Source organism: Candidatus Binatia bacterium, assembly GCA_035631035.1.
Lineage (GTDB): Bacteria > Eisenbacteria > RBG-16-71-46 > SZUA-252 > SZUA-252 > DASQJL01.
Window position 1 is genome coordinate 1 of sequence record DASQJL010000097.1, and the last position, 51,425, is coordinate 51,425.

49 protein-coding genes are annotated in these 51,425 nt (G+C 69.9%); 31 read left to right on the forward strand and 18 right to left on the reverse strand.

All coding sequences use genetic code 11. The annotated features are described in order from the left end of the window. A partial coding sequence (locus VE326_10380; GenBank protein ID HYJ33613.1) for a hypothetical protein occupies nucleotides 1-233 on the forward strand: 233 nt, incomplete at its 5' end. Nucleotides 234-269: 36 nt separating this feature from the next. Then, nucleotides 270-497, forward strand: a complete 228-nt coding sequence (locus VE326_10385) for a hypothetical protein (protein HYJ33614.1) — start codon at nucleotides 270-272, stop codon at nucleotides 495-497. Nucleotides 498-548: 51 nt separating this feature from the next. Here the strand turns inward: VE326_10385 and VE326_10390 are convergent, their stop codons facing one another. Next, nucleotides 549-1,334 (reverse strand): PEP-CTERM sorting domain-containing protein, encoded by a 786-nt coding sequence (locus VE326_10390; protein HYJ33615.1) that lies wholly within the window; start codon nucleotides 1,332-1,334, stop codon nucleotides 549-551. Nucleotides 1,335-1,726: 392 nt separating this feature from the next. Here VE326_10390 and VE326_10395 point away from each other — a divergent pair, with 392 nt between their 5' ends. From VE326_10395 to VE326_10405, 3 genes are all read left to right on the forward strand, one after another. Then, nucleotides 1,727-2,914, forward strand: coding sequence for a PQQ-dependent sugar dehydrogenase (locus tag VE326_10395; protein ID HYJ33616.1), 1,188 nt, complete (start codon nucleotides 1,727-1,729; stop codon nucleotides 2,912-2,914). 36 nt (nucleotides 2,915-2,950) lie between these two features. Continuing rightward, nucleotides 2,951-5,113, forward strand: a complete 2,163-nt coding sequence (locus VE326_10400; GenBank protein ID HYJ33617.1) for a prolyl oligopeptidase family serine peptidase — start codon at nucleotides 2,951-2,953, stop codon at nucleotides 5,111-5,113. 62 nt (nucleotides 5,114-5,175) lie between these two features. Continuing rightward, a complete protein-coding gene (locus VE326_10405) occupies nucleotides 5,176-5,451 on the forward strand; it encodes a hypothetical protein (protein ID HYJ33618.1) in 276 nt (91 codons plus the stop codon). Nucleotides 5,452-5,457: 6 nt separating this feature from the next. Here VE326_10405 and VE326_10410 read toward each other — a convergent pair whose 3' ends face one another. Further along, nucleotides 5,458-5,922, reverse strand: a complete 465-nt coding sequence (locus tag VE326_10410) for a nuclear transport factor 2 family protein (GenBank protein HYJ33619.1) — start codon at nucleotides 5,920-5,922, stop codon at nucleotides 5,458-5,460. Nucleotides 5,923-6,093: 171 nt separating this feature from the next. Between VE326_10410 and VE326_10415 the strand changes: the two genes are divergently transcribed. The 4 genes from VE326_10415 to VE326_10430 all read left to right on the forward strand — a co-directional run bounded on the left by VE326_10415 (nucleotide 6,094) and on the right by VE326_10430 (nucleotide 14,990). After that, entirely contained in the window at nucleotides 6,094-7,983 is a 1,890-nt protein-coding gene (locus VE326_10415; GenBank protein HYJ33620.1) for an ATP-binding protein, read from the forward strand. A gap of 104 nt (nucleotides 7,984-8,087) precedes the next feature. Beyond that, complete coding sequence (locus VE326_10420; protein ID HYJ33621.1) at nucleotides 8,088-8,372, forward strand: autorepressor SdpR family transcription factor; 285 nt, start codon at nucleotides 8,088-8,090, stop codon at nucleotides 8,370-8,372. Continuing rightward, on the forward strand, nucleotides 8,369-9,085 hold the full coding sequence (locus VE326_10425; GenBank protein HYJ33622.1) for an SdpI family protein: 717 nt from the start codon (nucleotides 8,369-8,371) through the stop codon (nucleotides 9,083-9,085). The genes VE326_10420 and VE326_10425 overlap by 4 nt, the downstream gene beginning before the upstream one ends. Nucleotides 9,086-9,203: 118 nt before the next feature. After that, on the forward strand, nucleotides 9,204-14,990 hold the full coding sequence (locus tag VE326_10430) for an HYR domain-containing protein (protein HYJ33623.1): 5,787 nt from the start codon (nucleotides 9,204-9,206) through the stop codon (nucleotides 14,988-14,990). Here VE326_10430 and VE326_10435 read toward each other — a convergent pair. Further along, nucleotides 14,983-15,207 carry a hypothetical protein gene (locus VE326_10435; protein HYJ33624.1) on the reverse strand — a complete coding sequence of 75 codons (225 nt, stop codon included), beginning with the start codon at nucleotides 15,205-15,207 and terminating at the stop codon, nucleotides 14,983-14,985. The two genes, VE326_10430 and VE326_10435, sit on opposite strands and share 8 nt — an antisense overlap. 326 nt (nucleotides 15,208-15,533) lie before the next feature. Here VE326_10435 and VE326_10440 point away from each other — a divergent pair, with 326 nt between their 5' ends. The 4 genes from VE326_10440 to VE326_10455 all read left to right on the forward strand — a co-directional run bounded on the left by VE326_10440 (nucleotide 15,534) and on the right by VE326_10455 (nucleotide 18,751). Beyond that, entirely contained in the window at nucleotides 15,534-17,147 is a 1,614-nt protein-coding gene (locus VE326_10440) for an OmpA family protein (GenBank protein ID HYJ33625.1), read from the forward strand. Between the two features lie 92 nt (nucleotides 17,148-17,239). Further along, nucleotides 17,240-17,521 carry a hypothetical protein gene (locus VE326_10445; protein ID HYJ33626.1) on the forward strand — a complete coding sequence of 94 codons (282 nt, stop codon included), beginning with the start codon at nucleotides 17,240-17,242 and terminating at the stop codon, nucleotides 17,519-17,521. A gap of 65 nt (nucleotides 17,522-17,586) precedes the next feature. After that, nucleotides 17,587-17,850, forward strand: a complete 264-nt coding sequence (locus tag VE326_10450) for a hypothetical protein (protein ID HYJ33627.1) — start codon at nucleotides 17,587-17,589, stop codon at nucleotides 17,848-17,850. Nucleotides 17,851-17,983: 133 nt separating this feature from the next. After that, nucleotides 17,984-18,751, forward strand: a complete 768-nt coding sequence (locus VE326_10455; GenBank protein HYJ33628.1) for an SIMPL domain-containing protein — start codon at nucleotides 17,984-17,986, stop codon at nucleotides 18,749-18,751. On the opposite strand, the gene VE326_10460 is transcribed toward VE326_10455, so the two are convergent. Continuing rightward, the gene (locus tag VE326_10460) at nucleotides 18,748-19,167 is read right to left on the reverse strand and encodes a DoxX family protein (protein HYJ33629.1); all 420 of its coding nucleotides are present in this window, start codon (nucleotides 19,165-19,167) and stop codon (nucleotides 18,748-18,750) included. The genes VE326_10455 and VE326_10460 overlap by 4 nt on opposite strands. Before the next feature lie 29 nt (nucleotides 19,168-19,196). Here VE326_10460 and VE326_10465 point away from each other — a divergent pair, with 29 nt between their 5' ends. Then, nucleotides 19,197-20,144, forward strand: coding sequence for an NAD(P)-dependent oxidoreductase (locus VE326_10465; GenBank protein HYJ33630.1), 948 nt, complete (start codon nucleotides 19,197-19,199; stop codon nucleotides 20,142-20,144). A gap of 19 nt (nucleotides 20,145-20,163) precedes the next feature. Here the strand turns inward: VE326_10465 and VE326_10470 are convergent, their stop codons facing one another. The 3 genes from VE326_10470 to VE326_10480 all read right to left on the reverse strand — a co-directional run bounded on the left by VE326_10470 (nucleotide 20,164) and on the right by VE326_10480 (nucleotide 21,979). After that, nucleotides 20,164-20,532: a hypothetical protein gene (locus VE326_10470; GenBank protein HYJ33631.1), complete on the reverse strand. Its 369-nt coding sequence runs from the start codon at nucleotides 20,530-20,532 to the stop codon at nucleotides 20,164-20,166. 35 nt (nucleotides 20,533-20,567) lie between these two features. After that, nucleotides 20,568-21,464, reverse strand: coding sequence for an EamA family transporter (locus tag VE326_10475; GenBank protein HYJ33632.1), 897 nt, complete (start codon nucleotides 21,462-21,464; stop codon nucleotides 20,568-20,570). A 101-nt stretch (nucleotides 21,465-21,565) separates the two neighbouring features. After that, a complete protein-coding gene (locus VE326_10480) occupies nucleotides 21,566-21,979 on the reverse strand; it encodes a hypothetical protein (protein HYJ33633.1) in 414 nt (137 codons plus the stop codon). Between the two features lie 304 nt (nucleotides 21,980-22,283). Here VE326_10480 and VE326_10485 point away from each other — a divergent pair, with 304 nt between their 5' ends. Next, nucleotides 22,284-23,063 (forward strand): hypothetical protein, encoded by a 780-nt coding sequence (locus VE326_10485; protein HYJ33634.1) that lies wholly within the window; start codon nucleotides 22,284-22,286, stop codon nucleotides 23,061-23,063. A 6-nt stretch (nucleotides 23,064-23,069) separates the two neighbouring features. On the opposite strand, the gene ispG is transcribed toward VE326_10485, so the two are convergent. Then, on the reverse strand, nucleotides 23,070-24,341 hold the full coding sequence (gene ispG, locus VE326_10490) for a flavodoxin-dependent (E)-4-hydroxy-3-methylbut-2-enyl-diphosphate synthase (protein ID HYJ33635.1): 1,272 nt from the start codon (nucleotides 24,339-24,341) through the stop codon (nucleotides 23,070-23,072). A 94-nt stretch (nucleotides 24,342-24,435) separates the two neighbouring features. On the opposite strand from ispG, the gene ubiE reads away from it, so the two are divergent. Both ubiE and VE326_10500 read left to right on the forward strand, forming a co-directional pair. Then, entirely contained in the window at nucleotides 24,436-25,182 is a 747-nt protein-coding gene (gene ubiE, locus VE326_10495; GenBank protein ID HYJ33636.1) for a bifunctional demethylmenaquinone methyltransferase/2-methoxy-6-polyprenyl-1,4-benzoquinol methylase UbiE, read from the forward strand. Further along, nucleotides 25,179-25,622, forward strand: coding sequence for a thioesterase family protein (locus VE326_10500; protein HYJ33637.1), 444 nt, complete (start codon nucleotides 25,179-25,181; stop codon nucleotides 25,620-25,622). Before ubiE ends, VE326_10500 begins: the two co-directional genes overlap by 4 nt. Here VE326_10500 and VE326_10505 read toward each other — a convergent pair. From VE326_10505 to VE326_10535, 7 genes are read right to left on the reverse strand one after another with little or no spacing between them, the layout of a single operon-like run. Next, nucleotides 25,560-27,155, reverse strand: a complete 1,596-nt coding sequence (locus VE326_10505; protein ID HYJ33638.1) for an AMP-binding protein — start codon at nucleotides 27,153-27,155, stop codon at nucleotides 25,560-25,562. The two genes, VE326_10500 and VE326_10505, sit on opposite strands and share 63 nt — an antisense overlap. Beyond that, entirely contained in the window at nucleotides 27,152-28,267 is a 1,116-nt protein-coding gene (gene menC, locus VE326_10510; protein ID HYJ33639.1) for an o-succinylbenzoate synthase, read from the reverse strand. The genes VE326_10505 and menC overlap by 4 nt, the downstream gene beginning before the upstream one ends. Beyond that, the gene (locus VE326_10515) at nucleotides 28,264-29,178 is read right to left on the reverse strand and encodes a 1,4-dihydroxy-2-naphthoate polyprenyltransferase (GenBank protein HYJ33640.1); all 915 of its coding nucleotides are present in this window, start codon (nucleotides 29,176-29,178) and stop codon (nucleotides 28,264-28,266) included. The genes menC and VE326_10515 overlap by 4 nt, the downstream gene beginning before the upstream one ends. Nucleotides 29,179-29,186: 8 nt before the next feature. Next, nucleotides 29,187-30,017: a 1,4-dihydroxy-2-naphthoyl-CoA synthase gene (gene menB, locus VE326_10520; protein ID HYJ33641.1), complete on the reverse strand. Its 831-nt coding sequence runs from the start codon at nucleotides 30,015-30,017 to the stop codon at nucleotides 29,187-29,189. Between the two features lie 14 nt (nucleotides 30,018-30,031). Then, nucleotides 30,032-30,904, reverse strand: a complete 873-nt coding sequence (gene menH, locus VE326_10525) for a 2-succinyl-6-hydroxy-2,4-cyclohexadiene-1-carboxylate synthase (protein ID HYJ33642.1) — start codon at nucleotides 30,902-30,904, stop codon at nucleotides 30,032-30,034. After that, a complete protein-coding gene (menD, locus tag VE326_10530) occupies nucleotides 30,901-32,742 on the reverse strand; it encodes a 2-succinyl-5-enolpyruvyl-6-hydroxy-3-cyclohexene-1-carboxylic-acid synthase (GenBank protein ID HYJ33643.1) in 1,842 nt (613 codons plus the stop codon). Before menD ends, menH begins: the two co-directional genes overlap by 4 nt. Then, nucleotides 32,729-34,051 (reverse strand): isochorismate synthase, encoded by a 1,323-nt coding sequence (locus VE326_10535; GenBank protein ID HYJ33644.1) that lies wholly within the window; start codon nucleotides 34,049-34,051, stop codon nucleotides 32,729-32,731. The genes menD and VE326_10535 overlap by 14 nt, the downstream gene beginning before the upstream one ends. 118 nt (nucleotides 34,052-34,169) lie before the next feature. On the opposite strand from VE326_10535, the gene VE326_10540 reads away from it, so the two are divergent. The 14 genes from VE326_10540 (at nucleotide 34,170) to VE326_10605 (ending at nucleotide 48,412) form a co-directional block, all read left to right on the forward strand. Beyond that, a complete protein-coding gene (locus tag VE326_10540) occupies nucleotides 34,170-34,784 on the forward strand; it encodes a high-affinity nickel-transport family protein (protein ID HYJ33645.1) in 615 nt (204 codons plus the stop codon). 177 nt (nucleotides 34,785-34,961) lie between these two features. After that, the gene (locus VE326_10545) at nucleotides 34,962-35,432 is read left to right on the forward strand and encodes a cytochrome c3 family protein (protein HYJ33646.1); all 471 of its coding nucleotides are present in this window, start codon (nucleotides 34,962-34,964) and stop codon (nucleotides 35,430-35,432) included. Beyond that, a complete protein-coding gene (locus VE326_10550) occupies nucleotides 35,420-38,455 on the forward strand; it encodes a TAT-variant-translocated molybdopterin oxidoreductase (GenBank protein ID HYJ33647.1) in 3,036 nt (1,011 codons plus the stop codon). The genes VE326_10545 and VE326_10550 overlap by 13 nt, the downstream gene beginning before the upstream one ends. An 80-nt stretch (nucleotides 38,456-38,535) precedes the next feature. Next, the gene (gene nrfD, locus VE326_10555) at nucleotides 38,536-39,897 is read left to right on the forward strand and encodes an NrfD/PsrC family molybdoenzyme membrane anchor subunit (protein HYJ33648.1); all 1,362 of its coding nucleotides are present in this window, start codon (nucleotides 38,536-38,538) and stop codon (nucleotides 39,895-39,897) included. After that, nucleotides 39,890-40,429, forward strand: coding sequence for a DUF3341 domain-containing protein (locus VE326_10560; protein ID HYJ33649.1), 540 nt, complete (start codon nucleotides 39,890-39,892; stop codon nucleotides 40,427-40,429). Before nrfD ends, VE326_10560 begins: the two co-directional genes overlap by 8 nt. 4 nt (nucleotides 40,430-40,433) lie before the next feature. Then, nucleotides 40,434-41,084 (forward strand): cytochrome c, encoded by a 651-nt coding sequence (locus VE326_10565; GenBank protein ID HYJ33650.1) that lies wholly within the window; start codon nucleotides 40,434-40,436, stop codon nucleotides 41,082-41,084. Beyond that, complete coding sequence (locus VE326_10570; protein ID HYJ33651.1) at nucleotides 41,081-42,295, forward strand: molybdopterin oxidoreductase; 1,215 nt, start codon at nucleotides 41,081-41,083, stop codon at nucleotides 42,293-42,295. Before VE326_10565 ends, VE326_10570 begins: the two co-directional genes overlap by 4 nt. Further along, nucleotides 42,292-43,386, forward strand: coding sequence for a c-type cytochrome (locus VE326_10575; GenBank protein HYJ33652.1), 1,095 nt, complete (start codon nucleotides 42,292-42,294; stop codon nucleotides 43,384-43,386). The genes VE326_10570 and VE326_10575 overlap by 4 nt, the downstream gene beginning before the upstream one ends. Nucleotides 43,387-43,396: 10 nt before the next feature. After that, complete coding sequence (coxB, locus tag VE326_10580) at nucleotides 43,397-44,098, forward strand: cytochrome c oxidase subunit II (GenBank protein ID HYJ33653.1); 702 nt, start codon at nucleotides 43,397-43,399, stop codon at nucleotides 44,096-44,098. 4 nt (nucleotides 44,099-44,102) lie between these two features. Further along, nucleotides 44,103-45,716 carry a cytochrome c oxidase subunit I gene (gene ctaD / locus VE326_10585; protein HYJ33654.1) on the forward strand — a complete coding sequence of 538 codons (1,614 nt, stop codon included), beginning with the start codon at nucleotides 44,103-44,105 and terminating at the stop codon, nucleotides 45,714-45,716. 52 nt (nucleotides 45,717-45,768) lie between these two features. Next, nucleotides 45,769-46,692 (forward strand): COX15/CtaA family protein, encoded by a 924-nt coding sequence (locus VE326_10590; protein HYJ33655.1) that lies wholly within the window; start codon nucleotides 45,769-45,771, stop codon nucleotides 46,690-46,692. Continuing rightward, nucleotides 46,685-47,554 (forward strand): heme o synthase, encoded by an 870-nt coding sequence (locus tag VE326_10595; GenBank protein ID HYJ33656.1) that lies wholly within the window; start codon nucleotides 46,685-46,687, stop codon nucleotides 47,552-47,554. Before VE326_10590 ends, VE326_10595 begins: the two co-directional genes overlap by 8 nt. A gap of 1 nt (nucleotide 47,555) precedes the next feature. Then, complete coding sequence (locus VE326_10600; GenBank protein HYJ33657.1) at nucleotides 47,556-48,194, forward strand: cytochrome c oxidase assembly protein; 639 nt, start codon at nucleotides 47,556-47,558, stop codon at nucleotides 48,192-48,194. Further along, complete coding sequence (locus tag VE326_10605; protein HYJ33658.1) at nucleotides 48,191-48,412, forward strand: hypothetical protein; 222 nt, start codon at nucleotides 48,191-48,193, stop codon at nucleotides 48,410-48,412. The genes VE326_10600 and VE326_10605 overlap by 4 nt, the downstream gene beginning before the upstream one ends. Before the next feature lie 44 nt (nucleotides 48,413-48,456). On the opposite strand, the gene VE326_10610 is transcribed toward VE326_10605, so the two are convergent. The 3 genes from VE326_10610 to VE326_10620 all read right to left on the reverse strand — a co-directional run. Continuing rightward, nucleotides 48,457-49,431 (reverse strand): class I fructose-bisphosphate aldolase, encoded by a 975-nt coding sequence (locus VE326_10610; protein HYJ33659.1) that lies wholly within the window; start codon nucleotides 49,429-49,431, stop codon nucleotides 48,457-48,459. Between the two features lie 77 nt (nucleotides 49,432-49,508). Then, on the reverse strand, nucleotides 49,509-50,513 hold the full coding sequence (glk, locus tag VE326_10615) for a glucokinase (GenBank protein ID HYJ33660.1): 1,005 nt from the start codon (nucleotides 50,511-50,513) through the stop codon (nucleotides 49,509-49,511). Then, nucleotides 50,510-51,425, reverse strand: a 916-nt coding sequence (locus tag VE326_10620; GenBank protein ID HYJ33661.1) for a glucose-6-phosphate dehydrogenase assembly protein OpcA, incomplete at its 5' end; no start/stop codon positions are given. The genes glk and VE326_10620, both read right to left, overlap by 4 nt.

Below are 51,425 nucleotides of genomic sequence, written 5' to 3' on the forward strand. Positions count from 1 at the left end.
CGGCTTCCGTCGGCGCCGTATACCTCTGGGTGCTGCATGGGTCAGATGTGTGGAGCGAGACGATGACCGATCAGGGAATCGATCCAGGCCGAGCCGATTCCCCTCACCTGTTCCGGGCGCAATATGGGCCTCGTTGGGACGCCACCGTCGACGTGGTCATCGGCGTGCGAACATCGCCAACCGATGTTTCCCTCGTTCTGCGGAAGGACGTACCCATCAACCAGGTGTACTGACGTGCAACGAGCCACGTGCGGTTCGATCCAGGGCCTTTGGACGCGCACGGCGACCTCGGGGCCTTCCGCACGCTTCAGAAGCAGGCTGGCTGGCGCACGAAGAGCGTCGAGGCCCAGATGCGACGCTTCCTGGGCAGCGGCGCCCGGCGGAAGCTGCGCTACGCGCACTTGCTTGTCGCCGCGCTCGAGCTCGAACGGTTCCCTCAGCCGCTCCTTGGCGTGACTGCCGTGACCGGGCGGCAAACAGAATGGCGAGGCGGCTGAACGCTCCGCCTCGCCGTTCGTCGTTTCGGATCCGAAAGAACGATCGTTTCGCTACTTTCTCCGCTGCCTTGTCGCCAGGATTCCCAAGATCCCCGTTCCGATCAGCACGACGCCGCTGGGCTCGGGGAGGTTCGTGGGAGGGGGATTGGTCGTGCCCAACAGGCCGTGCCATTCCTCGAAGCCCGCGTCCGACGTGAAGTCCGCTTCCATGCCCGTCGTCGCGCCCATCTTGTTATAGAAGTAGAGATAGTCCGTGCTCGAAGCGCCGGCGAAGTAGCTCGTCGGGATCAGGACCTGGATGTCGTCGTGTCCGCTGCCGGCGGCCAGGCTGTAGTCCATGTACACGGTCTGGTCCGTCGTGCCGTCGAGGTTGTAGCGGAGGACGCCGCCCGCGCTCACGACGTCGGCGGTCGACGTCAGGGAGCCGTTGCCCGCCAGCGTGTAGAGCCGCAGTTCATCGAGTGAGAGGAACTGCTTGCCGCCGCCGTTCGCCTCATTGATGTCGAGCGAGAACGAATAGTAGCTCGTCGAGCCGACGGTCACGGTGGCGAGCTGGTTCAGCTGAATGGCATGGGTCCACGTGCCGGCGACGTCATCGTACGTCACATGCGCGTCGCCAGAGGTATTCATCCCCTCTTCCACGCCGTTGGCCTGGAGCCGCTCGAACGGGCTGTACACCCCCGTTCCCGTCGGCGAATTGACCAGCTGTGTCCAGATGGTCCCGTCGGCCGAGGCGTACGTGGTCCCGGATGTCGTGAGATCGATGGGTGGGAAGGCCAGGGCTGCCGACGCGCCGAGAAGCAACGCCGCGGCGCCGAACGCAATCAATAGACGCATTTCGAAACTCCCTTGGATCGGAACGTGCGGAGCCGTCGGGGACCTGGCCCGCGTCATGAGAATCTCGAACTACCCCCTCCCGGAAAACCCCCGGACCGAGAGGCGAAGCGGACAGCGCTCGCACCGAGACGAAGCGCACTTCAAGGGTTTCGAGCACACTGGAAACGATGTAATCGATTCCACTGCACCGCCCGGTGTCATGAAATCACGGCCATCTGTCTTGGATATCGGACAGTAGCCCCAAGAGGACATGGACCTGCCGATCCTGCGTAGCCCGCAACGGAGCAAACGTTTGCGCGGAGTCGGCTCAATGCCCTGCAAGACTCACGACCTGGGCGAATTGCGCTTCCTGCAATGGACGTGCCCGCAACCGTTCGGGCAGACTCACCGGAATGAAAATGCGCCTCCTGTCCTTCGCCATAGGCCTCTTGGCCTCGGCCTCCTACGCCGCGCCGGTGCCGACGGGACCTCCCAACATTCCATCGAACCGGCCCGCATTCCCGGAGCAGGCGCGCGCGCCCGAGGTGCACACGCGCACGCCGTTCCAGGTGACGGAGATCGCTTCCGGGCTCCGGCTGCCATGGGCGGTGGCGTTCCTTCCCGACGGGCGCTTCCTCGTCACCGAGAAGCACGTGGGGCATCTGGTGGTCGTCACGCCGAGCGGTCAGAAGTCGAAGCCGGTCGCGGGTCTGCCGCGGGTGGATGGACGCGATCAGGGGGGCCTGCTCGACGTCGTTCTGGCGCCCGACTTCCGGACCAGCCGAATGATCTACTGGTCCTATTACGAGCCGCGCCGCGGCGGGAACGGACTCGCCGTCGCCCGCGCGAAGCTGGACCTCGCGACGCTGCGGGTCGCCGGCGTCCAGGTCATCTTCCGGATGCAGCCGACGCTGGAATCGACGATGCACGCCGGAGGGCGCATCGTCCTCGCCCCGGACGGCACGATCTTCGTGACGCTGGGCGAACGTTCGATTCTCCCGGGGCGCCGGCAGGCACAGAATCTCGGCAGCGACCTGGGGAAGATCGTGCGGATCCGTCCGGACGGCTCGGTGCCGCCAGACAATCCCTTCGCGCGGCGCCAAGGCGCGCGCCCGGAGATCTGGACGTCAGGGCACCGCAACGTTCTCGGAGCCGCGCTGGACGGAACGAACCGCCTCTGGGTGGTCGAGATGGGACCGCGCGGAGGCGACGAGTTGAACCTCATCCAACGCGGCAAGGACTACGGCTGGCCCATGATCGGCTACGGGGAGGAGTACTCGGGCGAGCCGATCCACAAGGCCACGCAGGCGCCGGGCATGGAGCAGCCCGTCTACTACTGGGATCCGGTCATCGCGCCGTCCAGCCTGACGATCGGCTCGGGCCGCCTGTTCCCCGAATGGCGCGGGAATTTTCTGATCGGCGGGCTTGCGAGCGAGGCCCTGGTCCGCCTGGTGGTTCGCGACGACCGTGTGGTGGGCGAGGAGCGGCTCCTCACCGACAGGCACGAGCGCATCCGGGACGTGGCGCAGGGACCCGACGGCGCGATCTACCTCCTCACCGACGATGAGAATGGCCGCCTGCTCCGCTTGGCACCACGGTAGGATGCTCTCTGCACCCCTAGGGAGGGTACGTTCAGCGTGAAGCGCCTGGCTCTCGTGGTCGGTCTCGCCGCTCTCACCATGCCGCACGCGGCTCGAGCGGATTCCGCAGGGCCTCCGGTGGCGCGCCGCTCACTCGTCGTGGACACCACGTTCGGCATCCGGCTGGAAGATCCCTACCGCTGGATGGAGGAGCCGGACCGTCCCGAGTTCCGAACGTGGCTCCTCGAGCAGGGCGACTACAGCCGAAAGCGCCTGGATGCGATCCCGGGTCGCGCGGCCCTGGCCCGTCGCCTCAAAGAGCTCTCGTTCGAAACCTCCGGTCCCGGCTCGGTCGAGCGCCGCGGATCGAAGATCTTCTACCTTCGCGTGGACTCGGGGAGCTCGCTCGCGAAGCTGGTGGTGAGCTTCGCCAACGGAGCTGAACGGGTGCTCGTGGATCCGGAGCGCGTCCGCGGGTCCGATTCCGTGCACGTCTCCATCGACAACTACTCCGTCTCGTGGGACGGCGCCCTGGTCGCCTACAACCTGGCCGAAGGCGGCAGCGAGGTCACGCGCGTTCACGTGATCGAAACCGCGACCGGTTCGGAGAAGCCCGACGTGGTGGAGCACATCTGGGGGCAGTTCCCGGTCGTGTGGCTGCCGGACGGGAGCGGATTCTTCTACACGCAGATGGCCGACGCGGGATTCCGCGATCCCAAGGTGGATCCGATCCTCGGGATGCGCGTACGCCGGCATCTTCTGGGCACCCCGGCGAAGCAGGATCCCGTCTTCATCGCACCGGACTCGGCCTCGACCCTCACCATCGAGCCGCGCGAATTCCCGATCATCGACGTTCCGATCGGTACCCGCTACGCGATCGCCTACTGCGTCGGGGCCCATCCCGAAGTCCGCATGTATGTCGCGCCCCTCGAGTCGGTCGTGCCGGGGAAGATCCCGTGGCAACGCGTCTGCGAGTACGAGGACCGCATCGGCAACTTCGCGCCGGACACGGCCTCGCTCTACCTGCTTTCGCACAAGGACGCGCCGAACGGCCGCATCCTCCGCGTTTCGGTCGACGATCCGAAGCTGGCCTCGGCCGAGGAGGTCGTGCCCCAGTCGGAACGCATCCTCACCGACATGGCGGTCACGCCGGACGGCCTCTACACGCTGCAGACCGAGGCCGGCGTGGATCACGTCTACCGGATCGCGCGGGGACAGAAGAACGCGAGGGAGATTCCGCTCCCGCTCGCCGGCGCCGCCAAGGGACTCGACGGCGCGCTCGACGAAGAGGGGATTCTCTTCTCGCTGACGGGCTGGACCACCCCGGAGCGGTACTACCGATACCTTCCGAGCGAAGGACGCGTCCGGGACACGGGAATGGGCGTCCGCAGTCCCGTCGATTTCTCGCACATCGTCGCGGAACGGGTTGAAGTGAAGAGCTTCGACGGCACGATGGTGCCGCTCACCATTCTGCGGCGCGCCACGGCCCGGCGCGACGCGGGTCATCCGACCCTCCTCAGCGGTTACGGCGCCTATGGAACCTCGATCCGTCCCGGGTTCAGCGCTTCGCGCATGGCGTGGCTCGAGCGCGGCGGCATCCTCGCCTACGCCCACGTGCGGGGCGGTGGGGAGAAGGGAGAGGCCTGGCACCAGGCGGGGCGCGGAGCAAACAAGAAGAACGCGGTGGGCGACTTCATCGCGTGCGCCGAGTACTTGATCGCCAAACGCTACACCTCGCCCTCGCATCTCGCGGCCACCGGAAGCAGCGGCGGAGGGCCCCTGGTGGGCGGCGCGATCGTTCGGCGGCCAGACCTGTTTGCCGCCGCCGTGCTCTACAACACCGTCCTGAACACCGTGCGCTTCCTGCACGGAACGAACGGAGCGAATCAGATTCCCGAGATGGGCTCGCCGAACGACGAGGCCGGGTTCCGCGCGCTCGTCGCGATGGATCCCACGCTGGCCGTTCGGAAGGGAACTCGGTATCCCGCGGTGCTCGCGTGCGTGGGACTGAACGACCGTCGCGTTTCGATGTGGCACTCGGGGAAGTTCGTGGCGCGGCTACAGGCCTCGGGCACCCGGGATCCCGTGTTCCTGCGCGTGGAGCCCGAAGCGGGGCACGGCGTGGGGACGACCCGCGATCAGGGCGTCGCGCTCCTGGCCGACACCTACTCGTTCCTGTTGTGGCAGTTCGGAGATCGGACGTTCGCCCCGTCTCCGTGACTCTCGCGAGGCACAGCCCGCGAGAGCGCAGGCCATCGAGATCCAGGAAAGGAGACATCGAGATGAGCGGTGGGGCAGCGGCGGCAGCGGCGGCGGCTCGGATGCGGGCGATCCAGGCATCGGGCGCGATCGTACGACTGGAGGCGGCGGAATTCGAGCGACTCCTGATCCACAATGCCGGAGGGATCGTCGTGCACGCTCCGGGCGGATTCCTGGGAGGGCATCGCTACCTGACCAGCTACAAGGGCCTCGTCTTTTCCACGAAGACGCGCGAGCCGCTTTCGCTGCCCGGGTCCTCGGAGATCATCGAGGCGGGTAGGATCTGGACTCCGCACTAGACGAGGCTATTCCTTCGTGTCCGGATCCCAATGCTCCGCGATCTTGCCCTTCTCGACGCGGAACATGTCGAACCAGGTGGTGGTGTAGCTCTTCGAGGGATCCTTGGGGTCCTTTCGCCGGCTCACGAAGCTGAGCACGACGAAATCGCCGTCGGCGACGATCGCGACGAGGGGCGCCTTCACGCTCGGTTGGATCGGCGTGGGCTTGGTCACCTTCGAGAAGAACTCGACGAACGCGGCGCGCCCGGTGGCCACGTTGGGGTTGTGCTGGATGTAGGATTCGGCCATGTACTTGTCGGCAAGGTCCATGTGGCCGGCCTCGAATACCTCCCGCCAGAAGTCGTAGACGAGCCGCTTGTTGGCTGCCAGGCGAGCGTCGGGATCGGCCAGCATCTGCTCGTGGTTCGGATTCGCGGTGACCGCGACCTGAGCCGCTGCCGGAGCCGCGGCCGTCACGGCGAACAGGATCATCAGGATTGAAACGCACCGTCCCACACGCACCTCCTTCGGCCCGCTGACGAGACCAACTCCAAGGGCCCGGAGCATCCCACCCCCTAGCGGGGCCCCGCAACTCCCGATTGGTCACGATCTTGCTGATGCCGCGGCAGCTTAGCCGTAACTCGGTGCAGGAACGCAGCCACCATGAGAAAAACTGTAATCTCTTCCAGCGAACCCGACCATTCGGTCCAGTTTTACGAGGACGACGCCTTCCTGTGCCAGGAGGTGGGACGCTTCCTGGGGGCCGGCCTGGACAGGGGCGAGGCGGTCATCGTTATCGCCGGCGAGCGCCATCGGAGGGGCGTCGCCGCGGCCCTCGACGCCTCGGGATACCTCCTGGGCGAGGCCCGCGAGAGCGGGCAATTCCTGGAGCTGGACGCCGAGGAGACGCTCGAACGCTTCATGAGCGGCAGCCTTCGCTACGGCATGCCCGACGCCGATTCGTTCGACCGCGTCGTGGGGGGACTCATCGAAGGTCGCTGCGGGGACGCGAGGTACAGCGGCCTTCGAGCGTTCGGCGAGATGGTGGATCTCCTGACCGAACGGGGAAACGCTCCCGCCACGCTGAAGCTCGAAGAGCTCTGGAACGGCCTCCGCCGCACGCACCCCTTCCGACTCTTCTGCGGCTACTCGATGACCAACTTCCGGAAAGCGGAAGACACCGAGAGCTTCCGTCGGATCTGCTCGCTGCACGAGCACGTCCTTCCGACGGAGAGCTACGACGACCGGTGGTCGCTCGATCAGCAGCGGCTGGGCATCACCGACCTGCAGCAGCGCTCCGGCGCCCTCGAGGCGGAGATCGCCGAACGCAAGAAGCTGGAGCGCGCCCTGCGCGAGGAGCAGGCCCGCCTTCAAGAGGCAAACCGCCGCAAGGACGAGTTCATTGCCTTGCTGAGCCATGAGCTCCGGAATCCCTTGGCTCCGATCCTGACCTCGCTCGACCTGATGGACGTGCGCGGGGATGTTTCCTCCAGGCGCGAGCGCGAGATCATCCGCCGCCAGGCCCGCCACCTGGCCACTCTGGTCGAAGACCTTCTCGACGTCTCGCGCGTAGCGAGCGGAAAGATCTCCCTCCAGAAGCAGGTCATGGAGTTCGCGGCGATCGCCGACGCGGCTCTCGAGATGGCGGGGCCCCTGTTCCAGGATCGCTGCCAGGTGCTCGAGCTGGAAGTGCCCGGCAAGGGCCTCCTTCTCGAGGCCGATCCCGTCCGCCTGCCGCAGGTCGTGGCGAATCTCCTGGCCAACGCGTCCAAGTTCACGCCCGCGCGCGGGCGGATTTCCCTGCGCGCGGTCCGCAACAAGGCGGAGATCGTCGTGACGGTCGAGGACGACGGCATCGGGATCGCCCCCGAGGATCTCGATGACATCTTCACTCCATTCATCCAGGCACGCCAGGGGATCGACCGCTCCGAGGGCGGGCTGGGCCTGGGCCTGACGCTGGTCCGCAGCCTGACCGAGCTCCACGGCGGCTCGGCGACGGCTGCCAGCGAGGGCACGGGGAAGGGAAGTCGGTTCACGCTCCGGCTGCCCGCGGCCCGGAGCGAGCCGGCTCTTCGTGGTCGCGCTGCACGGAAGGGGACGCGACCGGAGGAGCCCGATGCCAAGGCCGCCGCGGGGCGGCGGCTCGCGATGCACGCGAATGGCCATGGCCACGGCCGGCGCGTGCTGGTCGTCGACGACAACCGTGATGCCGCCGCCTCCCTGGCGGCGCTGCTGGAGGAGTTGGGCTTCGCGGTCCGCACCGCGCACGACGGGGAAGAAGCGATGGTCGCGGCCGCTTCGTTTCCGCCGGACGCGGCGATCGTGGACATCGGGCTTCCCGCCATGGACGGCTACACCCTCGCCACGCGCCTCCGTCGCGTGCGCGACGGAGCGCCGCTACTCCTCATCGCGCTCACGGGGTACGGCCAGGCGGCCGACCGCGCGAAGTCGGTTCTGGCCGGCTTCGACAAGCACCTGGTGAAGCCGGTCGGCGCCGAGGTTCTTGGGGCGGTTCTCGGCCGCGCGGTCATCGACGATCCCTCCGTACGCTGATCTTGAAGCGTCCCTTGACAGGGCTCCCTTCGGGTCTTAATATTCGGTTATTGGCGAAATAACGAACAATGCGGCCGCCGGTCGCCGGCGCCGCGAGGGGGGCCATGAGCATCGACGAAGTCTTCCGTGCCTTGAGCGATCCGACGCGTCGCGAGATCCTCCGTCTTCTCCGAAATCGGGACATGACGGCGGGGGAGATCGCCGAACAGTTCGCGCTCGCGAAGTCGACGCTGTCGGGGCACTTCAACGTCCTGAAGCATGCCGGACTGGTCGTATCCGAGAGGTCCGGGACCTCCATCGTCTATAGCCTGAACCTCGCCGCCTACGAAGAGGCCCTCGCGGGCGTGATGTCGCTCCTGGGCGTGGGCCGAAAGGAGAAGCGCGCGTGAAACCGCACTGGAAGACAGAGCTGCCGCTGCTCACCCTGATCGCCGGGATGTTCGTGGCCGCGGCCTTGATTTGGCCCCACGCCCCCGCACGCTTCCCGGTGCACTGGGGTGTGGACGGGGAAGTGAACCGCTATGGTGGCCGGTTCGAGGGCCTCCTGCTCCTCCCGCTCATGGCGGTCGTTCTGTACGTGCTCATGCTGTTCCTGCCTCGGCTGGACCCGGGGCGGCTCAACTACGCCCGCTTCTCGGGCGCGTACTACACGATCCGGTCTCTGGTGATCGCCCTCCTGGCGATCCTCTACGCGGTCATGATCCTTGCGGCCAAGGGCGCCCCCGTGGACATGACCCGATTCGTGGGGCTGGCCATCGGCGCGATGTTCTTCGTCCTGGGAAACGTGCTCGGGAAGATCCGCCCCAACTGGTTCGTCGGGGTGCGCACCCCCTGGACCCTCTCCAGCAAGCGTTCGTGGACGCGCACGCACCGGCTCGCAGGCTGGGTCTTCGTGGCCGGTGGCGTCGCGCTCATGGCGGCCGGGATCATTCGTACGCCGTTCGCCATGGAGACCGCCTTCGCCATCCTGGCGACCGGCATGGTGGGCGCGATCGTGTACTCCTATCTCGTGTGGAAATCCGATCCCGACCGGGTGCCTCCGGCGGGTACGCTGCCCGGCAACGACGAGCCCGGAGCTGAGGGAATCCGCCCAGAGCGCTGAGGGAGCGGCCCCGACGCCGCCTCGCGCTCGGGCGCACGCCGGCAGCGCTGTACAAGTGCGCCAATGACTTAGACGCGTCTCATTCCAGGGCACGGTTCGTGCGCATCGTGCGCTCACCATGCCCAACCTCAATCGTCTCTTCGTGCTCGTCGCGCGCGGCACGGCCATCGGCGCCGCGTCGTTCCTGCTCTTCGCCGACGCGACACCCTCTCGAGCCGCAGACGTCGCCACCGACAATTCCGACTACTACCCGGGCGACGTCGTGGTCATCACCGGCAGCGGCTTCCTGCCCGGAGAGCGCGTATCGCTGCGGTTGGACCAGCATCCGACGCTCCACGATCCCTACGTCTTCACTTCGACCGCGGACTCCACCGGCGCGTTCCAGAACGCGGACTACACGGTCGAGGACCAGGATCTCGGCACGAGCTTCGATCTCATCGCCACCGGTCTCACTTCGGGCATCGTCGCGACGACGTTCTTCACCGACTCGCCGAAGGTGGGATCGGTGACGGTGGTGCCGCTGTCCGGGGAGATGTGCGACAACGACGGAGGCTCCGTCACCTACACCGTGACGGTGAACCGCGGGTCGGGAAGCGGAAGCACGGGCTCGTTCACGGCGAATCTCTCGGTGACGACGGCGCTGCCGGCGGGCGTGTCCGCGACCTTCTCCCCCAACCCCGTCGCGTTCACGCCGGGGCAGACGTCGCGCACGGCGACCCTGACCCTCGCGGCTTCGGGCGCCGTGGCCGCGGGATCGACCGGATTCACGGTCCAGGCCATGACCTCGGCCAGCGACTTCGCCACGGGAACCGAGCTCTTGCAGGTGCACACCCTCCCGGTCGTCACGCCGCCCGCCCCGATCGTCCGCGGCAGCGACGCCGGGCTGTGCGGCGCGGTCGTGAGCTTCGCCGCGACCGCGACCGGAACCCCGGCGCCGGTCCTGACCTACGCGCCGGCCTCCGGGACCCTGTTCCCGGTCGGCACGACCACCGTCACCGCCACCGCGACCAACTCGTGCGGCTCGGGCAGCGCCACCTTCACGGTGACGGTGAACGACAACGAGCGGCCGGTCGTCACGGTCTCCGATCTCACGCGATCCACCGACCCGGGCGCCTGCACCGCCACGATCGCGGCGCTCGGCGCCTCCGCCACGGACAACTGCGCCATCGCCACCCTGGTGGGCACGAGAAGCGACGCCGCGGCGCTCGGCGCTCCGTTCCCCAAGGGCGCGACGACGATCACGTGGGTCGCGACGGACACGCACGGCAACACGGCGTCGGCCACGCAGCAAGTGACCGTGAACGACACCGAGAATCCGACGATCGCGGCTCCGGGCGCGCTGAATGTCACGACGGGTCCCGCCGCCACCCAGTGCGGGCTGCTCGTCAGCGACGCGACCTTGGGTTCGCCGACGGCGAACGACAACTGCGGCGTCGCGGTGGCGCGGACCGGCGTCCCGGCCGGAAACCTGTTCCCGGTGGGGACGACGACGGTTACCTACACCGCGACGGACCCCAGCGGAAACACCGCGGTCGCCACGCAGGCGGTGACGGTTGCCGACACGACCCCTCCCACCGTCGCCGTGAGCAACTTCGACGTGCCGGCCGACGGCGGCCTCTGCTCGGCGGTGCTCGGATCGCTGGGGGCGTCCGCCGGCGACGACTGCGGCGTCGCCACGCTGAACGGCCTTCGGAGCGACGGTCTGGCCCTGAGCCAGCCGTTCCCCGTCGGCACGACGACGGTCACGTGGACGGCCACCGACGTGCATGGCAACAGCGCGACGGCATCGCAAACCGTGAAGGTGACCGACCATGAGAACCCGGTCCTCACGACGGGCGACCTGACCGTATCCAACGATCACGGCGTCTGCTCGGCCGTGGTGACGCTGGGCACCTCCGCCGCGGACAACTGCGGCGTGGCGAGCCTGGTGGGAACCCGCGGCGACGGGCTGCCGTTGACCGGTCCCTTCCCGAAGGGCACGACGACCGTGAGCTGGCTCGCGACCGACGTGCACGGGAACACGTCGAGCGCGACGCAGCATGTGACGGTGAACGACACCGAGAATCCGACGATCGCGGCTCCCGCCGCCCTGAACCTCACGACCGGCCCGGGCGCCACCCAGTGTGGGCTCCTCGTGAGCGATGCGACCCTGGGCTCGCCCACCGCCCATGACAATTGCGACGTGAGCGTCGAGCGCACCGGTGTCCCGGCAGGGAACCTCTTCCCCGTGGGCACGACCACGATCACCTACACCGCGACCGACCCCAGCGGCAACACGGCCGTCGCGACCCAGACCGTCACCGTGGCGGACGACACGCCCCCGACGATCGCCGCCTCCAATCTCTCGTTCGACACCGACGCGGGCACCTGCGCCGCCGTCGTCGCCTCTCTGCAGACCACCGCCGCCGACAACTGCGGCGTGTCGAGCCTCACAGGCACCCGGAGCGACGCGGCGGCGCTCACCGATCCGTTCCCGGCGGGCGCGACCACGGTCACGTGGGTGGCGGCCGACGTGCATGGCAACAGCTTCACCGCGACCCAGACGGTGACCGTGACGGACCATGAGAACCCCGTCATCACGACGGGCGACCTTACCGTCTCCAACGACCATGGCGTCTGTTCGGCCGTGGTGACGCTGGGCACCTCCGCGGCGGACAACTGCGGCGTGGCGAGCCTGGTGGGGACCCGCGGCGACGGACTGCCGCTGACCGACCCCTTCCCGAAGGGCACGACGACCGTGAGCTGGCTCGCGACCGACGTGCACGGGAACACCGCCTCGGCGACGCAGCAGGTGACGGTGAACGACACCGAGAATCCGACGATCGCGGCTCCTGCCGCGCTGAGTCTCACGACCGGTGCCGCCGCCACCCAGTGCGGACTGCTCGTGAGCGATGCGACCCTGGGCTCGCCCACGGCCCATGACAATTGCGACGTGAGCGTCGAGCGCACCGGTGTCCCAGCGGGGAACCTCTTCCCCGTGGGCACGACCACGATCACCTACACCGCGACCGACCCCAGCGGCAACACGGCCGTTGCGACCCAGACCGTCACGGTGGCGGACGACACGCCTCCTACGATCGCCGTTGGAAACCTGGATCTCTCGACCGATCACGGTGTCTGCACGGCCTCGATCGGCTCCCTCGGCGCCTCGGCGAGCGACAACTGCGGCATCGGCACGTTCATCGGCACGCGCAGCGACGGCGCGCCCCTGACCGATCCGTTCCCGAAAGGCATCACGACGATCGCCTGGCTGGCGACCGACGTGCACGGCAACACCCAGAGCGCGGCGCAGACCGTTACGGTGGCCGACCATGAGAATCCCACCGTGACCCTGAGCGACATCTCAGTCTCCACCGACGCGGGTTCCTGCGCGGCGACGATCGCGCCGCTGGGCGCGACCGCTGCCGACAACTGCGCGATCGCCTCGTTCACGGGGACGCGCAGCGACGGGCTTCCGCTGACCGACCCCTTCCCCCAAGGCACCACGACGATTACCTGGAATGCCACCGATAGCAGCGGCAACCAGGCCGGCGCAACGCAGCACGTGAGGGTTGCGGACACCGAGCACCCGACCCTTGCGGCGCCGGCCTCTCTGAATCTGACGACCGGGCCCGGTTCCCAGACGTGCGGCGTGGGTGTGGGGAACGCCGCCCTGGGAACGCCGGTCGCCTCGGACAACTGCGGCGTGACGGCGACGGTGGAAGGGATCCCCGCGGGGAACCTCTTCCCGGTCGGCACGACGACCTTGACCTGGACTGCGACCGACCCGAGCGGCAACACGACGATGGCGACCCAGACCGTGACGGTCGTGGACGACACGCCGCCGTTCGTCGCTGGGGGCGAGAGCTTCTACCAGGCCGATGCCGGCTCCTGCGGCGCCACGATCAACACGTTCGGGACGGTTGAGCACGACAACTGCGGAATCCAGTCATCCGTCGGAGCGCGCAGCGACGGTCTGGCCATGTCAGACCCGTTCCCGGTCGGCGTTACATCGGTGACCTGGACCGTCACCGATATCCACGGGAACACCAGCACCTATACCGATCTCATCCATGTCGAAGATCATCAGGCGCCGTCGATCGTGGCGCCCGCCGCGGTGCAAGCCGCGACGGGTTCCGGAGCCCGCATCTGCGGCGCCGTACTTTCGGACGCGGCGCTGGGTCAGCCCATCGCCACCGACAACTGCTCGGTCGTCGTGACCCGCTCGGGCGTCCCGGCGGGGAACGTCTTCCCGACCGGCACCACCACGATCACCTGGACCGCGACCGATCCGAGCGGGAACGCCGTGAGCGCGACCCAGGCGGTCACGGTGGTGGACAACACGCCGCCGACCCTGACCGTGCCGCCGGCCGTCTCCTTCGGGACCGGTCCGAACGCCACGATCTGCGGGCTCACGGTGACCGACGCCATGCTCGGCGCGGCGGCCGCGAGCGACAACTGCTCCGTCACGCTGACCCGGACCGGCGTCCCCGCGGGGAACCTCTTCCCGACCGGCGTCACGACGATCACCTACACCGCGACCGACCCGAGCGGCAACACGGTCAGCCTCACGCAGCTCGTCACGGTGACCGACACGACGCCGCCCAAGGTCACGGCGGCCAACATCACCCGGGCCACCGACGCCGGCCTCTGCAGCGCCGCGATCGCGAACCTGGGCGCCTCCGCCACCGACAACTGCGGCTCGCCCACGCTCACGAGCGCGCGAAGCGACACCAAGTCGCTGACCGATCCCTTCCCGAAGGGCGTCACGACGATCGTCTGGACGGCCACCGACGCGGCGGGCAATACCGCGACCGCGACCCAGACCGTCACCGTGACCAACGCCGCGCCGGTCGTCCAGATCGCGGCCCCCGTGAGCGGGCTGGTCGTTCCCGTGGGAACGCCCGTGTCTCTGGCCGGCACCTTCACCGACGACAGCGGCGACCTGCACACGGCGTCCTGGACCTGCGACGCCCTCGCCTGCGCGGCCTCGGTCAACGAGGGCTCGCGTACGGCGTCGGGCTCGGTGACCTTCGCGACGCCTGGCGTGTACCGGATCAAGCTCGTCGTGACCGACCAGTGCGGCGCCGCCTCCACGGCCACGACGGTGGGCGGGCTCGACGCGATGGTGGTGGTCTACGATCCCAACGCCGGCTTCGTCACGGGCGGCGGATGGATCCAGTCGCCCCCGGGCGCCTACGCGCCCAACCCGGCGCTCACCGGCAAGGCGAACTTCGGCTTCGTGTCCAAGTACAAGAAGGGGATGACGGTGCCGACGGGCGAGACGGAGTTCCAGTTCAAGGCGGGGGACGTCGACTTCCACAGCTCCAGCTACGACTGGCTCGTGATCTCCGGCGCCCGCGCGCAATACAAGGGAACGGGAACGATCAACGGTTCAGGGAGCTTCGGATTCCTGCTGAGCGCGGTGGACGGCGAGACGCCGGGCGGCGGCGGCAAGGACAAATTCCGGATCAAGATCATCGACAGCGCCACGAGCCAGGTCGTCTACGACAACATGATGGGAGCGCCCGATTCCTCGGCGGCGGCCACCCTCCTGGGCGGCGGCTCGATCGCGATCCAGACCAACGGCGGCAAGGCCTCGGCCAGCATCGGCGCCTCGCTGGACGGCGGCGCGGCCGCGCCCGCGGTGAGCGGCCTGGCGCAGAACCGGCCGAACCCCTTCAATCCGGAGACCACGCTTCACTTCACGCTCGCCCGCGCCGGCCGCGCCACGCTCCGCGTCTTCGACGCTCGCGGCGCCCTCGTCCGGACGATCGTGGACGACGTGATGGAGCCGGGCGCGCACGAAGCGCGCTGGAACGGGCTCGACGCGCGGGGCGGCCGCGTTCCGTCGGGCGTCTACTACGCGCTCTTCGCTGCCTCCGACGGAACGCGCGACCGCATCCGGATGGTGCTGATCAAGTAGTTCGCCTCATTCCAGCCACGACCAGGACCACCCCCGCCACCACGGCCACGGCACCCACGGCCGGCGGCACCGGAACGTGCTTCTTCTCCTTCACCGTGATGTCCACGGGCCCGAGGTCGGCCTTCTCTGACTTCTTGGTATAGGTCAGGCCGCCGGCGAGAAGCCCCGCAAGTCCAAGCACGATCAGCAGCACGCCGACGATTACCAGTCCTTTCATAGCGCCCTCCGTACCGATCCGGAAACCGATGTACCGAACGGCGGCGCGATGGCATGCGCCCCCTTGGCATAGTTTACACGGATTGTTGAAACCGGGAGCGGGTGGCACTAGGCTGCATCCGCCTGTGCAGCCTGAAGCAGGAGCCTCTGGACTGGTGGCGCATCACGAGATCGGGGTACAGCGTGGAGGCTAACCCATTTCTGGCACAGTAACTGCACGAGGGAGCCGGCGGCATCTGGTAAGAATGGCGCGTTCGCCCCGAGTCGCGCCCGGACCACGCAGCGTCCGAGCAGCCGCCAGCCACCCGCAATTAGAGGACGAAAATCATGAAGTCATTCCGGACGATTGTTTTCGCCCTGAGCCTCGCCGTGCTCGGAGGAGCGTGGACACCACGCCTCGCGCAAAGCGAACCGGCCAGCCTGCACCTCAACATCACACCCTTCGGCGGGTACTCCGATTTCGCGAAGGAGGTCAACCTCGACGATCGTCCTGAATTCGGCGGCCGTCTGGGAATCGGGTTCGGACGCTACATCGGCATCGAAGGCTATTACGCCTGGATGAGCACGCACACGAAGTCGGGGAGCGCCGACTCGCTCTTTATCGCGACGCCGGCCAGCCTGGCCCCCGAGGAAAACGTCACCCTGTCCCGCTACGGAGCCGACGTCATCCTGAACCTCATCCCCAGCTCCGGATTCAATCCGTACATCCTCGGCGGGTGGTACGAGGATCAGGTGAAGACCAAGGACCGCACGACCAACCGGAAGCAGTTCTTCAACGGCATCGAATTTGGCGGCGGCGTGAAGCTCGGTTTGAGCAAGCGCGCGGCGCTTCGCTTCGAGGTTCGCGACAAGCTGTGGTCGTTCGGTGACGATCCCGCCATTCCCGATCCTCCCGGCAACGACAACCTGAGCAACCTCGTCTACACGGGCGGCATCCAGCTCACGCTGGGCGGCCTCACGTCCCACGACGAGGACAAGGATGGGATCAAGGACAAGGACGACAAGTGCCCGGGCACCCCGCTCGGCGCGCGCGTGGACGAGAGCGGATGTCCGATCGACTCCGACCACGACAACGTGCCCGACGGCATCGACCAGTGCCCGAACACGCCTCAGGGTGCGACGGTGGACGCCCGCGGATGCCCGACCGACTCGGATAACGACGGCGTTCCCGACGGCATCGACCAGTGCCCCGGCACGCCCCCGAACACCTCCGTGGACGCCCGCGGCTGCCCGGCTGATGCCGACGGCGACGGCGTTCCCGACAGCCAGGATCAGTGCGCGAACACGCCGCAGGGCGCGCAGGTGGACGAGCGCGGCTGCCCCAAGGACTCCGATAACGACGGCGTTCCCGACGGCATCGACCAGTGCCCGAACACGCCCGCGAATACGCAGGTGGACGCGCGCGGCTGCTCGACCGACTCGGATAACGACGGCGTGACCGACGACAAGGACCTCTGCCCGAACACCCAGGCGAACGTCAAGGTCGACAAGGACGGCTGCCCGATCGAGCTGACGGAGAAGGAAACCGAGCTCCTCGACAAGGGCCGCATCACCACGCGCGAGATCCATTTCGAGACGGCCAAGTGGGACATCCTCCCCGAGTCGCGTCCGGTGCTGGACGAGATTGGGAAGGTGCTCATCCAGTGGCCGCAGCTCAAGATCGAGATCGGCGGCCATGCCGACGCACGCGGGTCCGATGCCTACAACATGGACCTCACGCAGAAGCGCGCGCAGGCCGTGCTGGATTACCTGGTCCAGAACTTCCCGCAGATCAAGGCGGACCAGTACACGGCGGTGGGCTACGGCGAGCGCAAGCCGGTGGCCTCCAACAAGACCGTGGAAGGGATGGCGAAGAACCGCCGCGTCGAGTTCAAGGTGCTCAACACCGAAGAGCTCAAGAAGGAGAGGGAACGCCGGCGGATACTGCAGAAGGGCGAATAGAGCAGGCACTGTCTTTGCATCATCTCGAACACGGCAGGCGGGAGGGGGGTCGAAAGGCTCCCCTCCTGTGATTCCATAGAAAGGAGCACTCCATGAAGCGCTGCGCTCTCGCGGTCCATCGTGTCGGTCACTCCCTCTGGATGGCATTGCTGCTCGCTCTGGTCGCGGTTCCGGCCTGGGCGCAGCAGGGCGGCGGCGGTGGAAACGGCGGCTCCGGCGTGTCGGCCACCACGACGACGACCGAGACGACCTCGGCGGCATCCTGGACTTCCGATTGGAGAATCTGGGCTCTGGTCGGCGTGGTGGTCCTCGTCATCCTGGTGATCGCGCTGACTCGAGGCAGGGGCGGAAGCAACACCACCGTGGTCAAATAAACCCCCGATCGAGGACGGAGGGTGGAGCTCCGCAAGACTCCGCGCCGTCCGATTGAGGAGGCGACATGAAACGCTTCGGCCTCACCCTATATCGCCGGACGATGCTCGGCCTGACCGCGGCGGCGACGCTGCTGTTCGTGCCGCCGGCGCTGGGACAGGATTCCACTTCGGTCAGCACCAGCCACACGTCCATGACGACGAGCACGTCGTCGGAGTTCGTGTCGGATTGGCGGCTCTGGGCGCTGGTCGGGGCGGTCGTGCTGATCATCCTGATCATCGCTCTGACACGGAGAGGAAGCGGTGGAGACACCACGACGATCGTGAAATAGATCGCGTGCGCGGGTTTCGAAGGGGAACCCGCGTCGCTCCCTGAACCAAGAGACCGGCGGGCCCGCCCACGTGGGGGCCCGCCGTTTCGCTATACTCCCCGGCGCCGGAAGTGCAACTCCATGGGGGGTGACGATGACCAACGAGGACGACGCCGCGCGGCCGCGCGGGGGATGGCTGCCGTGGGCGGTGCTTTCGCTGGGGATCGCGCTGGCAGGGTGGTTCGTTGGGATGGGCGTCCAGAGCGTCCGCACGGCCGACCGGTTCGTCAGCGTGAAAGGGGTGGCCGAGCGCGAGGTGAAGGCCGACCTGGCTCTCTGGCCGATTCAGCTCGCGGTGACCGACAACGATCTGGCGGCGGCGCAGACCCGGCTGGCCCAGAACGCGGCGCGGGTGGTGGCGTTCCTGCGCGAGAACGGCGTGGACTCGACCGAGATCGAGCTGCAGACGCTCCGCGTCACGGACATCATGGCCAATCCCTTCCGCGGCGAGCAGCGGGCGGGAACCCGCTTCATCCTGCAGCAGACCGTGAACGTCCGCTCCGACAATCCCGAGCGCGTGCAGGCGACCAGCCAGAAGGTGGGGGAGCTGGTGAACGCGGGCGTCGTCCTCACGTCGGGCCCGGAGTGGGGGCCAGGCGGGCCGAGCTATCTCTTCCGGAAGCTCAACGACCTGAAGCCGGCCATGATCGCGGAAGCCACCGCCCAGGCGCGGAAAGCGGCGGAGCAGTTCGCCAAGGACTCGAAGAGCGGCCTGGGCGGAATCCACCGGGCCAACCAGGGGGTGTTCGTGATCCTGCCGCGGGACGCGTCGGGCTCCGACCAGGGCCCGGCCATCGCCGAGGCGACGCAGATGTACAAGATCGTGCGCGTGGTCTCGACGGTCGAATACCAGCTGCGCTAGAGGCGCCTTCGCCCGGCGCGGCCGCGCAGGATCAGGGTGTCGAGCGCGTAGTGACCGCCTCCGGTCAGCGTGAGCGTCACGAAGGGCACCAGGTAGACCAGTGCGAGCTCCTTGTCGGAGTAGCTTCCCGGCCCGTTCTGCACGAACGCGGCCACGAGGAGGAAGAAGATGATCGGTCCTGCCGCCAGGCGCGTGGCGACGCCCAGGATGACCGCCGCGGCGCAGACCACCTCGGCGAACAGGACCAGCGAAAAGCTGACCTGGGAGCCGAGACCGATCGGATTGGCGAAGGTCGAGGCGCGCTCCGACCAGTGGAGCAGCTTGGGGAGTCCGTGACCGAAGAGAAGCAGGGCGCCCGCGCCCACGCGGAGCAGCAGGAGGCCGATCGAGGTCAGATGATCCTTGGTCCGTCGCATGCCGCTCCTTTCGAGAAGGGAAGCCGCCGATGAACGAACGGAATGATAGCCGAAGCGGGGCCGTCCTATTGACGGGAGGTAGCGGATTCGTGGGAAGCCGCGTGGCGCGGCGCCTGGTCGCGGCGGGACGGCGCGTGCTGGCGATCGTGCGCGCGAAGGGGGCGGCCCCCGAGCTGGCCGATCCCGCTCTCGCCGGCTGGATCGAAGAAGTCGAGGGCGACTTTACCCGCCCCGAAATCGCCGGGCCGGCGGCCGCGGGCGCCGCCGCCGTGGTCCACTGCGCCGCCACGGGCGGGCCCGACATCGAGGCGGCGCGGCGCGTGAACGCGGAAGGAACCCGCGCCATGGTCGAGGCGGCCGAGCGGGCGGGCGTCCGGCGCTACGTGCAGATCTCGACCCTCTCGGTCTATGCGCGCGGCCCGGAGGGCACGCTCGACGAGGAGGCGCCGCTCAAGGAGGAGGGGGATCCTTACGGCCTCACCAAGGCCGAAGCGGATCGCGTCGTGCTGGCGGCGATGGAGCGCGGGCTGCCGGCCGTGATTCTGCGTCCGGGGGCCATCCTGGGCGCGCACCGGACCTCCACCTGGGCGGTCACGGTGCCCTCGCGCATTCGCGACCGCCAGATGAAGCTGCGAGGCGACGGGCGCGAGATCATCCCGTGGGTGCACGTCGAGGACCTGGCCGAGGCGGTGCTGCTGGCCCTCGACGACGATCGCGCCGTGGGGCGCGTCTACAACGTGACCGACGGCGACATGACGTGGCGCGGATACACCGACCAGGTCCGCGGCTGGTTCGGCACGGCGCCCCTGGAGGAGATCCCCGTCGCGGAGTTCGGCGGCTACTGGATGGGCCGCTTCGACGCCTCCCGCATCCGGCGCGAGCTGGGGTACCGGCCGCGCCATGGATACGACGAGGGGATGGCGGAAGCGGCCGCGCACTGGGCGCGCGAGCGCTCCCGCGAGCAGCCTTCCCGCTGAGCCCGGGGGCGCGGGCCGATCAGCGCTCCCTGCGCGCCGCTTCCTCGATGGCGGCCCCCGCCTCGTCGTGGAACGTGAAGACCGAGTGGAAGGTCCCCTCGACGCCTACCTCGGCGCCTTCGCGCGGGACGCCGTGCTTCGACACGACGAGGATCGTCCCGGTCCCGTCGTTCAAGCGGTAGGCTCCGTACCCCAGCAGCCCCACCGACGTGGTCACCTTGCCCGCGACGCGAACCACCGTGTTGTCGAAACGGCCGGGATCGTCGAGCAGCGTCTTGATCTCGGTCGCGCCTCCCTTGCAGCCGGCGATACCCAGGACCAGGGCGAAGAGAAGCGCTGCGAGCACCGCGCCGTGGCGCGGGCGGAACCGAACGTACGGCGTCTTCATGACACCTCCATGGGTCGTCGCCGGGACGGCGGCCTTCATCGCCGCCCGACGAACAACGTGAGCGACACACCCGCGAGAACGAGCGCGGCGCCGAGGATGGTTCCGGGGCCGGGTGCCTCGGCGCGGATCGCCGCGCCGAGGAACACCGCGATCACCGGGATGACCAGCGACATCGCGTTGACGCTCGTGACCTTCCACTTCGTGAGGAGCCAGCCGAAGAGCGCATAGGCGATCAGGTTCCCCGTCGCGATCAGATAGAGGATCGGCGCCCATCCCGCGGTGCCGCGCGGAAGGGTCCAACGCTCGCCCAGCGCAAGGCTCACGGCGCAGCATACCGCGAGGCCCACCGCGGAGCCGAGCGCGTTCGCGGGCCAGGTGGATTGGGGCGGCCCCAGTTTCAGCGCCACCGCCGAGAGCGCGGCCGCGATCGCGCCCACGAAGACGGCCGCCAGGGCGAGCGGGGGGCCGCCTCCCGACAGCTCGCCGGAGAAGACCAGGGCGACGCCCGCCAGCCCGATCAACGCGCCCCAGATCTCGTGGGACCGGAGCCGCTGGAGGCCCAGCCGCGCGACCGCGATCACCGTGATCAGCGGGATCGTGGCATAGAGGATCGAAGCCGTGCCGCTCGAGACTTGGACCTCGCCGCGGTAGAGGAGGGCGAAGTTCAGGCCGTAGTTCAGGAATCCGTAGAGAAGAGCCGCGCCGAGCGCGGCGCCGCGGGGCCAGGGCGCGCGGGAGAGAAGCGCGATCAGGAAGTAGAGCGGCGTCGCGATGGAGAGCCGCACCACCGCCGACCAGACCGGCGCCACCGATTCGTTGCCGATCCGGATCGCGAGGAACGTGCTCCCCCAGACCAGGCACATCACGGCGAAGCTCGCGTAGGTGGCGGGGCTGCGGTCCTCGGCGGGCGCGACCGCGGTCTCGGGTCTCATGGTGGCGCATCTTGACAGAGGGGAGCGCCGGAGGAAACCCGCGGGGGGAAACGGAATCGGGCCGGCCCCGGGAGGGGCCGGCCCGTCGGGGGCGGGGACGGTTACGGACGGAACGTGACCTGCGTTCCCTTGCTGTCGAGCAGGTTCACGCGCGGAACCTGCTTGTCGTCGATGGACATCGAGAGCCGCGGCGTCTCGGACGCGTCGAGGAAGTCGAACTCGGGCCCCTTCGCGGTGACGCCGATATTCGCGCGAAGCTTCCCCTTTTCGTCCAGCATCGTGATGGCGGGGCCATCATCGGCCATGCCCAGGATCATCCGCGTAGTTCCGTTCGCGTCCTTGATGAGCAGCAGATCGGTCTCCAGCGTCTTCCGGGGAGCGCTCATGCCGATGCACAGCGCCGCCGCGCTGGCCAGGACCAGGATCGCGCCGCCAAGCCGATAGCGGCGATTCTGCCGCTCCAGCCGTCCGATCCGCTGTTCGAGAGAATGCTCCGTCGTCGATTCCTCCTGCATGCACCGCCCCCTTCGATTCGAGTGGGAAGTTTCGAACCCTGGTCGCGTCGAGCCACGCGAGGAACGTCGCGCGCGGCACGGCGACAGCAATGAATCGGCAGGAGGGGCGGAAAGTTTAGGCGCTTTCGGTCCGCGGGTGCGCGGACGGACGCGCCGCGCGCCCTGGCAACCCATGTTCCGGCAACTTCTTGCGGCCTCAAGTCGGGGCCCATTCGCGCCGATACTCTGGGCATAGGAAGGGATCCACTCCAGGGAGGCGCCTCCGCTGATTTCCCGACGCTACATCCAGATCGTCCTGTTCCGCGTGACGCTTGCGGTGCTCGCGCTGCTCGTCGCCGCGCGCGCGGGTCACGAGCAGCGGAGCCAGCTGCCCGCGTGGCCGCTCGCGGCGCTCTTCGCCGCGACCGCGGCGGCGCTCGCGATCTGGCCTCTCCTCGTCCCGTCGCGTCCGCGCATCCTCGCGCCGCATTCGCTGGCTCCGGCGTTCTACATCGCGGGGATGTTCCTGCTGCCGCCTGCCGCGCTCGTCGCGATGGTCGCCTTCGCGATCACCCTCTCCGACCTGATCCGCGGCATCCGCGCCTACCGGATCGTCTTCAACCTTTCGACGGCCATCCTCGCCTACGTCGCCCCGGCGCTCCTCTTCTCGCTGGGTCCGCGGCCGGCGGAGATCATGTTCCAGCCGGCCGCACGCGCGGCGCTCGAGCTGATGATCGCCGCCTCGGCGGTGACGCTGCACCTCCTCCTGCGCAGTGTGGCGCTGCGGCTGGAGCACGGCGAGGAAACGCCCCGGTGGGGCGCGTTCGAGGGGGCCACCCTGATCGAGGCCGTCTACGGTCTCGTCCTCTCGGTGACCATCCTGGTATTGGCCCGGATCCATCCGGCGCTCCTCACCGTCGTGTACGTTCAGCTGGGGATCACGACCTGGCTGGTGCGGCGCTATCGCTCGTACGTGGTGGAGCTGCGGGAGGAGGCGGACCGGCCGAAGCGGCGCCTGAAAGCGATCGGGGAGCGCGCGAGCGACGGCGCGCGGCGGGAAGATGCGGGACGCTGGTGGGGCAAGCGCGCGAGCGGCTCGCGCTAGCCGGCGTCAGCGGGGCGCGGCCGTCCGGCCGTAGCGGTCTTCGACGTACGCATCCACGAGATCGAGGAACTCCTCGGCGATGCGGGGCCCGGAGAGGGTGGTCTTGAGCGACCCGTCCACGAAGACGGGGGCCTTCGGATGCTCCCCGGTTCCCGGAAGCGAGATGCCGATGTCGGCGTGCCGGGACTCCCCGGGGCCGTTCACGACGCATCCCATCACCGCCACCCGAAGCTCTTCCGAGCCGGGGTAGCGCTCCCGCCACACCGGCATCCGCTCGCGCAGCCGGTCGTTCACCCGCTCCGCCAGCTCCTGGAAGAAGATGCTCGTGGTGCGCCCGCACCCGGGGCAGGAGGTGACCTGCGGCGCGAAGGCGCGAAGGTCGAGCGACTGGAGGATCTGCTGGCAGAGGTGCACCTCTTCCCGCCGGTCGCCTCCGGGCGTGGGGGTGAGGCTCGCGCGGATCGTGTCGCCGATCCCGTCGAGGAGCAGCACGGCCAGCCCCGCCGTCGAGGCGACGACCCCCTTCATCCCCATGCCGGCCTCGGTGAGGCCCAGGTGGAGCGCATAGTCCGTCTCGGCCGCCAGGCGCCGGTAGATCGCGATCAGGTCGCGCACGCCGGAGACCTTGGCCGAGAGGACGATCGCGTCGTGCGGCTGTCCGAATTCCTCGGCCAGCGCGGCCGAGCGGACGGCGCTCTGGAACATCGCGTCCAGGGTGACCTCCCGGTCGGGGCGCGGAGCGGCGCTCCTTGCGTTCTCGTCCATGAGCGCGGTCAGGAGCTCGCGGTCCAGCGAGCCCCAGTTCACGCCGATCCGAACCGGCTTCTGGTGCTCCACCGCGGCCTGGATGATCCGCTGGAAGTGCTCGTCGTGCCGCTTGCCCGCCCCCACGTTGCCCGGATTGATGCGGTACTTGTCGAGCGCCCGGGCGCAGTCGGGATGCTCCGCCAGGAGGAGATGCCCGCTGAAATGGAAATCGCCCACGATCGGCGTCGCGTGCCCGGCGTCGCGGACGCGGCCCACCATCTCGGGCACCGCCTTCGCGGCCTCGGGGGTGTTCACCGTGACGCGCACCAGCTCCGAGCCCGCCTCGGCCAGCGCGATCACCTGCGCGGCGGTGGAGGCGGCGTCGGCGGTCTCGGTGTTGGTCATCGACTGGACCGCGACGGGACGGCAGGCGCCGATCGTGACCGATCCGATCCGGACCTCGGTGGAGCGGCGGCGCGGACGGGCGGTGTCCTGGGAAGGCTCGGAGGGCGTCAGGCGGATGAGGGGCATCGCGTCTAGTCTAGCGCCCGGAGGGGGCGGGGTCAAAGGAGCGGCGCCTGCCGGCGCGTCCGGCACGGCTCCGCCTGATGGTACACTCCGCCGCATGCCCGCCGCCGCCGAAGTCCGATCCATGTTCGCCTCGGTCGCGCGCTCCTACGACCGCGCGAACCAGGTGCTCTCGCTGGGGATGCACCATCGCTGGCGCCGCGCCGCCGTGCTCGCGAGCGGGGCGAAGCCCGGGGACCGAGTCCTCGACTGCGCGACTGGTACCGGGGACCTCGCGATCGAGTTCCGCCGCGCCGTGGGCCCCGGGGGCGAGGTGATCGGCGCCGATTTCTGCGAGGAGATGCTCGCGCTCGGTCCCGCCAAGGCGGAGCGCGCCGGAGCCCCCGTGCGCTTCGAAGTCGCCGACCTCCTCGCGCTACCGTACGCCGACCGCTCCTTCGACGTGGTCTCGGTGGCGTTCGGGATCCGCAACGTCGAGGACCCCGAGCGCGGGATCCGCGAGATGGCGCGGGTGACGCGACCCGGCGGGCGTGTCGTGGTGCTCGAGTTCGGCCAGCCGGGCGGCGCGCTGTTCGGCCCTCTGTTCCGCTGGTACAGCCGCGCCGTGCTGCCGCGCGTCGGCGGCTGGATCAGCGGCCGGCGGGCGGCCTACGAATACCTCGATCGCACCGCGTCGCGCTTTCCGGCCGGGGAGGCCTTCACCGCGCTCCTGCGCTCGACGGGGCTCTTCCGCGACGTGCGCGCGCGGGCCCTCACGGGGGGCGTGGCGTACGTGTACGTGGGGGAGGTCGCTCCGGTCGGGAGCCCGGCGAAGACTCCGACCGTGGAGGTTCCGGCCCGATGAGCGTGCGCGCGTCCTTGCTGGTGCGCTTCCAGGACGTGGACGCCGCCGGCGTTCTCTTCTTCGGCCGCATCTACGACTACTGCCACCAGGCCTACGAGGAGCTCTGGGCCGCCGCGGGCGTGGACCGCGCGTGGATCTTCTCGGGCGCCGACTTCCTGATCCCGATCGCGCACAGCGAGGCGGACTACAAGGCGCCGCTCCGGCACGGCGAGCGCGTGGACGTTCTCGTGGACGTCACGCACGTGGGCCGCGCGTCCTTCCACCTGGCCTTCCGGGTGACGGGACCGAACGGAGACGGCGACCTGCGCGCGACGGCGAAGACGGTGCATGCCTTCGTGGCGCGCGAAACGATGCGCCCGATTCCGATCCCCGAAGAGCTACGGGTGTTTCTGCTTCGCCATCTCGTCCAGGAACCGGTCCCGCACCACGCGCCGAAGTAGCTTTCCCGACGAGGAGCGCGGCAGGGACGGCAGGATCAGGAAGCGCCGCGGCAGCTTGAAGCCGGAGAGCGACGCGCGCGCGTGCTCGCGCAGCGCCTCGAGGGTCACCGTCCGGCCCGCCTTGGGCTCGACCGCGACCGCCACCTCCTGGCCCCACTCGCGCGAGGGAACCCCCACGACGCAGGCCGCGCGCACGGCCGGATGCGAGGCGATCGCGCGCTCCACCTCTTCGGGCGATACGTTCTCGCCGCCGGTGACGATGCGGTCGGCGCGCCGGTCCAGCACCACGAGGCGCCCCTCGTCGTCCCACATCCCGACGTCGCCGGTGCGAAGCCGCCGCCGCCGGAGCGCCGCCTCGGTTCCGGCGGGATCGCTCAGATACCCGGCCATCACCGTGGGGCCGCTCACGACGATCTCCCCCTCGACGCCCGGCCCGGCGAGGCGGTCCGCCTCGTCGCGGATCTCCACGCCGATGAAGGGAAGCCGCCGTCCCGCCGACGCGAGCCCGCGGGGCCACTCGCGAAGCGGGAGCGTCGTGACCTGCGAGGCCGCTTCGGTCAGGCCGTAGGTCGGGAGCGCGCGCAGGTCCAGCTTCGCGGCCGATTCGAGCAGCGAGGCCGCGGCCGGGCCGCCGCCGATGAGCGCGGCGCGCAGCGAGTCTGGGAAGTGCCGCCCCTTGCGCACGTCCAGGAGCCTCGAGAGCATCGTGGGGACGAGCGAGACCAGCGTGACGCCGTCTTCGTCGATCGCGCGGCTCACGGCCTCCGCGTCGAAGTGGTCGTGGAGGAGTGCGGCGGTGCCGGTCATCGCGGCGCGGATCAGGATCGACAGGCCGCCCACGTGGTGGAGGGGCATGCAGCAGAGCCAGAGGTCGGCCTCACGCACGCCCAGGTTCCGCGCCGAGGCCAGCGCGCTCCAGAGGAAATTGCCGTGCGTGAGCACCGCGGCGCGCGGCTCGCCCGAGGTGCCGGAGGTGAAGAGCACCGCGGCGGGGGCGTTCAGACGGCGATCCAGAAAGGGTTCTACCGGCGGCGCGGAGCCGCCGGAACCCTTGTTCTTTCGCCGCGAAGGTTCCTTCGAGCGCTCCGCAGAAGCCCCCTTCGCCTCATCCTCCCCCGCCTCCGGCGGGTAGAGCATCGGAATATCCAGATCCCCCGCATTCAGGGTGAACTCGACCTGCGCGCGCTCCCGCATCGCCTGCCGCTCGGCCTCCGTCCCCGACGTCCCGATCAGCACCGGCAGGGATCCGATCCGCTGCACCGCGTGGAACGCGACCGCGAAGGCGATCGCGTCCTCCGGCTCGAACTCGAGCGCGATGTGCTCTCCGGAGCCGAGCCCGCGCTCCAAGAGCGCGTCGGTCGCGGACCAGACCGCGCGGTCGAGGTCGCCGTAGGTCCAGACCGAGCGGGCGCTCCGGAGCGCCACGCGATCGGGTCGGACCGCGCCCCAGAAGCGGACCGGATCGTGCGTCGTGCCGACCCGGCTCGTCTCGCCCTCCGCCTCCGGGAGGGGCGGCGGATAGGGAACGATCACGCGGCCTCCACCAGCGCGGCGTCCTTCCACCGCGACGGATCGATCGCGATGCCGAGTCCCGCCCCGTCCGGAAGGCGGAGCATGCCGCGCTCCATCCGGGGCGCGTCGGCCACGTCTTCGGCGAGAGCGCTCCCGGTCGCCAGGCCGTGCGCGTGCGGCGCGGGTCCCAGCGAGGCGGCCAGGTGGAGCGCGCCGGTGCGGCCCACGGCGCTCTCGACGAGCGACGTCACGACGATGCGCACGCCCCGCTCGGTCGCGAGCGCCGCGACCTGGCGCGCGGCATGAAGCCCGCCCAGGACCATCGGCTTCAGCACCAGGATGTCGGCGGCTCCGGCGTCCAGCACGCGGCGCGCGGCGCGGAGGTCGGTGACCGACTCGTCCGCGGCCACCGCCACGCCCCCCTCGCGGCGGAGCCGCGCCAGGGCGCGAAGATTCGAGGCGGCGACCGGCTGCTCGATGTACTCGATCTCGTAGACCCGGAGCGCCGCGATCGCGGCCAGCGCCTCCTCCTCGCCCCACGCCTGGTTCGCGTCGAGACGGATCGCGACGTCGCCGCCGGCCGCCTCGCGCACCGAGCGCACGCGGGCGAGATCCTCGGCGAGCGCGACGCCGCCCACCTTGAGCTTGAGAACGCGGGCGCCGGCCTCCAGCGCCTCGCGCGCGAGCGTCGCGGCGCGCTCGGGCGCGACCCGGGGGACGACGGCATTCACGGGCACCACCTCCAGGGCGGCATCCCCGCCGAGGAGTGCCCCGATCGAGCGTCCGGCCGCGCGGGCGGCCAGGTCGTGCAGCGCGAGGTCGATGGCGTGGCGCGCCGCGGGCGCGGCCGCCACGGGTGCCAGGTGGGTCAGGTTGGCGGCGCCTTCGAGGTAGGACTCCTCGGGGAGGCCGGTCAGGCGCCGCGCCGCGCCGCGCAGCGCCGCCGCGCACGAGCCCAAGGTCTCGAGGCCGAAGCCGGCGAGGGGTGCGGCGTCGCCTAGCCCGATCCGGCCGTTCGAATCCTCCAGCGCGATCAGGACCCCCTCGCGCTCCGTGATCGGCCCTTCCACGGTGGGCCAGGGCTCCCGGAGCCGGAGGCGGTAGGGAAGGAGCCGCACCGACTCGATCTTCACGGCGCGAGCATCGCGATGGCGAACAGCGATCCGAAGAGCACATGGAGCCGGGCCGTCCGGACCAGGGCGCCGTTCAGCGAGGGTCCGTCCCGGCGCGTCGCCACGACGCGAAGCAGCGCGAGCGCGAGCGGCAGGGTGAGGAGCGGCAGGAGCGCCGCGAGCCCCAGCTCGCCGCCGCGCCAGAGGAGCACCGGTAGGGCGTAGGCCACGAGCAGGAGCAGCGCGTACTCGGCGATGGCGGCGCCGCGGCCGAAGATCACGGCCAGCGTTCGCTTGCCGATGGTGCGGTCGGCCTCCACGTCGCGCACGTTGTTCACGACGAGGATGTTGGTGCAGAGCGCCCCCACCGGGAGCGCCGCGGCCAGGGCCAGCGGCGAGACGGCGCGCGCCTGCACGTAGTAGGTGCCCGCCACCGCAACCACGCCGAAGAAGAGGAAGACGGCGATGTCGCCGAGTCCGTGATAGCCGAGGGCCCAGCGTCCCGCGGTGTAGCCGATGCCCGCGGCGATCGACGCGATCCCGATCACGACCACCGGCCATCCCGCGGCGAACGCGAGGTAGAGGCCCGCAAGGGTCGCCGCGCCGAACGCCGCGAGCATGGCGCGGCGCACGTCGGCGGGCGCGAGCCATCCCGCCGCGAGGGGTCGCGTGAAGCCCGTGCGCCCGGCGTGGTCGGCGCCCTTTTCATGATCGTAGAGATCGTTCGCGAAATTGGTGCCGACCTGGATGAAGAGCGCGCCGAGGAACGCCGCGACCGCGGGTCCGGGACGAAAGAAGCCCTGCCGCGCGGCGACCGCGCTCCCCACGAAGACGGGGACGATCGCGGCGGCCAGCGTGGGGAGCCGGAGCGCATGGACCCAGACGCGCGCGCGGCCGGGGGCGGCGGCCGCGGCGCCGCGGGAGGGCCCCACGGGGAGCGCTACGGCAGCCGCCGGAACCGCGAGAAGTCGGGCTTCCGGCGCTCGAGGTAGGCGTTCCGCCCCTCCTGCGCCTCCTCGCTCATGTAGAAGAGAAGGGTCGCGTTCCCCGCCAGCTCTTGCAGTCCCGTCTGCCCGTCGCAGTCGGCGTTCATCGCCGACTTGATGCAGCGGAGCGCCAGCGGGCTCATCGCGAGCATCTCGCGGCACCACTGCACCGTCTCCTCCTCCAGCCGGTCGAGGGGCACGACCGCGTTGATCAGCCCCATCGCGAACGCCTGCTTGGCGTCGTACTGGCGGCAGAGGAACCAGATCTCCCGCGCCCGCTTCTGGCCCACCATGCGCGCCAGGTAGGACGACCCGAAGCCGCCGTCGAACGAGCCCACCTTGGGGCCGGTCTGGCCGAACTTCGCGTTCTCGGCGGCGATCGTGAGATCGCACACGACGTGGAGCACGTGGCCGCCGCCCACGGCGTAGCCGGCTACCATCGCGACCACCGGCTTGGGGAGCGTGCGGATCTGGCGCTGCAGGTCGAGCACGTTCAGGCGCGGCACCTGATCGTCGCCCACGTAGCCCTGGTCGCCCCGCACGCGCTGATCGCCGCCGGAGCAGAAGGCCTCCTCGCCGGCGCCGGTCAGGATGATGACGCCCACCTCGGGATCTTCCCGGGCGGCTTCGAACGCCTGGCCCATCTCGCGCACCGTGAGGGGACGGAACGCGTTCCGGACGTCGGGGCGGTTGATCGTGATCTTGGCGATCCCCTCCGCCTTCTCGTACAGGATGTCGGTGAACGTCCTCGCCGTCTTCCAGGCGAGTGCGGCGGCGACGGGCATGGCGTGCTCCTGGCTCAGAGGGTCGAGCGGGCCCCGGTCTTGGCCGCGCTCGCGAAGGGTACGAGATGCTCGACGAGGGCCCGTTCGAAGGCGTCGGGCCGCTCGAGGTGGACGTTGTGTCCCGCGGCGGGAACGACGAGCCGGCGCGAGCCGGGGACGGAGGCGGCCATGGCGTCGGCGCAGGCGCCGTACTTGGCGTCCAGCGATCCGGTCACGAAGAGCGCGGGGCAGCCCAGGCTGGGCAGCAGCGGGCCCAGGTAGGGCTGCGCTCCCTGTCCCGCGCCGCGCAGCGAGCCGGCGAGCCCGGCGGGGTTGTTGCGAAGCCTCGCCTCCTGCACGGCGGCGCGCGTGCGCGCGGAGAGGGTCGCCTGCGTCTCGAAGATCGGCTGCGCGGCCCAGTGCTCGGCGAACCACTCGATGCCGCGGGTCAGGATCTCGCGCGCGAGCGCTTCGTCCGAAGCGCGGCGCGCCGCGCGCTCCGCTTCCGATTCGATTCCGGGCGAGGCGCTCTCGACCAGGATCGACCGCGTGCGAGCGGGGTAGCGCGCCGCGGTGTAGAGGGCGATCCTCCCGCCCATGGAGTAGCCGACCCAGTGCGCCTCGGCGATCCCCGTGAGATCGAGGAGCGCGTTCAGGTCGCGCGCGGTCTCCTCGACGGTGAAGCGCTCGGGATCGGCGGGGCACTCGGTGTCGCCGTGGCCCGGAAGGTCGATCGCCATGGCGCGAAGACCCAGCCGGTCGACCGCCTCGCCGAAGCGCTCCCAGTCCAGCGAGGATCCCGCGAAGCCGTGCAGGAAGACCGCCGCGGGCGCCTGCACGCGGGGCGAGCCCCAGAGACGGAAGTGATAGCGGAGTCCCCGCTCCACGCATAGTCGGCTTCCGCTCACGAGGCCGCCTCCACGGCGCGCACCGCTTCGGCGAGGAGCGCTCGTCGATGCGCGGCGCCCTCGTTGCGCTCGGATCGGACCTCGAGGATCAGGTTCTCGCCCGCGCGAAGCGCCTCGCCCGCGCGCGCCGCCAAGGCCGCGAGGCCGGCCGGGCGCGCGTAGGAGACGCCGTAGAGCGCGGCGGCGTGCTCGAAGCCGAGGCCGTGAGGCGTGCCGAAGTAACGCTCGAACACGTCGGCGTGCTCCGCGACCGGAAGCATGGAGAAGATGCCGCCGCCGTCGTTGTTCACGACCACGATCACCGCCCGGGCGCGTCCTTCGCGCAGCGCGGCCAGCCCGTTCAGGTCGTGATGGAAGGAGAGATCGCCCAGCACGACGAGCGCGGGAGCGCCGGAGGCGGCGCTGGCCCCGAGCGCGGTCGAGAGCACCCCGTCGATCCCGTTCACGCCGCGATTGCCGAGCGCGCGAAACGCGCGCGCGGCGCCGGCTTCGGGAACGAAGGCGTCCAGGTCCCGGACCGGCATGCTGTTTCCGGCGACGAGCAGGGAGCCCCGGGGCAGCGTGGACACGAGCGCGGGGAAGAGCCCGGCCTCGGTGATCGCGTCGCCGTCCCGCGCGAGCCCCTGGGCGAGCGCCCCGGCCGCCGCGCGGTCGGCCGCGAGGAACCGGGACCCCCAGGAGGCGAGCGGCTCGGCGACGCGGACCAGGGCGTCGGCCAGCGCGCGCGCGAACGGGGCGGCAGCGGAGCGGAACACCTCGCGCGTCCGGCGCGAAGGATCACGGAACGCTCCCGCCGGATCGACCGCGATCCGGGCGGCGGCGGGGAAGCGGTCGGCGTAGCGGGCGAGCGCCTTGGACGTGGGAGCCGCGCCGAAGTGGACGAACGCCTCGGGGGCCTCGCCGGCCGCGAACGAAGGCGCGCGCAGGAAGGCGTCGTAGGCGCCGAGGACGCGCGCGGGATCGGCGTCGCCGTATCGGATCCCCGAGAGGGGATCGGCGAGGATCGGATAGCCGGTGGCCTCCGCGAGCGCGAGCACCGCGCCGGCGGTTTCGGCGCCGTCGTCGTCGGGGCCGCAGACGATGAGCCCGCGCCGGCGCGCCCGGAGCAGCCGGGCGCAGCGCTCGATCGCGCGGGCCGAGGGAAGCGGCCCCTCGTGGTCCCGCGCATCCGGCCTCCCCTCGGGCGCGAGGGACGACGCCGCGCGTGCCCGGGCGTTCGCCTCACCCTCTGCCGGAAGCAGCGGCTCGCGGAAGGCGAAGTTGAGGTGCACGGGTCCCGCGGGAGGTCCCCACGCGGCGGCGGCCGCGCGCGCGCCGAGCGACGCGGCGTAGCGCTGGGGGTCGGCGCCCGCTTCCGGGACTCCCACCTCGCAGAACCAGAGCACGGCGTCGCCGTAGAGCTTGATCTGATCCACGGTCTGCGGCGACCCCGCGTCGCGCAGCTCCGGCGGCCGGTCGGCCGTCAGCGCGATCAGCGGCACGCGCGCGTGGCGCGCCTCGAGGATCGCCGGATGGAAGTTGGCGGCCGCCGTGCCCGAAGTGCAGAGGACCGCGGCCGGCCGCCGCGAGGCCTTGGCCAGGCCGAGCGCGAAGAACGCGCCGGCGCGCTCGTCCAGCGCGACGTGGGTGCGGAGCGGTGCCGTGTGGAGCGCGACGGCGAGCGGCGCGGAGCGCGATCCCGGCGCGATGACCGCATCGGTCACCCCCGCCTCGGCCAGGGCGTGCGCGAAGGCTTCGGCCCAGCGAAGGTTCAGCGCCCCGGTTCCGTCCGGGTCGGCCGCGCTCGTCCCGGAAGCGCGGGCGGCGGCGTCGAGGGGGTCCTTCTCAACGCCCCGCATCGGCGATCGCCTCCCGCACCACCGAGAGCTTCACTTCGGTCTCGGCCCATTCCGACGCGGGATCGGATCCCGCGACGATGCCCGCCCCCGCGAAGAGTAGCGCCCGATGCCGATGGATCATCGCCGAGCGGATCCCCACGGTGAAGTCGCCCAGCCCGTCTCCGCGCATCCAGCCGACGGCGCCCGCGTACCAGCCGCGGTGGCTCGGCTCGAGGGCGCGGATCAGCTCCAGCGCCGCATCGCGGGGAGACCCCGCGACGGCCGGCGTCGGGTGCACCCGCTCCACGAAATCGAGCACGTGCGCTCCCTCTCTCGCGCGTCCGGCGATGCGGGTCTTCAGATGCGCGAGATGGCGGTGGCGCTGCAGCGACGGCTCGGGCTCGGCGTCCACGCCGTCGCAGAGCGGCGCCAGCGCCTCCACGATGTGGCGCACCACGAAGGCGTGCTCGCTCCGGTCCTTGCCCGATTCGAGCAGCCCCGCTCCGGCCGCGGTGCCCGCGACGGCATCGGAGATCGCCTCGCGCTCCAGGCGCGCGACCAGCCGCTCCGGGCTCGCGCCGACGAACGCGGCATCCGAATCGGGGCGCATGAAGAACCGGTAGCACGCGGCATTGGCGGGCACGAGGCTCTCCAGCACCCGCGCGGGATCGATCGCGTGCGGCTCCTCGATCTCGACGGCGCGCGCGAGCACGGCCTTCTCCAGGGTCCCCGCCTCGATCCGCTCGAGAATCGCGCGCACGCCGTTCGACCACTCGCGCTCCGACCACTCCGGAAGCCGGGGGCGCAAAAGCGGCGCCGGCGCCCTCGGCGGAGCGTCGGGATCGGCGTCGGCGCGCCGCCATCGCGCGCGCCCCGGCGTTCCCGAGGTCCAGACTTCGGCCGGCACGAAGAAGGAAGCGTCGCCGAAACCGGCGGGGGAGCCCGCCGCGCCCTCGGTGAAGGAGAACCCGCCGACCGCGAGCAGGGGAGGCGCTTCGCCTCCGTCACCCCTTGAGGAGAGGGCAAGAGCGTCGAGCCAGGCCTTGGCGGCCTGGAAGCGTCCCGGCCCCGAGCCGGTGAAGCGCGCCACGGCGCCGAATCCCGCCACCACGTCCCCCTCGGGGGAGAACCAGGCGAACGCGGGGCCGCCGGAGCGGAGCTTCTCGAAGAGAGCCGGCAGCTCGAGTCCGCCGGCCTCGGCGCGCCCCACGAGAACGGGGGCCACCAGGGAGGAACGGCCGTGCCGCGCCTCCGCCGAGGAATCCGGACCGGACAGCAGCGCCCGCAGGTCGAGCGAGCGCGAATCGGGGCGAGTCGTCGAGGGTGCCACGAGGCGGCGAGTATAAAGAGACGCCCCCGAAGCGGCAACAGCGGCAGGGAAATCGCCCGCCGCGAGCCGGGCTCGAAACCGCTTGGCACCCCCGCCCCTCGCGCTTATTGTTCCGCGAATGTCTCCCGCCGCCCCGTTGTTGCTCGGACTTGCGCTGGGCATGAGGCACGCGCTGGATGCCGATCACCTCGTCGCGATGAGCACCATCGTCACGCGCGAGCGGAGCATCGGCCGCGCAGCGCTCCTGGGCGGCGCGTGGGGCGCCGGGCACTCGCTCTCGCTCTTCGTCGTCGGCCTCCTCGTCGTCGTCTTCCGGATCCCGATGGGGCCCGCGCTCGGCGCCTTCTTCGAGCGCCTGGTGGGCGTGATGCTGATCGTCCTGGGGCTCGCCTCGCTCTTCGTGCGTCACCGCCACCGCCATGCCGGGGCGGAGCCGGAGCCCGCCCCGCTCTCGCGGCGCCGTCCCTTCGGAGTCGGGATCGTGCACGGGCTCGCCGGCAGCGGAGCGCTCGCGATCGCGGTGCTGGCGACGATCTCCTCGCGCGCGGGGGCGCTCCTCACCATCCTGCTCTTCGGGGTGGGGGCGATCGGCGGCATGATGGCGATCACGAGCGTCATGGCCCTGCCCGCGCGCTTCGGGGCGGGCGCCTGGCGCGGCGCTTCCTGGATCTCGGTCGCCGCGGCCCTCGGGAGTGTGGTGTTCGGGATCTTCTATCTGACGGTATGGGCTTGACCTCGGCAAAAGTTGGTGACACTATTCACAAACTTTGCGAGCATGCTCCAATTGTTGGTGACACTGTTCTGTTCGAATCCGCAACCGGCGATTCTTCACACGTAACGGATCACGGAAGGCACGTCAGGATTCGTGAGCGATCAGAGCTCTAGAAGACTACTCCCGCTTCTCATTCTGGTGCTCCTGGCCGTCGGCGCCTGGGCGTTCTTCGACTCGTTCACGAACGTGGGCTACATGCCCAAGCAGCCCATCGCCTTCAGCCACAAGCTCCATGCGGGGACGCGGAAGATCCCCTGCCTCTACTGCCACTCGAACGCCGAGCGCTCCCGGCACGCGACCGTGCCGACCATGAACGTCTGCATGAACTGCCACACCGTGGTCCGCACCGACCGTCCGGCGATCCAGCAGCTCACGGCGCTCTATCAGGCGGACAAGCCGGTGCCGTGGATCCGGATCCACCGCCTCCCCGACTACGTCTACTTCAGCCATCGCTGGCACGTGGCCAAGGGGTTCGCCTGCCAGAAATGCCATGGGGAGGTCCAGACGATGGACGAGGTTCGCCAGGTTTCTTCGCTCAAGATGGGGTGGTGCATCAACTGCCACCGCCAGAATGGCGCCTCGCAGGAGTGCAATACATGTCACATGTAGACGAGCGGCCCCCCAAACATTGGGCCTCCATCGAGGAGCTCGAGGGTTCGGCCCGCGTGGAGCAGCTCCGCGCGCAGGAGTTCGTGACGCCCTCGGAGGCGCCCTCGGCTCCGTCCCGCCGCGACTTCCTGAAGCTCGCCGGCGCCGGTGCGGCGTTCCTGGCCGCCGGGTGCGCGCGGAAGCCGGTGGAGAAGATCCTCCCCTACGTGAAGGCGCCCGAGGACATGCAGCCGGGGAACCCCGTGTTCTACGCCTCGACGTGCGGCGAATGCCCGACGGGATGCGGCCTTCTCGTGAAGACCCGCGAGGGGCGGCCGATCAAGCTGGAGGGGAACCCGGACCACCCCGTGAACCGCGGCGCCCTCTGCGCCCGCGGACAGGCTTCGGTCATCAACCTGTACGATCCCGACCGGCTGCGCGGCCCCGTGACGGTGGACCGCGCCACCGGGAAGACCTCGGCGGCGGGCTGGGGTCCCGTGGACAAGCGCGTGACGATGGCGCTCCGGAAGGCGCGCGACGGCGGCGGCCGCGTGGTGCTCCTGACCGGCACCGTGGCCAGCCCCTCGACGCGCGCCCTGATCCAGGATTTCATCGCCGCGTTCCCGGCGGCCGAGCACGTCGCGTATGACGCCGTCTCCAACGCCTCGGTCGCGCGGGCCGGCGAGGCCGCCTACGGCGACCGCTCGCTCCCGCGCTACCGCCTCGACCGGGCCGACGTGCTCGTCACGCTCGGCGCCGATCCGCTCGGCACCTTCCTCGACACGATGGAGCAGGGCCGCGACTTCGCCAAGCGGCGCCGTCCCGAGTCGGGCTCGATGTCCCGCGTCATCGCGGTGGAATCGATCCTCACGCTGACCGGCACGAACGCCGACCGGCGCGTGCGCGTCCGGCCCGACCAGCTCTATCCGTTCGCGATGGCGCTGGCTTCGCGCCTGGGGGCGGGGGGAGCCTCCGGTGGCGGGTACACCGCCGAAGCGGTCGAGGCCGCCGCCGACCTTCCCGCCGGCATCATCGCCTCGATCGCCGACGAGCTGGCGCAGGCGCGCGGCCGGAGCCTGGTGATGGCCGATCCGAACGCGGCGCCGGCGGCGCATGCGGTGCCGCTGCAGGTTGCCGTCAACGTGATCAACAGCGCCCTGGGAAACGACGGGATCACCGTGGACGCTTCCCGCGCCTCCGGCACGGTCCATGGATCCGACGAGGAGATGCTCCGGCTGGTCGAGCGGATGCGCGCCGGCGAGATCCAGGCCCTGCTGGTCTACGGGACGAATCCGGCCTACTCGCTTCCGACGGCGGTGGGCTTCGCCGACGCCGTGAAGCGCGTCCCGTTCGTGGCGAGCCTGGCGGACCGCGCCGACGAGACGGCGCGCCTCGGCGACGTCGTCGCCGCCAGCACGCACTACCTCGAGTCGTGGGGCGACCACGAGCCGCGGCAGGGCGTTCTCTCCCTGATGCAGCCCGCGATCGCGCCCCTCTACGACGTCCGCTCCTTCCAGGACTCGCTCTTATCCTGGGCGCGCTACCTGGGACGGGGGCCGCTGGCCGAGACGGCCGGCACCTATCACGAGTATCTGCGCGAGCGCTGGCGCACCCAGGTCTATCCCGGGACGGGCGCCGCGGCTCCCTTCGATCTCTTCTGGGAGGGCGCGCTCCGCACCGGCGTGCTCGCGCGCGAAGAGAACGCCGATCGCGCCGCCGCGGGGCGCTCGCCGCGCGCCGGCGGCCTCGGCGGCTCGCTCCCCGTGGCGGCGACGCCGGAGAACGGCGCGCTCACGCTGGTGCTCTATCCCTCGGCCACGCTGGGCGACGGACGGAGCGCCAACAACGCGTGGCTCCAGGAGCTGCCCGATCCGGTCTCCAAGATCTGCTGGGACAACTTCGCGGCGATCTCCCCGCACCGCGCCCGCCAGCTCGGCGTGCGCGACTACGAGATGAAGGCGGACGTGGTCACCCTGGACGTGGGGCACGCGCGGATCGACCTGCCGGTGCACGTGCAGCCGGGCCTCCACGACGACGTCGTCGCCGTCATGCTCGGATACGGCCGCACCGGCGCGGGCACGGTCGGAGACCGGGTGGGGCAGAACGCGTTCGCCCTGGCCGAGGCGACGGGCGGCCGCGTGGGGCTCGCGGGGATCCCGGTGCGCGTTTCGTCCACCGGCAAGACCATGCCGATCGCCTGCGTCCAGGGGCACCAGTACACCGAAGGCCGCCCGATCATCTACGAGACGACCCTGTCCGAGTATCAGCGCGACCCGGCGTCGGGCAACGAGGGGGGCGAGCTGCTCCCCTCGATGTGGTCCCGGCACAAGTATCCGGGCCACAAGTGGGGCATGGCGATCGACATGAACGCCTGCACCGGCTGCAGCGCCTGCATGATCGCCTGCATGGTCGAGAACAACGTCCCGGCCGTGGGGAAGAGCGTCGTGCTGAAGGGCCGCGAGATGCACTGGCTCCGCATCGACCGGTACTACTCGGGACCGGCGGAGGATCCGGAGACGGTCTACCAGCCGATGCTCTGCCAGCAGTGTGAGAACGCCCCCTGCGAGACGGTCTGCCCCGTGCTGGCCACCGTGCATTCCAGCGAGGGTCTGAACCTCCAGGTCTACAACCGGTGCGTTGGCACGCGGTACTGCTCGAACAACTGCCCCTACAAGGTGCGCCGGTTCAACTGGTTCGACTACACCGACAAGCCGAAGTCGCTCCGGCTGGCGCTCAACCCCGACGTCACGGTGCGCACCAAGGGGATCATGGAGAAGTGCACGTTCTGCATCCAGCGAATCCGCGACGCGCGGGAACGCTCGAAAGTCCTGGGCACTCCGATCCAGGAGGGGGACATCGTGACGGCGTGCCAGCAGACCTGCCCGACCAACGCGATCACCTTCGGCGACCAGAACGACCCGAAGAGCCGCGTGGCCGACATGGCCCGCAACAAGCGGAGCTATCACGTCCTCGCGGACCTGAACACGCTCCCCTCGATCGCCTACATGACCAAGGTCCGCAACCGCGAGGAGGAGTCGGCGTGAACCCGACGGCCGTCGGCGAAGAGCGGCGCGCGTCCGCGTCGCACGCGGAGCCCGCGCTTCCGCTCGCCGAGCCCACGCTCATCGATCCGTCGAAGAGCCTCGGGGACGTATCGGCGGAGATCAGCGCGCCGATCAACACGAAGCCGGGACCGCTCTGGTTCACGTTCTTCGGCATCTCGGTGCTCCTCTTCCTGGGCATGGCCGCGACGGTCACCTACCAGATCAACAAGGGGCTCGGGATCCTGGGCATCAATCACCCCGTCGGGTGGGGCGTCTACATCACCAACTTCGTCTTCTGGATCGGCATCGGGCACGCGGGAACGCTGATCTCGGCGATCCTTCACCTGTTCCGGCAGCGCTGGCGCACGGCGATCAACCGCTCCGCCGAAGCGATGACCATCTTCGCGGTCATGACGGCGGGGCTCTTCCCGCTGATCCACACGGGCCGCCCGTGGTTCGCCTACTGGCTCGTGCCGTATCCCAACTGGCGCCACCTCTGGGTGAACTTCCGGTCGCCGCTGGTCTGGGATGTCTTCGCCGTCAGCACCTACCTGACCATCTCGCTCTGCTTCTGGTACACGGGGCTGATCCCGGACTTCGCGACGCTGCGGGACCGGGCCTCCGGCTGGAAGCGCGGGATCTACAGCCTGCTCTCGCTGGGCTGGCGCGGATCGGAGCGGCACTGGCAGCACTACGAGCGCGCCTACATGATGCTCGCCGGCCTCTCGACGCCGCTCGTGCTCTCGGTGCACAGCGTCGTCTCCTTCGACTTCGCGACGGCGCTCCTGCCGGGCTGGCACACGACGATCTTCCCGCCCTACTTCGTGGCGGGGGCGATCTTCTCCGGGTTCGCGATGGTGGTGACGCTGCTCGTGATCCTCCGGAAGGTGTTCCATCTCGAGGAGTACGTCACGCTTCACCACCTCGAGAACATGAACAAGATCATCCTGGCGACCGGGTCGATGGTGGGCTACGCGTACGCCACCGAATTCTTCGTCGCGATGTACAGCGGCAACCAGTACGAGTCGTTCACCTTCATGAACCGCGCGACCGGGCCGTTCGCCTGGGCGTACTGGACGATGATCACCTGCAACGTGATCATCCCGCAGCTCTTCTGGTTCCGGAAGCTGCGGCGGAGCCTGCCGGTGATGTTCGTGATCTCGATCTTCGTCAACGTGGGGATGTGGTTCGAGCGCTTCAACATCATCGTGACGTCGCTGCACCGCGACTTCCTGCCGGTCAACTGGTCCTACTACCGGCCGACCGTCTTCGACTGGATGGTGACGGCCGGCTCGTTCGGGTTCTTCTTCATGTGGTTCCTTCTCTTCTGCCGCTTCTTCCCGACGATCTCGATCGCCGAGGTGAAGTCGGTGCTCTGGAACGCGAAGAAGGCGACGGGGCGCGTCCCCGCCTCCGGCCATGCGGAGCCGAAACATGTTTAACCTGTTCGGAACGCCGAAGCCGCTGCACGGCGTGCTCGCGCTGTACGACAACCCGGACACGCTCCTGAACGCGGCGGCCCAGGTGCGGGAGCACGGCTTCACCAAGGCGGACGCCTACACGCCCTATCCGGTGCACGGCCTCTCCGAGGCGCTCGGCATCCGGAAGTCGTGGATCCCGTACGTGACGCTGGTGATGGGGCTGAGCGGGGCCATCCTGGGGCTCGGGTTCGAGATCTGGACCTCGGCCGTGGACTGGCCGATCAACGTGGGCGGAAAGCCGTTCGTCTCGCTTCCCGCGTTCATCCCGATCACGTTCGAGTGCGGCGTGCTCCTCGGCGGCACCATGACCCTGGCCGCGCTGCTCGTGGCCTGCGGGCTGCCCAACTTCCGCGACCCCATCCTGGACCGCTCCCTCACCGACGACCGGTTCGCGATCTTCATCGCCGACTCGGGACGGGGCTGGAACGAGAACCGAGCGGTCCAGATTCTCCAGGCGAGCGGCGCCGTGGACGTGCGGGTGATCCGTGCGTAGGGGCGTGCGCGGGACCGCCGACGCGATCGCGGCCATCCTGGCGGCCGGCGCCCTGATCGCCTCGGCGAGCGGCTGCCAGAAGCGGCAGCCCGCGCTCGAATACATGCCGAACATGGCCTACGGCCCGCGCCTCGCCGCGCAGGCCGAGGATCCGCTCCGTCCCGGCTACTCGGTGGAGCGGCCGCCGGTGGAGGGGACCGTGCCGCGCGACCTCACGCCCTACCGCTTCGCCCAGGCCGACACGACCCAGGCGATGGCGGCGCTCGTGAATCCCCTGCCGCGTACGGCCGAAGTGATCGGCCGCGGCCAGCGCGTCTACATGAACACCTGCGTCGTCTGCCACGGGCCCCGCGGCGACGGGCAGGGGTACATCGAGCCGCTCTATCCGCAGCCGCCGCTCCTGTTCTCCGACAAGGTGCGGAACTGGCCTGACGCCCGGATCTTCCACATCATCACGCGGGGGCAAAATCTAATGCCGAGCTACGCGAGCCAGATCCTCCCCGAGGATCGCTGGGCGGTCGTGCACTACGTGCGCGCCCTGCAGCGCGCCGCGCGGCCCCTGCCTCAGGACCTGCCCGCGAAGGCCCGCGCCGCCGGCGCCGCGGACTCGACCGCCGCGGCCGCCGACACGACCGGAAGGAGCGCCTCCCGATGAGCGCCCCGGCCACCGCGCACGCAGCGCCCGTCCGCGCCGCGACGCCGCTCGCGATCCCGGGCGGGATCCGCGCCATGTTCGGCATCTTCATCCTGATCGGCATCGCGACGTTCCTGATCGAGTACCACGGCGGCGGGGACCAGACGCGGGCCTACGCGGCGTTCCTGCTGGGATACGTCTACTTCCTGTTCATCGCGGTCGCGGGGGTCTTCTTCACCGCGCTCCACTATCTGGTCGGGGCCACCTGGAGCGTCGTCGTGCGACGCGTGGCCGAGGGGTTCACGTCCTATCTTCCCTATGCGCTCCTCCTCTTCGTGGTGCTCGTGGTGGGCATTCCGAAGCTCTACGTGTGGTCCAATCCGCCCGTGGCCGGGGAAGTGGCGGCCGAGCACGTGACCAAGGGCGGCTATCTCTCCGTGCCCTTCTTCACGGTCCGGAACCTCGTCATCCTCGCGGTGTGGAGTCTCTTCGGGTGGTACTTCGTGCGGAACTCCACGCGGCAGGACGCGACGCGCGACCCGGCGCTCACGAAGAAGAGCCTTCGGGTGGCGCCGATCTTCATCGTGATCTTCGCCATCACGCTCACGCTCCTGGGCTTCGATCTGCTCATGTCGCTCGAGCCGCTCTGGTACAGCACGATGTTCGGCGTCTACTGCTTCGCGGGCGCCTGGCAGAGCTGCCTGGCGCTCCTGACGATCGTGATCGTGCTCCTCCGGCGCCAGGGCGCGCTCGAGGGGATCGTGAGCCGCTTCCACTATCAGGACCTGGGCAAGTACGTGTTCGCGTTCTCGATCTTCTGGATGTACATCGCCTTCTCGCAGTTCATGCTGATCTGGTACGCGAACCTGCCCGAGGAGACGGAGTGGATGATTCCCCGGACCTACACGGGGTGGGGGATCATCGGCGTCGCGCTCATGGTCTGCAAGTTCGGGATCCCCTTCTTCGCGCTGATGCCGGTCAAGGTGAAGGAGAGCGAGGCGGGGCTCCTCACCGTCTGCGCGATCGTCCTGGTGGGGCAGTGGCTCGATCTCTTCTGGGTGATCCTGCCGGTGTTCTCCCCGGAGCGCGTCGTCTTCGGCTGGACCGAGATCGGCGTCACCCTCGGCTTCCTCGGGCTCTTCGGCTGGATCCTGCTCGGGTTCTTCTCGCGGCATCCGGTTTCGCCGTCGGGCGACCCGCATTACGAATCGAGCGTGAGGTTCCACGGATGACCGAGCACGCCACCCCACAGGAGCCGGGCCAGGGATCGGCCGGCCGCGTCGTCGGCGCCTCGGAGCACGGCTCCGGGGCCGGGCACGGCCCGCCGCGGCACACCGCCGCGCCCGACCGGGACAAGCTCTCCTCGACGGTCGCGGTCGCGCAGTTCGTCTTCACGGGCATCATCCTCGCGGTGGTGGCCGGGCTCATGTACACGGCCGGCTTGCACTCGGGAAAGGGCGGCGGCGAGGGTGGTGCTCCCGGCGCCGCGGGCGGCGCTCAGCCCGCGGCCTCGGTGGACGTGCAGGCGCTCCTCAAGCCCTCGCCCGAGCTGGTGAGCCAGGGGAAGACGCTGTTCTCCGTGAACTGCGCCTCGTGCCACGGCATCAATGGCAAGGGGGACGGTCCCGCGTCGTCGGCCCTGAATCCCAAGCCGCGCGACTTCACGTCCGGCTACTGGCGTTACGGGGGCGGGGTCGCGCGCATCGTCCAGACGATCACGACCGGCTCGCCCGGCACGGCGATGGCCCCCTTCCCGGGCATTCCGCTCCAGGACCGATTCGCGCTCGCGCAGTACGTGCGCACCTTCAATCCGTCGAAGCAGCAGGAGGACAAACCCGAGGATCTGGCCTGGCTGGACCAGTTCGGCGGCGGGGCGAAGAAGGACAGCACGGGAGGCGGCGCCGCGGTCGCGGCCGGCCCCGCTCCGGGAGACACGATCCCGATCGCGCGCGCCATGCAGCTGATCGCCGAGCGCCCGGCGCCGGCCGTCCCGGCCATGGCCGGCGCGCCCGCCGACTCCAGCGAGGGCGCGATGCTCTACGCCGCGCGCTGCGCCTCCTGCCACGGAGCCTGGGGGCAGGGAGGCGTGCGCACGCGCATGATCGGCTCGGCGCCCTACGTCTACGTCACCACCCGGAGCCTCGCGGCCACGGGACCGCTCGCGGGCGATGCCGCGGGTTTCGAGCGCCTCATGGTCTACGGCCTCACGGGCGGGATGCACCCCTCGCACGGGGACCTCGCGTCGGAGCAGATCCGCGCCCTCTACGACTACACCCAATCGCTGCGCGCGCGGCTGTCGAGCGCGGCGCGCCCCAGGAGTTAGAATGGTCTCCATGCCGACGCGCCGGACATGGCTCGCGATCTTTAGCCTTGCGGTGGGACTGCTCGCCGCGGGGACGGCCGGAGCCTGGCTGCTCCACCCCGCCACGCCCGTCGCGCACGAAGTGCGGACGCTCTGGTACAAGGCCGTGGCGGTGACTTCCTTCTTCCTGATCCTGGCCGAGGGTTTGCTCCTGATCGTGGTGCTTCGCTTTCGCGCCAGGCCGGGGGTGAAGGCCGCGACCTTCCACGAGAACTTCCGGCTGGAGCTGCTCTGGACCGCCATTCCCGCGCTCGCGCTGGTCTATCTCGCGGGGCCGTCGTTCTCGACCCTCAAGTACCTCGAGACCGTTCCCAAGTCGGACCTGACCGTCGAGATCATCGGGCACCAGTGGTTCTGGGAGTATCGCTACCCGGGCTACGGCGTGGTCTTCGCGAACGAGCCGCTGGTGATCCCGGCGGGGAAGATCGTGGCCGCCGACGTGACCTCCATCGACGTCGTGCACTCCTGGTTCCTGCCCGATTTCGGCGTCAAGATGGACGCGAACCCCGGCCGCGTGAACCACACCTGGTTCCAGGTGGCCAAGCCGGGCACCTACAATGGACAGTGCGCCGAGCTGTGCGGCGTCCTCCACGCGGAGATGTTCATCACGGTGAACGTGGTGCCGCCCGAGGAATTCGCGCGCTGGATCGAGCAGAAGAAGAGGGGGGCCTAGTCGCATGGAAGCGGGCACGCTGACCCGGCCCGTCGGGACCGAGCTGGTGCACGTCGGACCGAAGCCGCGCACCGGCATCATGAAGTACCTCCTGACCACCGATCACAAGCTGATCGGGGTCATGTACCTCTGGCTCTCCTTCACGTTCTTCTTCATCGCGGGCATCTTCGCCATGATCATGCGCGCGCAGCTCTCGAAGGCCGGCCTGCACCTGCTCCATCCCGAGACGTACAACCAGATCATGTCGCTGCATGGCACGTTCATGGTCTTCTTCTGGACGATCCCGGTGCTGGCGGGCCTCTCGAACTACGTCGTGCCGATCCAGGTCGGCGCGCGCGACATGGCCTTCCCGCGGCTGAACGCCATCTCGTTCTGGCTCCTGATCCCGGCGGGCGGGTTCATGCTCACGAGCCTTCTGCTCCAGGGGGGGGCCGCGGCGGCCGGCTGGACCAACTACCCGCCGCTCTCCGACCGGCAGTTCTCGCCGGGACCCGGGGTGGACCTCTGGATCCTGGGGCTCCACCTGGCGGGGCTCTCCTCGATCCTCGGCGGGATCAACTTCGTCGTGACCATCCTCAACCTGCGCGCGCCCGGCATGTCGCTCATGAAGATGCCGATGTTCTGCTGGAACGTGCTCATCACGCAGGCCGTGATCCTGATCGCCACGCCGGTGCTGGCGGGCGGCCTCACGATGCTCCTCACCGACCGGCTGTTCGGCACCGGGTTCTTCCACGCCTCGGCGGGCGGCGACCCCGTGCTCTGGCAGCACCTGTTCTGGTTCTATTCGCACCCCGCCGTCTACATCATGGTCCTGCCCGCGATGGGGATGGTCTCCCAGGTGCTGCCCGCGTTCTCCGACAAGCGGATCTTCGGCTACACGGGGATGGTGATCGCCACCGCCGGGATCGGCTTCATCGGCTTCCTGGTCTGGGGCCACCACATGTTCGTGACCGGAATCGACCAGCGGCTGCGCTTCTTCTTCTCGTTCGCTTCGATGGTCATCGCGGTGCCGACCGGCATCAAGATCTGGTCCTGGCTGGCGACCGTCTGGGGCGGCGCCATCCGCTTCCGGACGCCGATGCTCTTCGGCCTCGGCTTCATCTGCCTCTTCATCATCGGCGGAATCACCGGCGTCTGGCTGGCGCTCGTGCCGTTCGACGTCCAGGTGCACGACACCTACTTCGTCGTGGCGCATCTTCACTACGTCCTCTTCGGCGGCTCGATCATGGGGATCTTCTGCGGATTCTATTACTGGTTCCCCAAGATCTCGGGACGCCTCTACAACGAATTCTGGGGCAAGGTTCACTTCTGGCTGGTGTTCCTGGGGATGAACGTGGTGTTCATGCCGATGCACGTGATGGGGATGCTGGGGATGCCCCGGCGCATCTACACCTACAAGCCCCAGTACGAGGGACTGAACCAGATCTCCACGATCGGCGCCGGGATCCTCTTCGTCGCCATGAGCATCTTCCTGATCAACGTCCTCGCGTCCCTCTGGCGCGGCAAGCGCGCGCCGGTCGATCCGTGGGACCATGCGGAGTTCAACAAGACGCTGGAGTGGACGGTCTCGTCGCCGCCGCCCGCCGAGAATTTCGCGCGGATCCCGGTGATCCGGTAGGAGCGGCCACGACTTCAGCATCGCGCGGCGCGCGTCCGGCGCCGCCTCGCCCATGAGCGCCAGGCCGGGCCGCCTCGTCCCGCTCCTTCGAATCACGCTGCTGCTGGTCTTCGTGCTGGTCGTCTGGGGCGGTATCGTCCGCCTCTCGGGATCGGGGCTGGCCATTCCCGATTGGCCCCTGGCGCACGGCAAGCTGATTCCCAAGCCCCAGCACCACGTCCTGATCGAGTACATCCACCGCGCGCTCGCGGGCCTGGTGGGGCTGGCGACCGTCGCCGTCGCGTTCCTGGTCTTCCGGAGCGCCCTGTGGCGCGCGCGGCTCCTCCCGCTCACGATCGCCGCGCTGATCACCCTGGGATTGCAGGTCTTCCTGGGAGCGCGCGTCGTGCTCGAGGAGCTGCCCGTCGACCGCGTCGTATCCCATCTGATCATCGCGTTCCTGTTCTTCGCCATCCTGATCCGGATGGCGCTGGTCGCACGCGACGCCGAAGACGAGGCCGGCGTCTCGCCGGCGGCCGCGTCCGGCGAGGGGGCATCGGTGGATCCCGGCAAGCGCCGGGGGATCGCCCTCTGGGCCAAGATCGCCGCGGGGGCCGTCCTGGCCCAGGTGGCGCTGGGGGGATGGGTCTCCTCCTCGGGGGCGGCGCTCGCGTGCCCCGACTTTCCGACCTGCCAGGGGATGTGGCTTCCCCCCATGAACGGCCTCCTGGGAATCCACTATGCCCACCGGCTGGGCGCCTACGCCGTGACGCTGATCATCCTCGGGATGCTCTTCCGCTCGGCACCCCTGGCCCTGCCGCCCCGCGCCCGGTGGCCGCTCCGGATTTCGGGTATACTCCTCACCGTTCAGTTTCTGCTGGGCGTGGCCAACGTGCTCCTCCGCGTGCCCCTCCCGGTCAGCGCGAGCCACCTGGGCACGGCGCTGATCCTGTTCGGAACCCTCAACGTGGCGAGCTACGAGCTGTCCCGTGCGTGATTACATCGAGCTGACGAAGCCCCGCATCGTGGCCCTGGTCATGATCACCGCCCTGGCCGGCGTCGTGGCGGAGCGCTCGCTCCTCCTGGAGCCGCTCCGGCTCATTGTCGTGCTCGGCGCCATCATGCTCACCGCCGGCTCGGCGAATGCCTTCAACCAGTACTTCGAGCGCGACCTGGACGCGCAGATGGAGCGCACCCGGGCGCGCCGTCCGCTGCCGCTCCACCGCGTGGCGCCGGGGCGCGCGCTCGCCTTCGCCATCGTGATCGGCGTCCTCTCCGTGGTCGCCCTCGCCCAGTACGGAAGCCTCCTCGCGGCCTGGCTCGCGTTCGGGACGATCGCGTTCTACGGCTTCTTCTACACGCTCTGGCTCAAGCCGCGCACCGTGCACAACATCGTGATCGGCGGGGCGGCGGGCGCCATGGGCCCCGTGATCGCCTGGGCTGCCGCGGCGGGGCACCTGGCGCTCGCGCCGGTGCTGATGTTCCTCGTGATCTTCCTCTGGACCCCGCCCCACTTCTGGGCGCTCGCGATCTGCGTGCAGGACGACTATCGCCGGGTGAGCATCCCGATGCTCCCGATCGTGAAGGGGGAGCCGGAGACCTACCGGCAGATCGAGCTCTACACGCTCGTGCTCGTCCTGGTCACGCTGCTGATGCCCTTCGCCAACGCCGGCGGCCTCGTGCTCGGCGTCACGGCGCTGTTCCTGGGCGTCGGGTTCCTGGTGAAGGCGGTTCGCGCCCGGCGCGCGCCCACCGTGGCGGCGGCGCGCGGCGTCTTCGCCTACTCCATCGTCTACCTCTTCGCGCTCTTCCTGGGCATGATCGCCGACGCGCTCTGGCGCATTCCGCTCCGCTCCTGAGATGGAGCCCATCCCCTCCGACGCTCCCGACGTCCCGGGCCCCGAGAACCGTCGCGGGAGCCGGATTCCCAACGCGGCGCTGGGCGTCGGCCTCGGGATCGTGGTGCTGTTGATGTTCTCCTTCGCCTACGCCAACGTTCCGCTCTTCAAGCTGTTCTGCGCGCGTTTCGGGATCGGCGGGTCCGGGAAGGCGGCGTTCCAGTCGGTCTACGGGGAGGGGCCGGCCCTCTCGTCGTCGACGGGGCCGATCCAGAGCCGGGACATCCAGGTGAAGTTCATGGGGGTGTCGGCGACGGGGCTGCCGGTCCGGTTCGGACCCTCGGTGCCGCTCGTGCACGTGATCCCCGGCCGTCCGGTGCATCTGGACTACACGTTCACGAACATGAGCGACGACTCGGTCTTCTTCCGGGCCGTCCATTCGATCGCGCCGATCGAGGCCGCGCGGGAGTTCCAGCTCATCCAGTGCTTCTGCTTCGAGGATCAGGCGCTCGGCCCGCGCGAGACGCGGGTGCTTCCGGTCTACTTCGCCCTCTCCCCGCGAACCCCGGGCAACGTGCACGAGGTGCAGCTCAACTACACGCTCTTCCCGCGCGATGAGAACGACAAGTCCGCCCCGCTGACCGGGAAGCGCTCGCTGTGACAGAGATCGTCCGGGGAAGGGAAGAGGCCGCGGCTTCAGCGTCGGGCGCGGAGTCCGCGGCGTCCGGCAGCGATCCGGCCCAGGACCCCGCCGTCAAAGCCCGCCTCCGCCGCATCCTCCTGGGAATCACGATCCTCTGCCTCATCCTGGGAGCCGCCGGCTACGCCTTCGTCCAGTGGATGGCTAGCCTTCCCCCAGGAACCTTGAAGAAGCCGTAGCCCTCGCCCCCGCGCAGCGCCCGGTTGCCCTTCGAGATAAGGTCTTAGACCGCGTCCCCCGAGTAGATCGCCATGATCCGCCGCAAGAGCTGGATCGCGTCCGTCCGCTTCCGCTGAAACGAATTCCGCCCGATGATCGAGCCGAATCCGCCGCCGTCCCGGATGGCGCGGGCCTCCTGCAGCACGTCCTCGTCGCTGTCCTTCTTCGCCCCGCCCGAGAAGATCACGATGCGGCGCCCGTCGAAGGACGACTGGACCACGTGGCGTACCCGCTCGGCCAGGGTGCCGACCGGGATCGAATACTTGTCGTAGACCTTCTTCGCCTCGGGCTGCTCGATGTGCGCGGCGGGAAGCTTGACCTTGATCACGTGGGCTCCGAGCTGCGCCGCGATCTGCGCGGCATAGGAGACCACGTCGATGGCCGTCTCGCCGTCCTTCGAGAGGTCCGAGCCCCGGGGATAGGACCAGACGACCACCGCCAGCCCCACCCGCTTCGCCTCCTCGGCCAGCTTGCGGAGCTGCTCGTACATGTGTCCGGCCTGCGAGGAGCCGGGATAGATCGTGAATCCGATGGCGGCGCAACCCAGCCGCAGCGCCTCGCCGACGCTTCCGGTCACCGACGAGAGAGGATCCTTCTCGTCGTGAAGGACGTCATGGTTGTTCAGCTTCAGGATGAGCGGAATCTCGCCCGCGTAGTCCGCCGCGCCGGCCTCCAGGAAGCCGAGCGGCGCCGCGTAGGCGTTGCACCCCGACTCGATCGCGAGCTCCACGTGGTAGCGCGGATCGTAGCCGGCGGGATTGGGGGCGAAGGAGCGCGCCGGGCCATGCTCGAAGCCCTGGTCCACCGGCAGGATCACCATCCGGCCCGTTCCGGCGAGAATCCCGTGATTCATCATGCGGGCCAGGTTGGCCTTGCTCCCCGGATTGTCCGAGGCGTACCAGGAGAGGATCTCGCGCACGCGGCCGGGACCCGGCCGGGCGGCGGTGCGGCTTTCGGCGACAGCGGTTTGAGCGTTCATGCGGGCCATTATAGGCTGCGGCGAGGGACCCGGCAAGGCGACCCCGGGCCGCGGGCGCTACGGTCGCGCCGAGGGCGTCACAGCGTGGCGTACCGCGCCGCGCCCAGGAGCGCCGAGCGGTCGGTTCGGATCACGTACACCGGGACGCGCTCCAGGAGCTCCCGGTGCGGCTCCTTGGCCAGGAACGCCTCGCGGAAGAGCGGGCCCTGGAGCGCGGGAAGGATCTGAGGCGCGATCCCGCCGCCCAGGTAGACCCCCGAGAGCGCAAGCCCCCGCAGCGCCGCGTTTCCGGCCTCGGCGCCGTAGACCGACACGAACAGCTCGAGCGATCGGACGCAGGAGGAGCACGTCCCGGCCAGGGCGTTCCCCGAGATCGCGGCGGGGAGCTCCTCGGGACCGGCCTCCTGGAGGTGGCGCGCGAGCGCGGCGTCGGCGCCGTCCATGGCGTGCAGCACGCGGGCGACGTTGCCAAGCCCCAGCCCCGAGAGCACCCGCTCCATCGACACGCGACCGAACTCCACGCGGAGCGCGCGGAACAGCTCGATCTCGAGGTCGGTGCGCGGCGCGAAGTCGGCGTGGCCCCCCTCGGAGGCGACCGGGATCAGGTCCCCCTGATGGAGCAGCAGCGTGGTCTCGCCGAGCCCCGTTCCCGCCGAGACGATCGCGGCGTTGCCCGGGGCGCCGGGATCGCCCGGGATCAGCGTCACGAGGTCCTCCGGGCCGAGCGCGGCGACGCCGTAGCCCGAGGCCACGAGGTCGTTGATCACGTGCACGCGCGACAGGCTCAGGTGCCGCGCGAGCGCGCGCTCGTCGGCGGGCCACGGCACGTGCGTGCCGACGCCGCGCCCCTCCGCCACGGGGCCCGCGAATCCGATCGAGACGGCGGCGATCGGGCCGTCGTGGCTCGCTCGGAAGGCGTCGATCATGGATTCGAGCGAGGCGAAATCGCCGCTCAGGTAGGTGCGCTCGGATGCGGGAACCCCGATCCGGCCGCGTTCCAGCGAGGGAACCAGGGCGAGCCGGGTCTTGGTGCCGCCGACGTCGGCGGCGAGCACGATGCCTCCGGGCGCCAGGGGGCTCACGCTTCGAGGAGGGCGCGCGCCGCCCGGGCCGCGTCGCGGAAGGCGGCGTTCGGGATGCGGCGCTGGATTTCGCCGACGACCGCGGCCGCGAGCTCCCGGCGGGCGAAGGGGATCGGCGCGACCCGGGCCTGGGGCGCGAGCAGCTCGAGGCGCGCCTCCTCGGCGCGCGCCTCGTGCGTGATGCGCGCGTCCAGCGGGTGGGCGCCCGCGGCCCGCGCGCGCACCTCGCGGATCCGGGCGTCGGGATCGGTCTCCTCCCGCGTGAAGGCAATCTCGGGAGCGCCCCCCTCGGGGGAGCGGAACCGGAAGCGGGCGCCGTCGCGCGAATCAACCTTCCAACGCAGGCGGCTCGCGAGCCAGCCGGCGAGGAGCCAGGCGGAGGAGGGGGGAGCGGCGCCCCCGTGCACGATCGTCACGTCGTGCAGCGCGTGGAGCGCGGGGGCGGCCTCGGGGGCGTCGAAGAGACCAGCCAGGGACGCACGCCAGGGCTCGAGACGCGCCCAGGCGAGGTCGTGCATCGGCGCCCCCTTCCGTCCCGTGCGCTCCCAGACGGCGGCCATCGCCGAGGGCTCCTCCTCGACGCAGCTGTCGGCGACGACGATGTCCGCCAGCCCCGCGAGCGCTTCCGCCCACGGGGGCCGCGGTCCCGGCGTGAGCAGGAGCACCACCACCGGAAGGTCGCCGATCAGGAGCGAGCGGACCGCGCTCGGCACGAGAGGCGCCGTCTCCTCGGTGTACTCCAAGAGAACCTGCTCCGAGCAGACGAACGCGCCGCCCCCCTCGCGCAGGTGGCAGAGCGCGGTGGCGCGCGCGGTGAGCCGCTTCGGCTCGGCCGGAGCCCGGCGCGCGGGGCCGATGCGGAAGAGGCGCGCCGGGTGGCGCCGCGCCACGTCGGCGATCACGTCGGCGAGC

Excerpts from the sequence above, each read along its gene's own strand:
- VE326_10560 (HYJ33649.1), top strand. The coding sequence starts at position 39,890 with ATGTTTAACCTGTTCGGAACGCCGAAGCCGCTGCACGGCGTGCTCGCG.
- VE326_10600 (HYJ33657.1), top strand. The coding sequence starts at position 47,556 with ATGGAGCCCATCCCCTCCGACGCTCCCGACGTCCCGGGCCCCGAGAAC.
- ispG (HYJ33635.1), bottom strand. The coding sequence starts at position 24,341 with ATGCCCCTCATCCGCCTGACGCCCTCCGAGCCTTCCCAGGACACCGCC.
- VE326_10450 (HYJ33627.1), top strand. The coding sequence starts at position 17,587 with ATGAAACGCTTCGGCCTCACCCTATATCGCCGGACGATGCTCGGCCTG.
- menB (HYJ33641.1), bottom strand. The coding sequence starts at position 30,017 with ATGCCCGTCGCCGCCGCACTCGCCTGGAAGACGGCGAGGACGTTCACC.
- VE326_10405 (HYJ33618.1), top strand. The coding sequence starts at position 5,176 with ATGAGCGGTGGGGCAGCGGCGGCAGCGGCGGCGGCTCGGATGCGGGCG.
- VE326_10435 (HYJ33624.1), bottom strand. The coding sequence starts at position 15,207 with ATGAAAGGACTGGTAATCGTCGGCGTGCTGCTGATCGTGCTTGGACTT.
- VE326_10500 (HYJ33637.1), top strand. The coding sequence starts at position 25,179 with ATGAGCGTGCGCGCGTCCTTGCTGGTGCGCTTCCAGGACGTGGACGCC.
- VE326_10575 (HYJ33652.1), top strand. The coding sequence starts at position 42,292 with ATGACCGAGCACGCCACCCCACAGGAGCCGGGCCAGGGATCGGCCGGC.
- VE326_10480 (HYJ33633.1), bottom strand. The coding sequence starts at position 21,979 with ATGCAGGAGGAATCGACGACGGAGCATTCTCTCGAACAGCGGATCGGA.
- coxB (HYJ33653.1), top strand. The coding sequence starts at position 43,397 with ATGCCGACGCGCCGGACATGGCTCGCGATCTTTAGCCTTGCGGTGGGA.
- ubiE (HYJ33636.1), top strand. The coding sequence starts at position 24,436 with ATGCCCGCCGCCGCCGAAGTCCGATCCATGTTCGCCTCGGTCGCGCGC.
- VE326_10455 (HYJ33628.1), top strand. The coding sequence starts at position 17,984 with ATGACCAACGAGGACGACGCCGCGCGGCCGCGCGGGGGATGGCTGCCG.
- VE326_10415 (HYJ33620.1), top strand. The coding sequence starts at position 6,094 with ATGAGAAAAACTGTAATCTCTTCCAGCGAACCCGACCATTCGGTCCAG.
- VE326_10410 (HYJ33619.1), bottom strand. The coding sequence starts at position 5,922 with ATGATCCTGTTCGCCGTGACGGCCGCGGCTCCGGCAGCGGCTCAGGTC.
- VE326_10475 (HYJ33632.1), bottom strand. The coding sequence starts at position 21,464 with ATGAGACCCGAGACCGCGGTCGCGCCCGCCGAGGACCGCAGCCCCGCC.
- VE326_10440 (HYJ33625.1), top strand. The coding sequence starts at position 15,534 with ATGAAGTCATTCCGGACGATTGTTTTCGCCCTGAGCCTCGCCGTGCTC.
- VE326_10430 (HYJ33623.1), top strand. The coding sequence starts at position 9,204 with ATGCCCAACCTCAATCGTCTCTTCGTGCTCGTCGCGCGCGGCACGGCC.
- VE326_10470 (HYJ33631.1), bottom strand. The coding sequence starts at position 20,532 with ATGAAGACGCCGTACGTTCGGTTCCGCCCGCGCCACGGCGCGGTGCTC.
- ctaD (HYJ33654.1), top strand. The coding sequence starts at position 44,103 with ATGGAAGCGGGCACGCTGACCCGGCCCGTCGGGACCGAGCTGGTGCAC.
- VE326_10395 (HYJ33616.1), top strand. The coding sequence starts at position 1,727 with ATGAAAATGCGCCTCCTGTCCTTCGCCATAGGCCTCTTGGCCTCGGCC.
- VE326_10550 (HYJ33647.1), top strand. The coding sequence starts at position 35,420 with ATGTCACATGTAGACGAGCGGCCCCCCAAACATTGGGCCTCCATCGAG.
- VE326_10590 (HYJ33655.1), top strand. The coding sequence starts at position 45,769 with ATGAGCGCCAGGCCGGGCCGCCTCGTCCCGCTCCTTCGAATCACGCTG.
- VE326_10445 (HYJ33626.1), top strand. The coding sequence starts at position 17,240 with ATGAAGCGCTGCGCTCTCGCGGTCCATCGTGTCGGTCACTCCCTCTGG.
- VE326_10610 (HYJ33659.1), bottom strand. The coding sequence starts at position 49,431 with ATGAACGCTCAAACCGCTGTCGCCGAAAGCCGCACCGCCGCCCGGCCG.
- VE326_10465 (HYJ33630.1), top strand. The coding sequence starts at position 19,197 with ATGAACGAACGGAATGATAGCCGAAGCGGGGCCGTCCTATTGACGGGA.
- VE326_10570 (HYJ33651.1), top strand. The coding sequence starts at position 41,081 with ATGAGCGCCCCGGCCACCGCGCACGCAGCGCCCGTCCGCGCCGCGACG.
- VE326_10540 (HYJ33645.1), top strand. The coding sequence starts at position 34,170 with ATGTCTCCCGCCGCCCCGTTGTTGCTCGGACTTGCGCTGGGCATGAGG.
- VE326_10460 (HYJ33629.1), bottom strand. The coding sequence starts at position 19,167 with ATGCGACGGACCAAGGATCATCTGACCTCGATCGGCCTCCTGCTGCTC.
- VE326_10420 (HYJ33621.1), top strand. The coding sequence starts at position 8,088 with ATGAGCATCGACGAAGTCTTCCGTGCCTTGAGCGATCCGACGCGTCGC.
- VE326_10390 (HYJ33615.1), bottom strand. The coding sequence starts at position 1,334 with ATGCGTCTATTGATTGCGTTCGGCGCCGCGGCGTTGCTTCTCGGCGCG.
- menD (HYJ33643.1), bottom strand. The coding sequence starts at position 32,742 with ATGCGGGGCGTTGAGAAGGACCCCCTCGACGCCGCCGCCCGCGCTTCC.